Source organism: Streptomyces sp. SolWspMP-5a-2, from assembly GCF_900091845.1.
Lineage (GTDB): Bacteria > Actinomycetota > Actinomycetes > Streptomycetales > Streptomycetaceae > Streptomyces > Streptomyces doudnae.
This window is the reverse complement of record NZ_FMCI01000201.1, coordinates 1-44,467: the sequence shown is the minus strand read 5'-3', so window position 1 is coordinate 44,467 and position 44,467 is coordinate 1. Positions and strand designations below refer to the sequence as shown.

43 protein-coding genes are annotated in these 44,467 nt (G+C 72.4%); 22 read left to right on the top strand and 21 right to left on the bottom strand.

The window, feature by feature from the left end; all coding sequences use genetic code 11:
* Positions 1-139 precede the first annotated feature (139 nt).
* Both GA0115242_RS20335 and GA0115242_RS20330 read left to right on the top strand, forming a co-directional pair.
* Entirely contained in the window at positions 140-874 is a 735-nt protein-coding gene (locus GA0115242_RS20335; protein ID WP_093830478.1) for a response regulator transcription factor, read from the top strand.
* Positions 871-2,394, top strand: a complete 1,524-nt coding sequence (locus tag GA0115242_RS20330) for a HAMP domain-containing sensor histidine kinase (protein ID WP_093830476.1) — start codon at positions 871-873, stop codon at positions 2,392-2,394. Before GA0115242_RS20335 ends, GA0115242_RS20330 begins: the two co-directional genes overlap by 4 nt.
* A 32-nt stretch (positions 2,395-2,426) precedes the next feature.
* Here GA0115242_RS20330 and GA0115242_RS20325 read toward each other — a convergent pair whose 3' ends face one another.
* The 4 genes from GA0115242_RS20325 to GA0115242_RS20320 form a co-directional block, all read right to left on the bottom strand.
* Positions 2,427-4,211, bottom strand: coding sequence for an ABC transporter ATP-binding protein (locus GA0115242_RS20325; protein WP_093830486.1), 1,785 nt, complete (start codon positions 4,209-4,211; stop codon positions 2,427-2,429).
* Positions 4,212-4,324: 113 nt separating this feature from the next.
* A complete protein-coding gene (locus tag GA0115242_RS41760) occupies positions 4,325-4,453 on the bottom strand; it encodes a hypothetical protein (protein ID WP_256089479.1) in 129 nt (42 codons plus the stop codon).
* 88 nt (positions 4,454-4,541) lie between these two features.
* Positions 4,542-4,667, bottom strand: a complete 126-nt coding sequence (locus GA0115242_RS41755; protein ID WP_256089478.1) for a hypothetical protein — start codon at positions 4,665-4,667, stop codon at positions 4,542-4,544.
* A gap of 341 nt (positions 4,668-5,008) precedes the next feature.
* Positions 5,009-6,838 carry a bifunctional metallophosphatase/5'-nucleotidase gene (locus GA0115242_RS20320; protein WP_093830474.1) on the bottom strand — a complete coding sequence of 610 codons (1,830 nt, stop codon included), beginning with the start codon at positions 6,836-6,838 and terminating at the stop codon, positions 5,009-5,011.
* Positions 6,839-7,007: 169 nt separating this feature from the next.
* On the opposite strand from GA0115242_RS20320, the gene mshD reads away from it, so the two are divergent.
* On the top strand, positions 7,008-7,934 hold the full coding sequence (gene mshD, locus GA0115242_RS20315; RefSeq protein WP_093830472.1) for a mycothiol synthase: 927 nt from the start codon (positions 7,008-7,010) through the stop codon (positions 7,932-7,934).
* On the opposite strand, the gene GA0115242_RS20310 is transcribed toward mshD, so the two are convergent.
* The 5 genes from GA0115242_RS20310 to GA0115242_RS20290 are packed head-to-tail and all read right to left on the bottom strand — an operon-like array spanning position 7,891 to position 12,509.
* Positions 7,891-8,706, bottom strand: a complete 816-nt coding sequence (locus tag GA0115242_RS20310) for an ABC transporter (RefSeq protein ID WP_256089477.1) — start codon at positions 8,704-8,706, stop codon at positions 7,891-7,893. The two genes, mshD and GA0115242_RS20310, sit on opposite strands and share 44 nt — an antisense overlap.
* Complete coding sequence (locus GA0115242_RS20305; RefSeq protein ID WP_093830470.1) at positions 8,694-10,220, bottom strand: ABC transporter permease; 1,527 nt, start codon at positions 10,218-10,220, stop codon at positions 8,694-8,696. Before GA0115242_RS20305 ends, GA0115242_RS20310 begins: the two co-directional genes overlap by 13 nt.
* Complete coding sequence (locus GA0115242_RS20300; RefSeq protein WP_370672305.1) at positions 10,217-11,131, bottom strand: ABC transporter ATP-binding protein; 915 nt, start codon at positions 11,129-11,131, stop codon at positions 10,217-10,219. Before GA0115242_RS20300 ends, GA0115242_RS20305 begins: the two co-directional genes overlap by 4 nt.
* Positions 11,128-11,961: a hypothetical protein gene (locus GA0115242_RS20295; RefSeq protein ID WP_093830466.1), complete on the bottom strand. Its 834-nt coding sequence runs from the start codon at positions 11,959-11,961 to the stop codon at positions 11,128-11,130. The genes GA0115242_RS20300 and GA0115242_RS20295 overlap by 4 nt, the downstream gene beginning before the upstream one ends.
* Positions 11,958-12,509 (bottom strand): RNA polymerase sigma factor, encoded by a 552-nt coding sequence (locus tag GA0115242_RS20290; RefSeq protein WP_093830464.1) that lies wholly within the window; start codon positions 12,507-12,509, stop codon positions 11,958-11,960. The genes GA0115242_RS20295 and GA0115242_RS20290 overlap by 4 nt, the downstream gene beginning before the upstream one ends.
* A gap of 110 nt (positions 12,510-12,619) precedes the next feature.
* Here GA0115242_RS20290 and GA0115242_RS20285 point away from each other — a divergent pair, with 110 nt between their 5' ends.
* From GA0115242_RS20285 to GA0115242_RS20255, 7 genes are all read left to right on the top strand, one after another.
* The gene (locus GA0115242_RS20285; protein WP_093830462.1) at positions 12,620-13,006 is read left to right on the top strand and encodes a GntR family transcriptional regulator; all 387 of its coding nucleotides are present in this window, start codon (positions 12,620-12,622) and stop codon (positions 13,004-13,006) included.
* Positions 13,003-13,896, top strand: a complete 894-nt coding sequence (locus GA0115242_RS20280) for an ABC transporter ATP-binding protein (protein ID WP_093830460.1) — start codon at positions 13,003-13,005, stop codon at positions 13,894-13,896. The genes GA0115242_RS20285 and GA0115242_RS20280 overlap by 4 nt, the downstream gene beginning before the upstream one ends.
* Positions 13,893-14,897 (top strand): ABC transporter permease, encoded by a 1,005-nt coding sequence (locus GA0115242_RS20275; protein ID WP_093830458.1) that lies wholly within the window; start codon positions 13,893-13,895, stop codon positions 14,895-14,897. Before GA0115242_RS20280 ends, GA0115242_RS20275 begins: the two co-directional genes overlap by 4 nt.
* Positions 14,894-15,724, top strand: coding sequence for a hypothetical protein (locus tag GA0115242_RS20270; protein ID WP_093830456.1), 831 nt, complete (start codon positions 14,894-14,896; stop codon positions 15,722-15,724). The genes GA0115242_RS20275 and GA0115242_RS20270 overlap by 4 nt, the downstream gene beginning before the upstream one ends.
* Positions 15,725-16,013: 289 nt before the next feature.
* Positions 16,014-18,245 (top strand): RNA degradosome polyphosphate kinase, encoded by a 2,232-nt coding sequence (locus GA0115242_RS20265; protein ID WP_093830454.1) that lies wholly within the window; start codon positions 16,014-16,016, stop codon positions 18,243-18,245.
* Positions 18,226-19,248 carry a CHAD domain-containing protein gene (locus GA0115242_RS20260; protein ID WP_093830452.1) on the top strand — a complete coding sequence of 341 codons (1,023 nt, stop codon included), beginning with the start codon at positions 18,226-18,228 and terminating at the stop codon, positions 19,246-19,248. Before GA0115242_RS20265 ends, GA0115242_RS20260 begins: the two co-directional genes overlap by 20 nt.
* 26 nt (positions 19,249-19,274) lie before the next feature.
* A complete protein-coding gene (locus tag GA0115242_RS20255; protein WP_093830450.1) occupies positions 19,275-19,721 on the top strand; it encodes an NUDIX hydrolase in 447 nt (148 codons plus the stop codon).
* 88 nt (positions 19,722-19,809) lie between these two features.
* On the opposite strand, the gene GA0115242_RS20250 is transcribed toward GA0115242_RS20255, so the two are convergent.
* From GA0115242_RS20250 to GA0115242_RS20240, 3 genes are all read right to left on the bottom strand, one after another.
* Positions 19,810-20,289: a hypothetical protein gene (locus GA0115242_RS20250; RefSeq protein ID WP_093830448.1), complete on the bottom strand. Its 480-nt coding sequence runs from the start codon at positions 20,287-20,289 to the stop codon at positions 19,810-19,812.
* Between the two features lie 23 nt (positions 20,290-20,312).
* Complete coding sequence (locus GA0115242_RS20245) at positions 20,313-20,717, bottom strand: hypothetical protein (protein ID WP_093830446.1); 405 nt, start codon at positions 20,715-20,717, stop codon at positions 20,313-20,315.
* 956 nt (positions 20,718-21,673) lie between these two features.
* Positions 21,674-21,859 (bottom strand): hypothetical protein, encoded by a 186-nt coding sequence (locus GA0115242_RS20240; protein ID WP_370672306.1) that lies wholly within the window; start codon positions 21,857-21,859, stop codon positions 21,674-21,676.
* 108 nt (positions 21,860-21,967) lie between these two features.
* Here GA0115242_RS20240 and GA0115242_RS20235 point away from each other — a divergent pair, with 108 nt between their 5' ends.
* Together GA0115242_RS20235 and GA0115242_RS20230 are read left to right on the top strand one after the other, a co-directional pair.
* Positions 21,968-22,792 (top strand): hypothetical protein, encoded by an 825-nt coding sequence (locus GA0115242_RS20235; protein WP_093830442.1) that lies wholly within the window; start codon positions 21,968-21,970, stop codon positions 22,790-22,792.
* Positions 22,793-22,911: 119 nt separating this feature from the next.
* A complete protein-coding gene (locus tag GA0115242_RS20230) occupies positions 22,912-23,100 on the top strand; it encodes a hypothetical protein (RefSeq protein WP_093830440.1) in 189 nt (62 codons plus the stop codon).
* Positions 23,101-23,290: 190 nt separating this feature from the next.
* On the opposite strand, the gene GA0115242_RS20225 is transcribed toward GA0115242_RS20230, so the two are convergent.
* Positions 23,291-23,644 (bottom strand): metal-sensitive transcriptional regulator, encoded by a 354-nt coding sequence (locus tag GA0115242_RS20225; protein WP_093830438.1) that lies wholly within the window; start codon positions 23,642-23,644, stop codon positions 23,291-23,293.
* A 194-nt stretch (positions 23,645-23,838) separates the two neighbouring features.
* On the opposite strand from GA0115242_RS20225, the gene GA0115242_RS20220 reads away from it, so the two are divergent.
* Both GA0115242_RS20220 and GA0115242_RS20215 read left to right on the top strand, forming a co-directional pair.
* Complete coding sequence (locus GA0115242_RS20220; protein ID WP_093830436.1) at positions 23,839-24,459, top strand: DUF47 domain-containing protein; 621 nt, start codon at positions 23,839-23,841, stop codon at positions 24,457-24,459.
* Positions 24,460-24,466: 7 nt separating this feature from the next.
* A complete protein-coding gene (locus GA0115242_RS20215) occupies positions 24,467-25,465 on the top strand; it encodes an inorganic phosphate transporter (protein WP_093830434.1) in 999 nt (332 codons plus the stop codon).
* A gap of 145 nt (positions 25,466-25,610) precedes the next feature.
* Here the strand turns inward: GA0115242_RS20215 and pstB are convergent, their stop codons facing one another.
* The 4 genes from pstB to pstS all read right to left on the bottom strand — a co-directional run bounded on the left by pstB (position 25,611) and on the right by pstS (position 29,766).
* Positions 25,611-26,387: a phosphate ABC transporter ATP-binding protein PstB gene (pstB, locus tag GA0115242_RS20210; protein ID WP_093830432.1), complete on the bottom strand. Its 777-nt coding sequence runs from the start codon at positions 26,385-26,387 to the stop codon at positions 25,611-25,613.
* 40 nt (positions 26,388-26,427) lie between these two features.
* Positions 26,428-27,489, bottom strand: coding sequence for a phosphate ABC transporter permease PstA (pstA, locus tag GA0115242_RS20205; protein ID WP_093830430.1), 1,062 nt, complete (start codon positions 27,487-27,489; stop codon positions 26,428-26,430).
* Positions 27,486-28,493 (bottom strand): phosphate ABC transporter permease subunit PstC, encoded by a 1,008-nt coding sequence (gene pstC / locus GA0115242_RS20200; protein ID WP_093830482.1) that lies wholly within the window; start codon positions 28,491-28,493, stop codon positions 27,486-27,488. Before pstC ends, pstA begins: the two co-directional genes overlap by 4 nt.
* A 142-nt stretch (positions 28,494-28,635) precedes the next feature.
* Positions 28,636-29,766: a phosphate ABC transporter substrate-binding protein PstS gene (gene pstS, locus GA0115242_RS20195; protein WP_093830428.1), complete on the bottom strand. Its 1,131-nt coding sequence runs from the start codon at positions 29,764-29,766 to the stop codon at positions 28,636-28,638.
* A gap of 342 nt (positions 29,767-30,108) precedes the next feature.
* Here pstS and GA0115242_RS20190 point away from each other — a divergent pair, with 342 nt between their 5' ends.
* Entirely contained in the window at positions 30,109-31,680 is a 1,572-nt protein-coding gene (locus GA0115242_RS20190) for an FAD-binding oxidoreductase (protein ID WP_093830426.1), read from the top strand.
* A gap of 224 nt (positions 31,681-31,904) precedes the next feature.
* Here the strand turns inward: GA0115242_RS20190 and GA0115242_RS20185 are convergent, their stop codons facing one another.
* The 3 genes from GA0115242_RS20185 to GA0115242_RS20175 form a co-directional block, all read right to left on the bottom strand.
* Positions 31,905-32,609 (bottom strand): phosphatase PAP2 family protein, encoded by a 705-nt coding sequence (locus GA0115242_RS20185; RefSeq protein WP_093830424.1) that lies wholly within the window; start codon positions 32,607-32,609, stop codon positions 31,905-31,907.
* A 201-nt stretch (positions 32,610-32,810) separates the two neighbouring features.
* Complete coding sequence (locus GA0115242_RS20180) at positions 32,811-33,818, bottom strand: C40 family peptidase (RefSeq protein ID WP_202555551.1); 1,008 nt, start codon at positions 33,816-33,818, stop codon at positions 32,811-32,813.
* 152 nt (positions 33,819-33,970) lie between these two features.
* The gene (locus tag GA0115242_RS20175; RefSeq protein ID WP_093830420.1) at positions 33,971-34,741 is read right to left on the bottom strand and encodes a trypsin-like peptidase domain-containing protein; all 771 of its coding nucleotides are present in this window, start codon (positions 34,739-34,741) and stop codon (positions 33,971-33,973) included.
* Between the two features lie 379 nt (positions 34,742-35,120).
* Here GA0115242_RS20175 and GA0115242_RS20170 point away from each other — a divergent pair, with 379 nt between their 5' ends.
* The 7 genes from GA0115242_RS20170 to GA0115242_RS20140 all read left to right on the top strand — a co-directional run bounded on the left by GA0115242_RS20170 (position 35,121) and on the right by GA0115242_RS20140 (position 43,883).
* Positions 35,121-36,440 (top strand): S53 family peptidase, encoded by a 1,320-nt coding sequence (locus tag GA0115242_RS20170; RefSeq protein ID WP_093830418.1) that lies wholly within the window; start codon positions 35,121-35,123, stop codon positions 36,438-36,440.
* 330 nt (positions 36,441-36,770) lie between these two features.
* Positions 36,771-37,079, top strand: coding sequence for a hypothetical protein (locus GA0115242_RS20165; RefSeq protein WP_093830416.1), 309 nt, complete (start codon positions 36,771-36,773; stop codon positions 37,077-37,079).
* A gap of 160 nt (positions 37,080-37,239) precedes the next feature.
* On the top strand, positions 37,240-38,055 hold the full coding sequence (locus tag GA0115242_RS20160; protein WP_093830414.1) for a hypothetical protein: 816 nt from the start codon (positions 37,240-37,242) through the stop codon (positions 38,053-38,055).
* Positions 38,045-39,385 (top strand): hypothetical protein, encoded by a 1,341-nt coding sequence (locus GA0115242_RS20155; protein ID WP_093830412.1) that lies wholly within the window; start codon positions 38,045-38,047, stop codon positions 39,383-39,385. Before GA0115242_RS20160 ends, GA0115242_RS20155 begins: the two co-directional genes overlap by 11 nt.
* Positions 39,382-40,941 carry an SCO6880 family protein gene (locus GA0115242_RS20150; protein ID WP_093830410.1) on the top strand — a complete coding sequence of 520 codons (1,560 nt, stop codon included), beginning with the start codon at positions 39,382-39,384 and terminating at the stop codon, positions 40,939-40,941. Before GA0115242_RS20155 ends, GA0115242_RS20150 begins: the two co-directional genes overlap by 4 nt.
* Before the next feature lie 13 nt (positions 40,942-40,954).
* On the top strand, positions 40,955-42,373 hold the full coding sequence (locus tag GA0115242_RS20145; protein WP_093830408.1) for an ATP-binding protein: 1,419 nt from the start codon (positions 40,955-40,957) through the stop codon (positions 42,371-42,373).
* A gap of 16 nt (positions 42,374-42,389) precedes the next feature.
* Entirely contained in the window at positions 42,390-43,883 is a 1,494-nt protein-coding gene (locus GA0115242_RS20140; RefSeq protein WP_093830406.1) for a type IV secretory system conjugative DNA transfer family protein, read from the top strand.
* A gap of 28 nt (positions 43,884-43,911) precedes the next feature.
* On the opposite strand, the gene GA0115242_RS20135 is transcribed toward GA0115242_RS20140, so the two are convergent.
* Entirely contained in the window at positions 43,912-44,460 is a 549-nt protein-coding gene (locus tag GA0115242_RS20135; protein ID WP_093830480.1) for a GNAT family N-acetyltransferase, read from the bottom strand.
* Positions 44,461-44,467: the final 7 nt, after the last annotated feature.

Sequence of the window (44,467 nt, the reverse complement as noted above, 5' to 3'; positions counted from 1 at the left end):
CCTGACCCGGCGGCGACCGCCCGCGCCCGACCTCCGCACCGGCCCGTCGGCCACGGCGGGCTCCCGCACCGGCCGCGGAACGTGCGAGGCTGGCCGAGACCGCAGCCCCGTCCCACCGCACCCCGAGGAACCGCGACCGATGAGCCCCGCCGATGGCGACCGTGAACCGCAGCGCATCCTGATCGTCGACGACGAGCCGGCCGTGCGCGAAGCACTCCAGCGCAGCCTCGCCTTCGAGGGGTACGGCACCGAGGTCGCGGTCGACGGCGCGGACGCCCTGGAGAAGGCCACCGCCTACCAGCCCGACCTGGTCGTCCTCGACATCCAGATGCCGCGCATGGACGGCCTCACCGCGGCCCGCCGGATGCGCGGCGCGGGCACCACCACCCCCATCCTGATGCTCACCGCCCGCGACACCGTCGGGGACCGGGTGACCGGCCTCGACGCGGGGGCCGACGACTACCTCGTCAAGCCGTTCGAACTCGACGAGCTGTTCGCCCGCATCCGCGCGCTGCTGCGCCGCAGCTCCTACGCGGCGGCCGTGGCGGGCGCCGTCCAGGAGGACGAGGCGCTCACCTTCGCCGACCTGCGCATGGACCTCGCCACCCGCGAGGTCACCCGGGCGGGGCGCCCGGTGGAGCTGACCCGCACCGAGTTCACGCTCCTGGAGATGTTCATGGCGCACCCGCGCCAGGTCCTCACCCGCGAGCAGATCCTGAAGGCGGTCTGGGGCTTCGACTTCGAGCCGTCGTCCAACTCCCTCGACGTGTACGTCATGTACCTGCGCCGCAAGACCGAGGCGGGCGGCGAACCGCGCCTGGTGCACACCGTGCGGGGCGTCGGGTACGTCCTGCGCCAGGGCGGCGCCGAGTGAGCGGGGTCGGCCGCCGCTTCCGCGCCCTGCCGATCAGGGCGCGGCTGTCGCTGCTGGTCGCGTCGGCGGTGGCGTTCGCGGTCGCGGCGGTCTCGGTGACCTGCTGGTTCATCGTCCAGGGGAAACTGTACGACCAGCTCAACAACGACCTCCAGCGCGGCATGCGCGGCCCCGGGCAGATCCAGCAGGCCGAGATCGCCATCAACAACTGCTCCGAGACCCCGCAGGGCACCGGGTTCTTCCGCAGCAACTACTCCCAGGTGGTCACCGAGACCGGCCGGGTCTGCGTGACCGACGACTCCACCGGCACGATCAAGGTCACCCAGACCGACAAGAACGAGATCAAGGACGGCGACACCTCCCGCGTCTACTTCCGCAACGGCACCGACAGCAAGGGCAACGCGGTGCGGATGATGACCCGCCCGCTCGGCCCCATCACCACCGCGGGCGGGCAGACCGGCCCGTACATCGGCCTGATCGTCGCGGTCCCGCTCAAGAGCACCGAGACCACGCTCAACGACCTCGCCCTGATACTGCTGCTGGTCTCCGGCATCGGCGTGCTCGGCGCGGGCGTCGCCGGGCTCGCGGTGGCGCGGGCCGGGCTGCGTCCCGTCGACAACCTCACCGAGGCCGTCGAACACGTCGCCCGCACCGAGGACCTCGGTATCCGCATCCCCGTCGCGGACGACGCCGAGGACGAGGTCGCCCGCCTCTCCCGCTCCTTCAACTCCATGACCACCGCGCTCGCCAACTCGCGGGAACTGCAGCAGCAGCTCATCGCGGACGCCGGGCACGAGCTGCGCACCCCGCTCACCTCGCTGCGCACCAACATCGAGCTGCTGGCGCGCAGCGAGGAGACCGGCCGCCCGCTGCCCGCCGGCGACCGCAAGGCGCTGCTCGCCTCGGTGAAGGCGCAGATGACCGAGCTGGCCGCGCTCATCGGCGACCTCCAGGAGCTGGCCCGCTCGGAGGGGCAGCGCGGCGAACGCGTCCAGGTCGTCCCGCTGGAGGACACGGTCGAGGCGGCGCTGCGCCGGGCGCGGCTGCGCGGCCCCGAGCTGACCATCAACGCCGACCTGCGGCCCTGGTACGTCCGGGCGGAGCCGTCGGCGCTGGAGCGCGCGCTCGTCAACATCCTGGACAACGCGGTGAAGTTCAGCCCGGAGGGCGGCACGATCGAGGTCCGGCTCGACGGCGGTGTCCTGACCGTCCGCGACCACGGACCCGGCATCCCCGAGGACGAACTCCCGCACGTCTTCGACCGCTTCTGGCGCTCCCCCAGCGCCCGCGCGCTGCCCGGCTCGGGCCTCGGCCTGTCGATCGTGGCCCGCACGGTCCGGCAGGCGGGCGGCGAGGTGACCCTGACCCGCGCCCCGACGGGCGGCACGGTGGCCACGGTCCGCCTCCCGGGCGCCCCGACCCCGCCGCCCCCGGACCCACCGGCAACGGCACCGGCCTCGACATCGGCAACGGCATCGGCAACGGCATCGGCGCCGCCGTCGGCGGACCCGGGCCGGTAGGCCCGGCCGGTCCCCCGCCCGCGCGCCGGTTCCTACCACCGCAGGACCATCGTCTGCTCCGGGTCGCGCGCGGGCTCCGTCACCGCCTCGGGGAGGGGGTGGCAGAGGCGGGCGTAGGTGCCGCCCAGGCCGAGCAGTTCGTGGTGCGTCCCGGACTCCACCAGCCGTCCGCCGTCGACGACCAGGATGCGGTCCGCGTCCGGCGCCAGGGTCAGATCGTGGGTGATCATGATCGTCGTCCGGCCCGCCATCAGACGGCGCAGCGGCCGGACCACCTGGCGGGCGGCGACCGCGTCGAGTCCCGTCGTCGGCTCGTCCAGGATCAGCACCGGCGCGGCGCGCAGCATCGCGCGGGCGATGGCGATCCGCTGGAGCTGGCCGCCGGAGAGGGCCGCGGTGCCGGGGGCGATGAGGGTGTCGTAGCCGTCGGGGAGCGCGGTGACGAAGTCGTGGGCCGCCGCGTCCCGGGCCGCCCGCTCGATCTCGGCGTCGCTCGCGCCGGGGCGCCCGCAGCCGATGTTCTCCCGGACGGTGCCGTTCAGGACGAGCCGTTCCTGCGGCAGCAGCGCGACGTTCTCCCGCAGGAAGGCGAGCGGCAGGTCGGGCAGGGCCACGCCGTCCAGGGTGATCGTGCCGCGGGCCGGGTCGTAGAAGCGGGTCAGCAGCGTGGCGAGGGTGGACTTGCCCGCCCCGCTGGGCCCGGTGACCAGGACGAGTTCGCCGGGACCTGCCGTGAAGCCGACGTCGCGCAGGGAGGGGCGCGCGGAGCCCGGGTGGCGGAAGGACACCCCGTGCACGGCGAGGTGGCCGCGGACCGGCCAGGGCGGCACCGGGCGGACGGGGTCGGTGACGGCGGGTTCGGCGTCCAGGATCTCGCCGAGCCGCTGGGCGCCCGCGGTGGCGGCGGTCAGGGTCAGCCCGAGCTGTCCCAGGCTGCGGACCGGCGGGTACAGGTAGCCGATGAACGCGGCGAACGCGAGGAGCTGGCCGAGGGTCATCCGGCCCGCCGAGATCTCCCAGACCCCGGCGCCGATCACCGCGAGGACGCAGAGCGTCTCGACGACCTCGACGGACTGCGCGTACATCTCACCCAGCCGGGCCCCGCGCACCGAGGCCCGCATCCAGGCGCGGGCCTCCCGGTCGAGCCGCCGCTCCTCGTCGGCGCCGCGACCGTAGGCCTGGGTGAGGACGACGTTGCCGAGCGACTCCTCGACGACGGAGGTGAGGGCGCCGTCGGCGACCCGCTCGTCCCGGGAGGCCGTCCCGACGCGGCCGGCGAACCGGCGGGCGGCGAGCAGGAACAGCGGGGCCAGCCCGAAGGTGAGCAGCGCCAGGTCCCAGCGCAGGTAGAGGGCGGCGCAGGCGTAGAACACCGCGGAGAAGGCGGCGGAGACGGCCCCGACGACGCCGGAGACGACCAGTTGCTCGATGGCCTCGACGTCGCCGGTGAGACGTTCGACCAGGTCGCCTCTGCGGTGCCGCCGGAAGAAGTGCGGGGGCAGTCCCTGGACGTGCCGGAAGACGCTCGCGCGCAGCCGCAGCACGAAGCGTTCCGCGGTGCGCGCGGCCAGGGAGTTGCCGAGGTAGCCGACGACGGCGCCGAGCACGGCGACGCCGAGCCAGGCACCGGCCGGGCCCCAGAAGGCGGCGAGCGAACCGGCCCGGAGCGCGGTGTCGGTGAGGTGGGCGAAGAGCAGGATCGAGGCGGTCTCGGCGAACGCGGACGCCACCACGCAGCCGACGATCACCAGCAGCCCGCCGCGGTCGCCGCGGGTCAGCGGCCAGAAGCGGCGGAAGGCCGCACGGACGTCCGTCATGATCACGGTTTCTCCCTCGGGTACGGGGTGACGGTGGGCGGGCACGGCCGAGGCGGGGTCACCGGGCGGGCGGCGTGTGCCCGTCGGTGACCCCGCCTCGTGGCGTGCGGCCGTCAGCCCCGGTGTCCGCCGACCGGACGGCGCCGGGGCGCCTTCTTCGGCGCGGGCTTCCGGGCCTCACGCTTCGGCGCCGGGGCGTCCTCGCGGGCCTTGCCGACGGGGGCGATCTTGTGGAAGCTCATGGAAATCTCCTCGGTTCGCAATTCTCGATACGGGCGATACAGCGGGCACCTGATGTGCGTCAGTAAATTCTGTGTGAGGCGTGCCGAATTACTTGTGGCCGACCGGGCGGCGCCGGGGGGACTTCTTCGGCGCGGGCTTGCGCTCGGCGACCGGCCTGGCGGCGGGGGCGGCCTGGCGCGCCTTCTTGACCGGGGCGATCTTGTGGAAGCTCATGGTGTTCTCCTTCGGTTCGGCGACGGATTCCGCTGCCGCGGTGCCGTTCGCTTTCGACATGGAAAACACTACGGGAAAGGCGAAGCCGAAAAAGCCATTTCGCCTTGGACTTGAATAAGACTGGATATGCATTGCCTCTGAGAACAAAAACTTACCCGGGACGAGGAACCGGGAGCGTGCTCACACAGGTTTTACCGCCGGACATGCCGAAGGCGGCCGCGTCGGGGACACGGCCGCCTTCGGGGGACGTCCGGGGGGCACCGGGAGACGTCCGGGGTGGCGCGAGGTGGTGCGGGGTGGTGCGAGGTGGTGCGGGGTGGCGCGAGGTGGTGCGGGTCGGGCTACTGGACGATCGTGATCCGGTTCGTCGTCGGCGGGGCCAGCGGGGCGGCGGCCGAGGAGTTGGCGGTCAGGTACTCCGTCAGGGCGGCCAGGTCGTCGTCGCCGACCAGCGGGGAGGTGCCCTGCCCGAGGGTGGTGAAGCCGTCGCCGCCGCCCGCGAGGAAGGAGTTCGTCGCGACGCGGTAGCCGGCGGCCGGGTCGATGGCCGCGCCGTTCAGCGTGATCGAGGAGGTGACGACCCGGTCGGCGCCGGACTTCGTCAGGTCCAGGGTGTAGCTGAGGCCCGAGGACGGCTGGAGGATCTTCGGGGCGCTCGCGTTGGAGCCGCTGACCTGCTCCTTCAGCACCTGGATCAGCTGGGCACCGGTGAGGGTCTGGAGGTTCACGGTGTTGGCGAAGGGCTGCACGGTGAAGCCCTCGGCGTAGGTGACCACGCCGTCGCCCTCGGCGCCCGAGGCCGCGTAGGTGAGACCGGCGCGGACCCCGCCCGGGTTCATCAGCGCCAGGGACGTCGTCGGGTCGAGCTTTCTGCCGTACGCGAGCTGCGCGTCCGCGATCAGGTCGCCCATCGGGGACTCGGTGCCGGTGTTGGGCACGTCGGCGGAGATGTAGCCGACGGCGCGGTTGCCGATCGGGGCGGCGAGGGTGTTCCACTTCCCGATCAGGCTGGTCATGTCGGCCGCCTTGGGGACGGTCCTGGTGACCACGTGGTTGGCCGACTTCACCGAGGTGCGCGCGATGTCACCGGTGCGGCGGTCGTAGGTCAGCGTGGTGTCCGTGTAGAGGCGGCCGAAGGAGGCGGCCGAGGTCACCATGCGCGGGTTGCCCGCCGGGTCCGGGATCGTGCAGACGTACGCGTTGTGCGTGTGGCCGGTGACCAGCGCGTCCACCGACGGCGAGATGTTCTTCGCGATGTCGACGATCGGGCCGGAGATGCCGCTGCCCGCGCCGGAGGAGTCGCAGTCGTAGTTGTAGCTGCCCGAGGCGGGCAGGCCGCCCTCGTGGATCAGCGCGACGATCGACTGCACGCCCTGCTTCTGCAGCACCTTGGCGTACTTGTTGATCGTCTCGGCCTCGTCCTTGAAGGTGAGGCCCTTGACGCCCTCGGCGGAGACGACGCCCGGGGTGTTCTCCAGGGTCACACCGATGAAGCCGATCTTGACGTCCTTCTTCTTCCACACCCAGTACGGCGCGAGGACCGGCTTGCCGGTCTTCTGCTTGAGCACGTTGGCGGCCAGGTAGGGGAAGTCGGCGCCCTTGAACTTCTTGTCCGTGTAGCAGCCGGCGGTGGGGTGGCAGCCGCCGTTCTGCAGGCGGCCGAGTTCCGCGGCGCCCTCGTCGAACTCGTGGTTGCCGACCGAGGTGACGTCCAGGTCCAGCTTGTTGAGCGCCTCGATGGTGGGCTCGTCGTGGAAGAGGCCCGAGATCAGCGGGGAGGCGCCGACCATGTCGCCGCCCGCGGCGGTGATCGAGTACGCGTTGCCCTTGCGGGCCTGGCGCAGGTGGGTGGCGAGGTACTCCACGCCGCCCGCGTCGATCGTCTTCGTGGTGCCGTCCGCCTGGAGTTCGCTCACCCGGCCGGAGGAACCCGACGGCGGCTCCAGGTTGCCGTGCAGGTCGTTGAACGACAGCAACTGGACGTCCTGGTAACGGTTCTGCTGGCTGTGCCCGTGACCGTGTCCGTGGCCGGACCTGTCGTGCGCGTCGGCGGGCATCGCGGCGGCCAGCGCACCGGCCGTGGCGAGCCCCGCGGAGGCTGCCAGGACGCGGAGCGAGCGCCGTCTGAGCCGCTGCCGGCGCGGCTGGGAGGAGGTGGAGTTGGCAGGCATGCGCCCCCCTGTGAGTCTGCTGAGGTAGTGGGCCCCCGTCCGGCGCAGCCTAGGGTCAACGCGCGTAGCGCGACAGGTGTTTCCGGGTTACATCCTGATTTCCCTTTGCCTTTTCCTTTACTGCCGCTTTGCCGCAACCTCCCGGTCCGGTCCCCGTACCCTCGTACGCATGACCAGCGACGACACCGCACGGATCACCCCGGCCCGCTCCATCGGGACCCACACCGCGCTCGCCCCGGACCAGACCGAAGCCGTCCTCGCCCTGCTCGCCGAGGCGGCGGCCGCGGACGGCCAGCACGCGGTGTCCGAACAGGGTCGGCTGCACGTGCGCGGCGGCGCCCGGGACGGCATCGCGCACCTGCTGCTCACCGTGGACGGCGAACTCGCGGGCTACGCCCAGCTGGAGGACACCGACCCGGTGGAGGCACCGGCCGCCGAGCTGGTCGTGCACCCGGCGCGGCGCGGCCACGGGCACGGGCGGGCGCTCGGGGTGGCGCTGCTCGCCGCGTCCGGCAAGCGGCTGCGGGTGTGGGCGCACGGCGGTCACCCGGCCGCCCGCCACCTCGCGCAGGTCCTCGGGCTCACCCTGTTCCGTGAACTGCGGCAGATGCGGCGGCCGTTGACCGGCCTCGAACTGCCGGACCCGGTGCTGCCCGAGGGTGTGACGGTGCGGACGTTCGTCCCCGGCGAGGACGACACCGCGTGGCTCGCGGTGAACGCGGCGGCCTTCGCCCACCACCCGGAACAGGGCTCCCTGACCCAGCGCGACCTCGACGACCGGAAGGCCGAGCCGTGGTTCGACCCGGCCGGGTTCTTCCTCGCCCTCCGCGACGGGGAACTCGTCGGGTTCCACTGGACGAAGACCCACGCGGCCGAGGGCCTGGGCGAGGTGTACGTGGTGGGCGTGCGCCCCGGTCAGCAGGGCGGCGGCCTCGGCAAGGCGCTCACCACGATCGGCCTGCGCCATCTCGCGGCGGCGGGCCTGCCGACGGCGATGCTGTACGTGGACGCCGACAACAAGGCCGCCGTGGCGGTCTACGAACGGCTCGGGTTCACGACGTACGAGACGGACCTGATGTACCGCACCGAATCCTGAGCCGGGCGCCCGGCTCCCGCAGCCACACCGCCGCCGTCAGCACCGAGGCCGCCAGCAGCCCCGCCCACCGGTCGTGGGCGGCGGTCCAGAGGGGGTCGTCCGGGGTGACGAACAGCGCCCACCGCTCCGGCAGGAACCACGGGCCGAGGACGGCCAGCAGCAGGACGCCCACCGCCACCTGCCGTCCCGGGGCGGCCTCCTGACCCAGCCGCAGCGCCGACACGGCCCCCGCGGCGGCCAGCGCGCAGACGGCCGCGGCCTCCAGGGTGATCGCCCCGGCCGGCGGGCGGTGCTCCGCGGGCATCGCCAGCAGGGTCGCCGTCCACCACAGGACGGTCACCGGGAGGGCCAGGGCCAGCCGCAGACCGGTGCGCAGCACCCGGCCGGTGGGGACGGCGGCCGTGGTGTGGCGGGCCGGGTCGTCCAGCAGGAAGGCCAGGCCCAGCGCGTACAGCAGGATCGCGCCGCGCAGCAGGTTGACGGCGAGCCAGGGCGTCGGCGGGTCGTCGGAGAGCCGGGGCACGGCCGCGAGCAGCGGACCGAGCAGGCCGGTCGCCGCCAACGGCCGCCAGGGCAGAGCCCGCAGCACGGGCGGCGCGAGCGCCCTGACCGAGGCGAACACGGACGGCGGGGACGACGCCCTGCCGGGGCCGCGGGCCGGGCGGGGTGCGGTGCGGGGTGCGGTGGCGCCGTTCACGGGGGCGCCGTTCACGGGGGCGCCGTTCGCGGGGGCGCGGTCGGCGCCGGGGCGCGGGCCGTTCAGTCCTCGCACTTGTCGTCCCCCTGCGGCTTCGGCGCCCCCAGCAGGCCCGCCGCCTCGGCCGCCGTGATCCCGGGGGCCGTCAGCTCCGTCCAGTGGGCCTTCACGCGGGTGGCGACCTGCGCGCGGGGCCGGTCGAGGAGATCGCGGACCACCTCGGTCTGGGCCTCGGTCATGGAGTGGGGCGCGGTCTGGGAGAGGACGAGCGCGGAGCCGGTGTCGCTGTCGTCCAGGCGGACGTCGCGCAGTGACCCCACCGGGTCGGGCAGGGCGGACAGGGCCAGCCACATCACCGTCACCGCGCGGCCGTCGCAGATCCGGCCCGCCTTCGTCTCGTCGCCCGCGACCAGCACCCCGGCGACGTCGGCGGCGAACTCGGGGACCCGGTTGCCGCCCCAGGAGGTGCCGACCGTCACCTGGTGCGGGGTGCCGGTGGCCTCGGGGTCGGTGTCGGCGGCGGGGCCGAAGCGGGCGTCGATGCGCTGGCGGACCACCAGGGCCGGGTCGGACGCGGTGACGCCGGACGCCTCGCGGATCCGGTCGACGACCTGCGCCCAGCGGTCCGTGCGGGGGATCCACTCCGGGTAGGCGCAGTACGTCGTGCCAGTGTGCCGCACACAGCTTTGGACCTTCTCCGGGGTGAGCGTCGCGCGTTCCCGCGCGGCCCTGACGTCGGCGGGGAGGGTGCCGGTCTGCAGGACTCCGCCGGTCACCGCGAGGGCGACCGCCACCGCGAGGCCGCCCAGGGCGAGGGGGCCGCGCGCACCGGCCCGCACGACCGCGAGCGTTCCCAGGACGAGGGTGAGTCCGGCGAGGTAGAGGGCGTGCCAGGCGGCGGGGCGGCCCAGCAGGTCGGAGGGGAAGATCACGGGTCCCGGCTCGCTGACGATCGGGAGCAGCCAGCGGGTGCCGCGCTCGTCGTCGCCGACGGGGAGCGCCCCGGCGACGAACAGCAGGAACAGGAGCACGAGGGCGATCGGCGCGGCGGCCACCGAGCGCACCACCCGGGCCAGCAGCACGCCGAAGGCGCCGAAGAGGAGCACCGTCAGCGGGCCGACGGCAAGTTCGGCGGGCGAGCCGTGGCCGACGGCGTCGGGCAGCAGCGCCGCGTAGCCGAAGTGGGCGAGCACGCCGACCGCGGTGACCAGCGCGACCGGCAGGAGGGACAGCGCGTGGGCGGCCGTCCGGGCACCGGGGCCCAGCGCCAGGACGGAGAAGTGGCGTTCGGTGTCGCGGTACTTGGAGCGCAGCACCGCGTGGTTGACGCTGAGCATGACGGCGAGCGCGACGAGGAGCGGGCCGCCCTGGGTGGCGCGGTCGACGTCCTGGAGCGCCGGGTGGCCGTCCTCGACGCCGGGAGTGCGCCACACCGTCCAGGCCGTGAAGGCGGCAAGGGCGGCCAGCACGGGCGGGCTCAGCAGCAGCCGGCGGCCTTCGAGGAGGGCCAGCGCCAGGACGGCGGAGAAGGTGCGGGCGGGGCCGGTGCGTTCGGCGGCCGGGGCCTGCGGCAGGAGGGTGGCGGTCATGCCGTCACCGCCGTGTCCGCCTCGTCCAGGGTGAGCAGGTAGCCGTCCTCCAGGGTGGGCGGGAGCAGGTCGGCGCCGGGGGGCGGATCGCCGAGGTTGCGGAAGGTGCCGGTGCCGGTGCGCCATCCGGCGCGGGCGCCCGGGTCGCGTTCGGCGCTGCTCCAGACCCGGCCGGCGGCGCGGTCGGTGAGGTCGGCGGGGGTGCCGTCGAAGCGGACCCGGCCCCCGGCCATGACCAGCACCCGGTGGCAGAGCATCGCGACGTCCTCGGTCTGGTGGGTGGAGAGCAGCACGGTGCGGCCCTCGCCCGCCTGGGCGATCAACTCCCTGAAGCGCATGCGCTGTTCGGGGTCGAGGCCGACGGTCGGTTCGTCGAGGACGACGAAACCCGGGTCGCCGACGAGGGCCGCGGCGAGCGCGACGCGCTGGCGCATGCCGCCGGAGAGCTTCTTGATGCGCTTGCCGCGCGCGTCCGCGAGGCCGACCTGGTCGAGCACGCGGCGCACCTCGCGGTGGCGTGCGCCGCGGTCGGTCCGCTCCTTGAGGATCGCCACGTAGTCGACGAACTCGAAGGCGGTGAAGTCCGGGTGGAAGCCCGGGGTCTGGGGCAGGTAGCCGAGGGCGCGGCGCACCGACTGGCGGCCCGCCGCGTCGGCGGGGTCGTGGCCCAGGACGGTGAAGGCGCCCCGGTCGGCGGGCACGGCGGTGGCCAGCACCCGCAGCAGGGTCGTCTTCCCGGCGCCGTTGGGGCCGAGCAGCCCGGTGACGCCCGCGGACAGCCGCAGCGCCACGTCGTCGAGGGCTCGGGTCCCGCCGTAGCTGAGGCTCAGCCCGGTGGCGGAGACGGTGGGTGTCGTCATACGGCACTCCTGATCAGGGATGTCGTTCTCGTGGGTCGTCTCGTGGGTCATACGGAGAAGGTCTGGAGGCGGTCGAAGCGGTCCCTGGCGAGGAACAGCAGCCCGCAGGCGAGGGCGGTGACGGCCGCCGCGACGCCCTGCCCGGCCGCGCTGAACGGCGCGAGCGTTCCGGCGGCACCCGCCTTGACCTGCGCCACGACCAGCAGCGTCAGCCAGCCGCCGCCGGTCAGCACGGGCGCGAGCACGGGCCCGAGCCTGCTGGTGAGGGCGAGCGCGGTGGCGGTGAGGGCGAGGGCGGGCAGCAGCCAGGCGAGGGCGATCAGCCCGAACGAGGGCAGCGCGAGGGTGGCGAGCAGGTCGAGGCCGATCGCGGTGGCCAGGACGGCGACCGTGCGGATCATCAGCAGCCGGAACCCGTGCATCGGGGCGACCACCGCCATCTCGTGGGCGGGGTCGAGGGCGGGCCCGAAGGAGAGGGCGACGCCGACCAGCGGCAGCAGCGGGGCGAGGGCGAGGAAGAGGGTGGGCTCGGCGCCCGCGCGGACGGTGTCGGTCGCCAGGACCGTCGTCAGCAGGACGCAGACGACCGCGCCGAGCCAGGAGCGGCGCAGCACCGGGGTGGCCGTCAGCAGCCGCGCGACGTGGTCGGGGACGCCGAGGCGCACCAGCAGGGACTCGACGGGACCGCGCCGGGGCGCGTCCAGCTCGGCGTCCAGGCGGGCCCAGCCGAGGTCGACGGCGGCCGGGTCGGTGAAGCCCGCGAGGCGTTCGCGGCAGGGTGCGCAGGCGGTGAGGTGGGTGTCGGCCGACCACAGGGCGGGGGAGGCCAGCTCGCCGCGTCCGTAGGCCCGCAGATCGTCGTCGTCGACGTGCCAGGTCATGCCAGTGCCTCCCGCAGTTGCTTGCGGGCCCGCATCGCCCGCGTCTTGACCGTGCCCGGCGGGATGCCGAGCAGGACGGCCGCCTCACGGGTGTTCAGCCCGTCGACGACGGTGGCCTGGAGGACCGCCCGCAGCTCGGGCGAGAGCCGGACCAGGGCGCCCGCGAGGTCCCCGTGCTCCACCCCCGCGAGCACGCGGTCCTCGGCGGACGCCTCGTCCCGGTGGCGCAGCCTGGCCAGCGTCTGCCGCAGCCTGCCGCGCGCGCCCTCGCCCCGCAGCGCGTCGACCAGCCGCCGCGACCCGATCCGCCACAGCCATCCGGCGGCGTCCCCGGTGGCGCTCTCGTGCCGGTAGCGGGCCTTGCCCCGCCAGATGGCGAGGAAGGTCTCCTGCACGACGTCGTCGACCACGGCGGGGTCCGCGCACCGGCCGCGCAGCCGCGCGGTCAGCCACGGCGCGTACCGCCGGTACAGCTCCTCGAAGGCGTGCCGGTCGCTGTCCGCGGCGATGGCCCGCAGCAGCTCCCCGTCACTTCTCGTTCCGCTCACATCTCCTCATCGCACGAGGTGCCGCCTCCGGTTCGCGGTCCGGCGTTTGACTTTTCCGGCGCCCCTGCACCACCCTTTCACTACTCAATTAGTGAAAGGGTGGTGCAGCGGTGCTCGCCTACCGCATCGACCGGCGCTCCGGCGTCGCCACCTACCTCCAGATCGTCCAGCAGACCAGACAGGCGCTGCGCCTGGGACTCCTGGTCCCGGGCGACAAGCTGCCCACCGCGCGCGAGGTCGTCGAGGCGACCGCCATCAACCCGAACACCGTGCTCAAGGCCTACCGCGAACTGGAACGCGAGGGACTCGTCGAGGCCCGCCGCGGCCTGGGCACCTTCGTGCGCCGGGCGCTGGCCACCACCCCCGCCGACTCCCCGCTCCGCACCGACCTCGACGCCTGGGCGGCCCGCGCCAAGGCGGCCGGACTCGGCCGGGAGGACGTGGCCGCCCTCTTCACCGCCGTCCTCGAAGACCACTTCCAGGGAGACCCCTCATGACCGACACCGCACTGGAGGCGGCCGGCCTCGGCAGGCGCTACGGACGGCGGCGCGCCGACCGGTGGGCCCTGCGCGACTGCTCCTTCCGGCTCCCCGCCGCGCGCGTGTGCGCCGTCGTCGGACCCAACGGCGCCGGGAAGTCCACCCTGCTGGCCCTCGCCGCCGGACTGCTGCCCGCCACCGAGGGCACCGTCACCGTCCTGGGCGCCACCCCGGCCGCCGCCCGCCACCGGATCGGCTACGTCGCCCAGGCCAAGCCGCTCTACCCGCAGCTCAGCGTCGCCGACACGCTCGCCATGGGCGCCGACCTCAACCCCGGCCACTGGGACGCCGCCACCGCGGCCCGCGTCGTCTCCGACGGCGACCTCGACCCGCGCACCCGGGTCCGCACCCTCTCCGGCGGCCAGCGCACCCGCGTCGCCCTCGCCCTGGCCCTCGGCAAACGCCCCGAACTGCTCCTGCTCGACGAACCGATGGCCGACCTCGACCCGCTGGCCCGGCACGAACTGATGGGCACCCTGATGGCGCAGGCCGCCCGGCACGGCACGACGATCGTCATGTCCTCCCACGTCGTCGCCGAACTGGAGGGCTCCTGCGACCACCTGCTGCTGCTCCGCGGCGGCCGGATCGGGCTGGCCGGCGAGATCGACGACCTGCTCGCCGCGCACCGCAGGGTCTCCGGCCCCGCCGACACCGTCCTCGACGGCCACCAGGTCGTCGAGTCCCGCACCACCGGACGCCAGCTCACCGCCCTGCTGCGCCCCGCGGGACCGCTCCCGGCCGCGCTCACCGGCGCCCCGCCCACCCTGGAGGAGCTGGTCCTGGCCCACCTGCGCGGACCGCAGGACCCGGCCGCCTCCCCCGCCGCATCCCAGAAGGCCACCGCATGACCACCGCCACCGCGCCCGTGACCGGCGCGCTCACCGCACCCCACCGGCTGCGCTGGCTGCTGCGCCTGCACCGCCCGGCCCTGTACGTCTGGACGGCGGCCGTCGTCGTCCTCACCGCCGCCCTGCTGTGGCTCGGCGGCCCGCTCACCGACGCCGCCGTGCACGCCTGGCGCCAGTACGACGTCTGCCGCACGGGCGCCACATGCGTCTACGACCAGGACGCGATCCTGCGCTACAAGGACGTCTACCAGTACACGACCTGGGCCGTCCTCGCGCTGCCCTTCCTGGTCGCCGCCTGGGCGGGCGCCGCGCTCACCGGCCGCGAGGTGGAGTCCGGCACCGCGCACCTCGCCTGGACGCAAGGCGTCAGCCCGGCACGCTGGCTCGCCGCCAAGCTCGCCGCGCCCGCCGCCGTCGCCGCCGCGGGCACCGCGGTGCTGGTCGCCCTGCACCGCTGGGCCTGGCTCGCCGACCACGGCGGCATCGACACCGCCAAGTCCTGGAGCTCCTTCGAGACCTACTACGCCAACGGCCCGCTGCCCGTCGCCCTCGCCCTCGCGGGACTCGCCGCGGGCGCCCTGGCGGGCCTGGCCACCGGACGCGCCCTGGCCGCCCTCGCCTGGGGCATGTCGGCGACCCTCGCGCTCTGGGGCGCCGTCCACCTCGCCGCGCCCCGCCTCTACCCGGCCGTCACCCGCACCGCGGGCCTCGACCACGACGGCCCCGTCGGCAGCGGCATCGTCCTCGACAGCGGCATCGTCACCGCCGACGGCCGCCACCTCCCCGACCCGTTCTGCGGCAGCTCCGCCTACTCCACCTGCCAGGCCCTGTACGAGCGGATCGACGCCGTCGGCTTCTTCAGCGTCTACCATCCGCGCTCCCACTACTGGCCGCTCCAGCTCCTCGCCACCGCACCGGTCCTCGCCGCCGCCGCGCTCCTCGCGCTCGCCGCGTTCGTCCTGCTCCGGCGCCGCACCCAGGGGAAGGCGGCCACCGCGTGAGCACCCTCCTCCCCGGACTGCCCCGGGCCGTGCTGCGCCTGCACCGGCCCGCCCTCGCCCTGTGGACCGCCTTCGTCCTGGTCACCGTCGGCTGCCTGGTGCTGGTGGCGTCCGCCTCCGACGGGGCCCGCAGCGGCCTCACCGACTGCACGGCACCCGGGGACGGCTGCCTCGCCGACCCCTGGGCCATCGACTACGGCTCCCTGCTCGGCACCGTCGGCGGCCTCACCTCCCTCGGCGTCTGGGCCGTCGCCGCCTGGGCGGGCGGCGCGCTGATCGGCCGCGAACTGGAGAGCGGCACCGCCCGGCTCGCCTGGACCCAGGGCGTCTCGCCCCGCCGCTGGCTGGCCACCGGGCTCGCCCTGCCCGCCCTGGCCCTCACCACCGGATCCGCCGCCGTCGCCGCCGTCTTCCAGTGGGCCTGGAGCAGCCACCAGGACCTGACCGCCGACGAGTGGGCCACCACCGGCGCCTTCGCCGCCCGCGGCCCCGCCCTGGCCGCCTACACCCTGTGCGCCCTCGCCCTCGGCGCCCTCACCGGCCTGCTGCTGCGCCGCCAGCTCCCCGCCCTGGGCGCCTCCCTCGCCCTGACCGTCGCCCTCGGCCAGGCCATGGCCGCCCTCCGGGCCCGGTTCTGGCCCACCGCGACGCTGCACGACGGGCAGCACCTCTCCCCGCACGCGTGGCAGCCCTCCGGGCACGGACCCGCCTACCACCCGGCGTCCCACTTCTGGCCCATCCACCTGGTGGAGACCGGCGTCGTCGTCACCCTCGCGGCCCTCGCGACCGCCGCCGCCTTCGCCGTCCTGCGCCGCCGCACCGCCTGACACCCGCCCGGCCCGCCCGCCGCGTCCCCGCATCCGGACGCGCGCGGGCCGCCCCGCGATATCCCGCACGCCATGTCGCCGTAACCAACGGTTCAGACGGGCTTGCGAGGCTCGGCCAATGACGCCCGCCGCGCCAGAGCCCACGCCGCCCAACGGGACACCCGACGGGTCCTCCCGCCGGAACGGCACCAGGAGGACCGGGTCGGGGAACGCCTCCCCGCCCGCCCCACCGCTCCCGCCCGCGGCGTCCGACGCGCCCGTACCGTCCCGCGCGCGGAAGAATGGGTCCATGAGCCAGCCAGACGCCCAGGCAAAGGTCCAGCACGCGCAGCCCTCCGTGGGCTCCATAGCCGCGCACCGCCCGCACACGGTCGCCGCCGCGGTCTCCGACCTGGAACCCGACCTCGACGCGGACCTCGACTCCTACGAGGAAGCGCCGACGGACGGACCCCAGCTCCCGCAGGGCCGCTTCCTGGACCGCGAACGGAGCTGGCTCGCGTTCAACGAACGCGTCCTGGAACTGGCCGAGGACCCCGACACGCCCCTGCTGGAGCGCGCCAACTTCCTCGCCATCTTCGCCAGCAACCTGGACGAGTTCTTCATGGTCCGGGTGGCCGGACTCAAACGCCGCATCGCCACCGGCGTCGCCACCCGCTCCGCCTCCGGGCTCCAGCCCCGCGAGGTGCTGGAGATGATCTGGGCCCGCTCCCGCGAGCTGATGGCCCGGCACGCCGCCTGCTACCACGAGGACGTCGCCCCCGCGCTCGCGGAGGAAGGCATCCACCTGGTCCGCTGGAGCGAACTGACGGAGAAGGAGCAGGCCCGCCTCTTCACCCTGTTCCGGCACCAGATCTTCCCCGTGCTGACCCCCCTCGCGGTCGACCCCGCGCACCCCTTCCCCTACATCTCCGGGCTCTCCCTCAACCTGGCCGTGGTGGTCCGCAACCCGGTCAGCGGCCACAAGCACTTCGCCCGCGTCAAGGTGCCCCCGCTGCTCTCCCGCTTCCTGGAGAGCTCGCCCGGCCGGTACGTCCCCATCGAGGACGTCATCGCCGCGCACCTGGAGGAGCTGTTCCCGGGCATGGAGGTGCTGGAGCACCACGCCTTCCGGCTCACCCGCAACGAGGACCTGGAGGTCGAGGAGGACGACACCGAGAACCTCCTCCAGGCCCTGGAGAAGGAACTCATGCGGCGCCGCTTCGGCCCGCCGGTGCGCCTGGAGGTCGAGGAGTCCATCGACCGCGAGGTCCTCGACCTGCTGGTCCGCGAGCTGAAGATCTCCGAGTCCGAGGTCTACCCGCTGCCCGGCCCCCTGGACCTCACCGGCCTCTTCCGCATCCACGGCCTGGACCGGCCCGAGCTGAAGTACCGCAAGTTCATCGCGGGCACCCACCGCGACCTGGCCGAGGTCGAGTCCGCGTCCGCCCCCGACATCTTCGCCGCCCTGCGCGAACGCGACGTCCTGCTCCACCACCCCTACGACAGCTTCTCCACCTCCGTGCAGGCGTTCCTGGAGCAGGCCGCCCAGGACCCCGACGTCCTCGCCATCAAGCAGACCCTCTACCGCACCTCGGGCGACTCCCCCATAGTCGACGCCCTCATCGAGGCCGCCGAGGTCGGCAAGCAGGTCCTCGTCCTGGTCGAGATCAAGGCCCGCTTCGACGAGCACGCCAACATCAGGTGGGCGCGCAAGCTGGAGGAGGCGGGCTGCCACGTCGTCTACGGACTGGTCGGCCTGAAGACCCACTGCAAGCTGTCCCTGGTGGTCCGCCAGGAGGGCGACACCCTGCGCCGCTACAGCCACGTCGGCACCGGCAACTACCACCCCAAGACGGCCCGCCTCTACGAGGACCTCGGGCTGCTCACCGCGGACCCGCAGGTCGGCGCCGACCTCTCCGACCTGTTCAACCGGCTCTCCGGCTACTCGCGCCGGGAGACCTACCGCAGGCTGCTCGTCGCGCCCAAGTCCCTGCGCGACGGACTCGTCGCACGGATCAACAAGGAGGCCCAGCACCACCGTGCCGGGCGCCCCGCGTTCATCCGCATCAAGGTCAACTCCATGGTCGACGAGGCGATCATCGACGCGCTCTACCGGGCCTCCCAGGCAGGCGTGCCGGTCGACGTGTGGGTCCGCGGCATCTGCGCCGTGCGGCCCGGCGTCGCCGGTCTGTCGGAGAACATACGGGTGCGCTCGATCCTCGGCCGCTTCCTCGAACACTCCCGGGTCTTCACCTTCGGCAACGGCGGCGAACCCGAGGTGTGGATCGGCAGCGCCGACATGATGCACCGCAACCTCGACCGCCGGATCGAGGCCCTGGTCCGGGTCACCGACCCGGCCCACCGCGCGGCCCTGAACCGGCTGTTGGAGACCGGCATGTCCGAGACCACCGCCTCCTGGCACCTCGGCCCGGACGGCGAGTGGATCCGGCACGCCACCGACGCCGAGGGCAGCCCGTTGCGGAACATCCAGGAGATGCTCATAGACGCCCGGAGGCGCAGGCGTGGCACAGCAACACCTTGACCCGACGGACCCGGCCGCCGGGCCCTCCCCCACCGGGGGCGCCCTCGCGGACTACCTGCGGGCCCAGGCCACCGAGTTCCTCCGCGCGCTGCGGCAGCACCGGGAGTCCGGCAGCGGCGGCAACGGCACGGCGGAGTCCGCCGACGCGGCGCGCGCCCTGCGCCGCTCGGTCCGGCGCGTCAGCGGCAGCCTGCACACCTTCCGCCCGCTCCTGGAGAGCGAGTGGTCGGAGGGGCTGCGCCCCGAACTCGCCTGGGTCTCCGGCACGCTCACCATGGAACACGCCTGCGCCGCCCGCCTGGAACGGCTGCTGCTCGCCCTGCACCGGCTCTCCGGCACGGCCGTCTTCCCGGCCCAGGCGGGCGGCCCCGCCGCCCCCGAGCGCGGCAACCTCACCGTGGGCGCGGCCAAGGCGGGCGCCCTGCTGGAACGGCAGCTCACCCTGGCCAGGACCAGGGCCCACTCCAGCGCCCTGCAGGCACTCGGCTCCTCCCGCTTCCACGGCGTCGCCGACAAGGTCGCCGTGCTGGCCAGCGAGGTGCCCCTGACCTCGGCCGACGCCGACCTGCGCCCCCTCGCGCGGGCCGCCGAGGAGCGCCTCGCCGACGCGGTGGCCGCGCTGCCGCTGGTCACCGCGGGGCACCCGTACAACGCGGAGGCGCTGGTGCACGGCCTCTCCCCCGACCCGGCCCCGCACCCGCAGGACGCCCCCTGGCACCAGGTCAGACTGCTGCTGCGGCTGCACCGCTACGCCCTGGAGGTGCTGCACGGCGGGGACGGCCCCGTCGACGTGCGGCTGCTCACCGCCGGGCAGGCCCTCGACCGGCACCGGGACGCCTCCGAGGCGGCGGCGGCAGCGGCGGCCGCCGCCCGCACCCCGAGGATCGCCCCGGCGACGGCGTACGCGCTGGGCGTCCTGCACGCCGACCAGCGGCACGAGGTGGAGGCGGCCCGCTTCGCGTTCCAGCAGTGCTGGCAGAAACAGGCGGTCCGCACCCCCTGACCCCCACGAAGGAGCGGTGAACCCCGGTGACCAGTACCCACGACACCCTCGTCCGCGCGGCCGGCTGCGTGCTGTGGCGCCGCGCGTCCGGGCAGCAGATCGAACTGGCCCTGGTCTACCGGCCCCGGTGGGCCGACTGGTCCTGGCCCAAGGGCAAGCTCAAGCGGGACGAGACGCACGAGGCGGCGGCCCGTCGCGAGGTGCTGGAGGAGACCGGTCACACGTGCCGTCTGGGCGCGCCGCTCCCCGCCGCCCGGTACGTCGACCACCAGCGGCGGCCCAAGGAGGTGCGCTACTGGGTGGCCGAGGCGACCGGCGGGACCTTCACCCCCAACGCCGAGGTCAGTGACCTCGTCTGGCTCACGCCGGAACAGGCCCGCCGGCGGATCAGCCGCCCGCGCGACCGCGACCTGATCGCGACGGCCCTGCACGCCATCGCCGAGGAAGGCGCCGGCGGCTCCGCCGCGCCGTGACCCGACGGCCGGTCGGCTCCTCCGACGGCGGCCCCGCTCCGCTCTCTCCGGAGAAGGGGCCGCCCGCCGTGCCCGGCGGGCAGGTCCTTCAGCGGGCGGGCCGGTCGTGGTCGTCCCAGACCTGGAGCCACTGCCGCGTGTTCTGGAGGTACTGCATCTGGGCCTGCATCTCGGCACGCGCCTTCTCGGTGATGTGCCCGCGCAGAACCTTCCACGCGAAATAGCCCGCGCGCTCCTCCCAGTGCACGAGGCGCCCGTCAGGGAGGTCGTCCGCGATCAGGACGACGGATTCGACGGCACCGGGGGCCACGAGGGTGCTCGCCTGGAGCGTCGCGTGATCGAGTGCGGGCCCGTCGTGCCAGTTCTGTTTCCACCAGCCGTCATCGATGAGCTGCTGCATCTTCGCCCGCATCTGCTCCTGCGCGGCAGAGTCCATCTCGTCCCTGACGATGTGCCAGGTGAAATTACCGTCGCTCTCGAGGGGAAGCACTACGGCCACCCCCGGGATGTCGTCGCAGGAATCGACGGTTTTGAACGTGGTGGTGGTCCTGGCTTCTCCGGACGGCATGTCTTTCCCTTCCCTGCTTCGCATTACTGGGTGCGGCTGCGGTTGTACGCTTCGACAATGGCCAGGAGCTGCCGCCGCTCGGCGTCGGTCATCCCCTCGGCGTAGGTGACCAGCGCGCGGGCCTCACCGCTGGTGATGTACTGCGGCGTGATCCCCATGAACTGCGCCCCGGCGGCGTCCTGAATTGCAGCTAAGGGGACACCGAGCCCGTTCGCCAGTGCGCGCAGCTCAGGAATTTTCGGGGCTTTTACGTCGGCATTTTTTTCCAGCCGGTCAATATAATTGTAGCCAATTATGCTGCCGTTCTCCGGATTCTCCGGGTCGACGCACGCCGCAGAGAGGCTGCGCAGGCTCAGGCGCAGCTCTGCGCGTCGGCTGCGGACGAGGTCAGACAGCTGTGTGCGCTGAGTGAGGTCATGGTCGGCCATGCCCGCATCCTGTCATCCCGGCCAGGGCGGGGCAGCTCACCCGCCATCAGGGGTTGCGCAATAGACATCTGCCGCATTCGACGACCCGTCATATCTGCAATGTGCAGGATTCACCGGGCGCCAATCGGGTCGCACGGGACATATTGACTTTCCTTCTTGACACGCGGAGTCCTCCCTGTGTCCAATGCGAACGCGTCTTCCCGGAAAGACACTTTGCTTTATGGGAGGGACACCGGGGTCGCTTCCGCCGATCGCGGTCCGGCGGAAGGAGCGGGCGGCTGCCGATGAGCCGGCCGTCCTGCGGCCCTGGGACGTGAGGGGCCCGAGGTGCGGGCTGTGCCGCACGCGGGCGCGCCGGGCGACCCGGCGGCGCGGCTCCGCCGAAGGGCGCGCGGGTGATCGCTCGCGCCCTGACGGAGCCGCGGACGGCGGGCTGAGCTGAGACGGGTCGGACATGGAGGTGTGCGGGATGGGACGTCCTGAGTTGTGGCGCACGGCGGCGGGCTCGTCGGTCTGGATCGAGACGGACCGGCGGGGGGAATGGATCAGGTGCGAGGGGTGTCCGCGGCCCCTGCTGATCACCGGATCGGGGCCCGCGCGCTTCGCCGCCGCGCAGCATGCGCGGCAGTGCCGGAACTAGGGCGGGTCTGACGATGCCCTAGGTGTGTTGTCCGGGGAGCCGACACCGACGGCCGGGCCGCGACCGCCTGGCCGGGGGCGGGCCGGAAACGCCCGGTAGGAGGCGGTCGCGCGGGCTCCCGCGATCCACCGGCGGCGTGTGTGCGGACGGCGCGTGAGCGGGCGGCGGTACCCCGGTGCCGGATCGTTTCAGCGCCGCCGGTGCCGCCCGTGCCCCGCGCCCCGGCGGGGTTCCGCCCGTCCAGGCAGAGGGGTGCGGGCCGACCCGTGGTCGGTGCCGCTCGCCCGCGAGCCGCCGGACGAGCCGCCCGGGGGCGCTACCCGCGCGTCGACCCCTCGTGGGTCGCGCCGTCCGTCCGGGCCTGGCTGCGGGCCCGGCGGGCGGGGCCGCGCCACCCGCACCCGCATCTCGCGAAGCAGAACCGGCCCTGTTCGACGATCACCGTCGGATGGCCGTGCGTGTCCGGGGTGATCCCGAGACCTTCCGTGTGCGCCACACCCATCACGTTACCCAGCACCGGTGAAGCCATCCGCACCGCGTGACGGTGCCGCCCGTCCCGTCGTTAACCGCAACGGCAGGGTGCCCGTGCCGGACACAGCGGGGGTCGACGATGGCACAGCGGGAGCACAGGTGGGGCGGCGCGCTCGCCGCCGGGGTCGTCGTCTGCCTCGGGGCGGGGGGCTGCGCGGGCGGCGCCGCCGCCGAGGGCTCCCCGCCCACCGACCCCCTCGACACGCTGCACCGGGCGGCCGACGCGCTGGTGGACGCCGGTACGTCCCGGGCCCGCACCTCGATGGAGATGGCCACCGGCGGCACCCGGGTCACGATCCGCGGCGAGGGCGTCTACGACTTCCGCCACCGGCTCGGGCGGCTCACGGTGACGCTGCCGCAGGACCCGGCGGGCACCGTCGAGCACCGGCCGATCACCGAACTCCTCGCGCCGGGCGCCCTGTTCATGAAGAACCGGGGGGCCGGGGTGCCCGCCGACAAGTGGGTGCGGGTGGCGACGGCGACCCTCTCCGACGGCAATCTGGTCACCGGCGGCGCCACCGACCCGTTCACCGCGGCCGAGGTGCTGCGCGGGGCCCGCACCGCGACCTACGCTGGGCGCACCGAGGTGGCCGGTACCGAGGTGCGGCACTACCGGGGCACCGCCGACCTCGCGCTGGCCGCGCGGGAAGCGGCCGAGGGCGGCCGGGGCGCGCTGGCCGCGGCGGCGAAAGGGTTCGCCACCACCGAGGTCCCGTTCGACGTCTTCCTCGACGAGACGGGCAGGATCCGCAAGGTCAGCCACCGTTTCCGGTTCGTCAACGGCCACCGCGACGCCGTCGTCGACGTCTCCTCGACGACGCTGCTGTACGGTTTCGGCGCCGCCGCCGACGTCCGGCTCCCGGACGCCGGTGACATCTACGCGGGGAAGATCGCGGAGGAGTGAGCACGGGGTCGCCCTGCTGCGCGGGGAGGAGCCGGGGGCGGCGAGAACTAGCCCGTCCGTGCCATGCGCGGCGTGTGGACCGCTCCCTACTCTAGGAAGCCGGTGACGGCAGAGACGAGGTGACGCACGTGGCTCCGGTCGGCGGTACGGCAGTTCAGGACCACGTGGCACTCGACGAGATCGAGCTGTGCGGGGAGCTGATGATCGCCGCGTCGGCCGCGCACGGGGAGCGGCTCAGCCTGGAGAGCATCGACGAGGTGCTGAAGGTGGCGCACGACCCCGGCACCCCCGCCACCACCGGCGCCTGAGCACCGGCCCGACCGCACGGCCCGCCCCGCCGACCGGGAGCACGGCGACCCGCGCGGGCCGTCCGGCCCCGGCGGGTCCACGGCCCGGCCCTCTCCGGGCGCCCCCACCGGCGTCCGGGAGCCCGGCCGCCCCGCGGGCGTCTCCTCCGGCCCCGGCCGGAGTCCGGGAACGCGGCGGGCCCCCGGCGGCTCAGGTGCGCAGCAGTCGTCCGATGGCCTTCGTCGCCTCGTCGACCTTCGCGTCGATCTCGTCGCCGCCCTTGAGCGCGGCGTCGGCGACGCAGTGGCGCAGGTGCTCCTCCAGGAGCTGGAGCGCGAAGGACTGGAGGGCCTTGGTGGAGGCGGAGACCTGGGTGAGTATGTCGATGCAGTAGACGTCCTCCTCGACCATCCGCTGCAGACCGCGGATCTGGCCCTCGATCCGGCGCAGCCGTTTCAGGTGCTCCGCCTTCTGGTGGTGGTAGCCGTGCGTGACGGCGGGAGCGGCGTCCGCCGCGGTCGCGTCGGAGGGCGTCGGCGTCGCGCCGGCCTCGGTGGTGGTCATCACGTCCTCCAGATCCGGTTGTATACCCCTACCGGGTATATGGTAACGAAGTTTGCCGGGTATAGGGCTCCTGGAAAGCCCCCGTGCTGATCACCGTGCCCGATGGGCGACACTGGAGGACGGCCCATTAGCCGTGGCCGGATGATGCCCTTAGCATCAGCCTGACCGAAACCGATGCATCCCGAGGACCCCTTGTGCGCTTTCGTCTGACCCCCAGGGAGACGAGCTTCTACGACATGTTCGCCGCCTCCGCGGACAACATCGTCACGGGCTCGAAGCTCCTGATGGAACTGCTCGGGGCGGACACCGCCAGCCGGGCCGAGATCGCGGAGCGGATGCGGGCAGCGGAACACGCGGGCGACGACGCCACACACGCGATCTTCCACCAGCTGAACTCCTCGTTCATCACACCGTTCGACCGCGAGGACATCTACGCCCTCGCCTCCTGCCTCGACGACATCATGGACTTCATGGAGGAGGCCGTCGACCTGGTCGTCCTCTACAACGTCGAGGAACTGCCCAAGGGCGTCGAGCAGCAGATCGAGGTCCTGGCGAGGGCCGCGGAGCTGACGGCGGAGGCGATGCCGAACCTGCGGACCATGGACAACCTCACCGAGTACTGGATCGAGGTCAACCGTCTGGAGAACCAGGCCGACCAGATCCACCGCAAGCTGCTGGCCCACCTCTTCAACGGCAAGTACGACGCCATCGAGGTGCTGAAGCTGAAGCAGATCGTGGACGTCCTCGAAGAGGCCGCGGACGCGTTCGAGCACGTGGCGAACACGGTGGAGACCATCGCCGTCAAGGAGTCCTGAGCCGTCGATGGACACCTTCGCGCTCATCGCGACCATCGCGGTCGCGCTCTTCTTCACGTACACGAACGGCTTCCACGACTCGGCGAACGCCATCGCCACCTCGGTGTCGACGCGGGCGCTGACCCCGCGCGCGGCGCTGGCGATGGCGGCGGTGATGAACCTGGCGGGCGCGTTCCTCGGCTCGGGGGTCGCCAAGACCGTCAGTGAGGGCCTGATCCAGACGCCCGAGGGCTCCAAGGGGATGGGAATCCTCTTCGCCGCCCTGATCGGCGCGATCGCCTGGAACCTCGTGACCTGGTACTTCGGGCTCCCCTCGTCCTCCTCGCACGCCCTCTTCGGCGGCATGGTGGGCGCGGCGCTCGCCGGTGGCACGACGGTCTACTGGGACGGCGTCCTCGACAAGGTCGTCATCCCGATGTTCGTCTCGCCGGTGGTCGGCCTGATCGTCGGCTACCTGGTCATGACGGCGATCCTGTGGCTGTTCCGCAAGGCCAACCCGCACAAGGCCAAGCGCCACTTCCGCATAGCGCAGACGGTCTCGGCGGCCGGCATGGCTCTCGGCCACGGCCTCCAGGACGCCCAGAAGACGATGGGCATCGTGGTGATGGCCCTGGTCATCGCGGACGTCGAGGACTACGGCGACCCGATCCCGGTCTGGGTGAAGATCGTCTGCGCGGTGATGCTGTCGCTGGGCACCTACGCGGGCGGCTGGCGCATCATGCGCACCCTCGGCCGCAAGATCATCGAGCTGGACCCGCCGCAGGGCTTCGCCGCCGAGACCACCGGCGCGTCGATCATGTTCACCACGGCGTTCCTGTTCAAGGCCCCGATCTCCACGACCCACGTCATCACCTCGGCGATCATGGGCGTCGGCGCGACCAAGCGCGTGAAGGCGGTCCGCTGGGGCGTGGCCAAGAACATCGTCCTGGGCTGGTTCATCACGATGCCCGCGGCGGCCCTGGTGGCGGCGGGCGCGTACGGCCTGGTGAACCTGGCGTTCCTGTAGCCGATTTCCGGCCATCGGGCGGACGGCACCCGCACCGCCGGATGCCCCCGCGACGACGACGGGCCCGCCCCCGGAACGGGGGCGGGCCCTTCATCGTCCCCGCGGTGGCACCGCCATGCAGCACCGCGAGGGGTCACATGCCGGCCTAGCCGAAGCGTCCGGAGATGTAGTCCTCGGTCGCCTGGACCGACGGGTTGGAGAAGATCCGCTCCGTGTCGTCTATCTCGATCAGCCGACCGGGCTGCCCGACCGCGGAGAGGTTGAAGAACGCCGTGCGGTCCGAGACGCGCGCCGCCTGCTGCATGTTGTGCGTCACGATGACGATCGTGAAGCGCTCCTTCAGCTCCCCGATCAGGTCCTCGATGGCGAGCGTGGAGATCGGGTCGAGGGCCGAGCAGGGCTCGTCCATCAGCAGCACCTTGGGCTCGACGGCGATCGCGCGGGCGATGCACAGCCGCTGCTGCTGACCGCCGGACAGGCCCGAGCCGGGCTTGTTGAGGCGGTCCTTGACCTCGTTCCAGAGGTTGGCGCCCTTGAGGGACTTCTCGACGATGTCGTTGAGGTCGCTCTTCTTGTAGCCGCCGTTGAGCCGCAGCCCCGCCGCGACGTTGTCGAAGATCGACATCGTGGGGAACGGGTTCGGGCGCTGGAACACCATGCCGATCTCGCGCCGCACGGAGACCGGGTCGATGCCCTGCCCGTACAGGTCCTCCTCGTCGAGGAGCACCTTGCCCTCGACCCGGCCGCCCGGGGTGACCTCGTGCATGCGGTTGAGGGTGCGCAGGAACGTCGACTTGCCGCAGCCCGAGGGGCCGATGAACGCCGTCACCGAACGCGGCTCGACGGTCATCGAGATGTCCTCGATCGCCTTGTGGGACCCGTAGAAAGCGGTGAGTCCGCTCACATCGATTCGCTTGGCCATGATTACGTCACTTCCAGAATTCTCGGTCGCCTTGGCCGCGTCAGCGACCGGACTTCGGGGCCTTCCAGCGGGCGATGCCGCGGGCCAGCAGGTTCAGGATCATCACGAAGGCGATCAGGGTGAGCGACGCCGCCCAGGCCCTGTCGTACGCGGCGTTCGCGCCGGCGCTGTTCGCGTACTGCTGGTAGATGTACAGCGGCAGCGACTGCTGGGCGCCCTCGAAGGGGTTGTTGTTGATGAACCGGTTGCCGAACACCAGCAGCAGCACCGGCGCGGTCTCACCGGCGATCCGCGCGATCGCCAGCATGATGCCGGTCGTGATGCCGCCGATGGAGGTCGGCAGGACCACCTTCAGGATGGTGCGCCACTTCGGCACGCCCAGCGCGAGGGACGCCTCGCGCAGCTCGTTCGGGACGAGCTTGAGCATCTCCTCGGTGGAGCGGACGACGACCGGGACCATCAGGATGGCCAGGGCCAGCGAACCGGCGAAGCCGAACGGCTCCATCTCGAAGATCAGCATGAGGCTGAGGATGAACAGACCCGCGACGACCGACGGGATGCCCGTCATGACGTCCACGAAGAAGGTGACCGCGCGGGCCAGGCCGCCGCGGCCGTACTCGACCAGGTAGATCGCGGTGAGCACGCCGATCGGGGCGGCCATCAGGGTGGCCAGGCCGACCTGCTCCAGGCTGCCGATGATGGCGTGGTAGATGCCGCCGCCCGGCTGGGAGTCGGCGACGATGCCCATCGAGTGGGTCAGGAAGTAGAGGTCGAGGACCTTGACGCCGCGCGCGACGGTCGTCCACACCAGGGAGACCAGCGGGACGACGGCGAGCAGGAACGCGACCCAGACCAGGCTGGTCGCGATGCGGTCCTTGGCCTGCCTGCGGCCCTCCACCTTGGCGGCGATGCCGTAGGTGCCGGCCAGGAACAGGAGCCCGGCGATCAGACCCCACTGGACGCGGCTGTCGATCCCCGCGACCAGTCCGAGCAGGACGGCGACGACCACGGACCCGGCGGCGATCGCCCAGGGCGACCAGACCGGCAGGGAGGCGCCGCGCAGGGTGCTGGGGCGCTCTTCGGTGACGGCTGCGTGGCTCATGCGTTGGCCCCCGAGTACTCCTTGCGGCGGGCGATGATGAGCCGGGCCGCGCCGTTGACCAGCAGGGTGATGACGAACAGCACCAGACCGGACGCGATCAGCGCGTCCCGGCCGAACTCGTTGGCCTCACCGAACTTGCTGGCGATGTTCTGGGCGAAGGTGCCGCCGCCCGGGTTGAGCAGGCTGAGGTGGATCAGGAAGTCCGGGGAGAGCACGGTCGCGACGGCCATCGTCTCGCCGAGGGCGCGGCCGAGACCGAGCATCGAGGCGGAGATCACGCCGGAACGGCCGAACGGCAGCACCGACATCCTGATGACCTCCCAGCGGGTGGCGCCGAGCGCCAGCGCCGCTTCCTGGTGCATCAGGGGCGCCTGCCGGAAGACCTCGCGGCTCACGTTGGTGATGATCGGCAGGATCATGATCGCGAGCAGGATGCCGACGGTGAGCATCGAGCGCGGGGCGCCTTCGTCCCAGGAGAAGAAGCCGGTCCAGCCGAAGTAGTCGTTGAGCCAGCCGAAGAGGCCGTTGAGGTTCGGGACGAGGATCAGGGCGCCCCAGAGGCCGTAGACGATCGACGGCACCGCGGCGAGCAGGTCGATCACGTAGGAGATCGGACCGCTCAGCCTGCGGGGGGCGTAGTGGGTGAGGAACAGCGCGATCGAGACCGCGATCGGCACCGCGATCACCATGGCGATGATCGACGAGATCACCGTGCCGTAGGCGAGGACGGCGATGCCGAAGGTCGGCGGGTTGACGCCGGTGTTCCATTCGAGCGTGGTGAGGAAGTTGCCGTGGTCCTTGCTGATCGCGAGGGTGGCGCGATAGGTGAGGAAGACCGCGATCGCGGCCATCACCACGAGCAGCAGGATGCCCGAGCCACGGGAGAGGCCGAGGAAGATCCGGTCTCCGGGTCGGGTGGCGCCACGGGCGGCACGCTTGCTCTCGGCCTCGGTGGGCTGCGGGGAGGGCGGCGGCGCTTCGGTGTTCTTGGTTGTTATGTCCATCGGGTTCTCCGGTCTGCGGACCCGCACGCGGAGGTGCGGCTCTGCGAAGCCGAACGGGAGGCCGTGCGGCTCATGGCGGCGGTGCACCGGACGGTGCGGTCCGGTCCCGGGACGAGGCCCGGGACCGGACCGCACACTCAGATCAGCTCAGGCCATCGATGGTGGTACGGACCTTGCCGATGATGTCGGCGGGGATCGGCGCGTACTTGAGGCCGGGGAGCAGGCCCTGGCCCTCCTCGGAGGCGATGTACTTGAGGAACGCCTTGGTCGCGGGCAGGGTGTCCGACTTGTTGCCCTTGTCGCAGACGATCTCGTAGGTGACGAGGGTGATCGGGTAGGCGCCCTCGGCCTTGGTCGCGTAGTTCAGCTGCAGGGCCAGGTCCGAGCCGGTGCCGACGACCTTGGCGTCGGCGATCGCCTTGGTGGCGCTGTCGCTGCTGGGGACGACCGGGGCGGAGGCGCCGGTGTCGATGCTGACCGGGCTGACGCCGTCACCGAGGTAGGACAGCTCGAAGTAGCCGATCGCGCCGTTGGTCTGCTTGACCTGCGCGGCGACACCGGAGGACTGGGCGGCCGCCTGGCCACCGTCCGCCTGCCACGCCTTGCCGCCCTCGTACTTCCAGTTGTCCGGGGTGACGGCCTTCAGGTACTTGGTGAAGTTGTCCGTGGTGCCGGACTCGTCCGAGCGGTGGAACGCCTGGATCTTGAGGTCGGGAAGCTTCGCGTCGGGGTTCAGCTTCGCGATCGCCGGGTCGTTCCACTTGGTGATCTTGCTGTCGAAGATCTTGGCGAGCGTCGGCGCGTCCAGGACCAGGTTGTCGACACCGGAGAGGTTGTAGCCGATGGCGATCGGGCCGCCGACCATGGGCAGGTCGATGCCCTGGCCGCCGGAGCAGACCTTCTTGGAGGCGGTGACCTCTTCGGGCTTCAGCGCCGAGTCCGAACCCGCGAAGGCGAGCTGACCCTGGGTGAAGGAGGTGACACCGGCGCCGGAGCCGCCCGCCTTGTAGTTGATCTGGACGCCACAGGCCTTGGAGAACTGGGCCACCCAGGCGTCGATCGCGTTCTTCTGCGCCGACGAGCCGTCGGAGAGCAGCTGGCCGTTCTTGGCGTCGCCGCAGTCGATCGAGCCCGCCTGCGTCGAGGCCGACGCGCTGCTGTCGCCACTGCCCGAGCTGGTGTCGTCGGAGCCGCACGCCGTGAGGGCCAGGGCGCCGGAGACGGCAAGAGCACCGAGAGCGAGGGCCCGCCGGTTCATGCGCTGAAGCTTCACTTGAAAGTGTTCCTTCCAGGAGCCGCCGTCCTGAACCGGCGGCGTGCGAAGTCTGAGTGATGCGGACGCGTCGTGGTGGTGCGCCCCGCATCGGGTAAGGCCGAAATTAGGCAGATCAGGTGAAGGCGCCTATGGCCGTAAATGAACGGGAGGTGAACCCCTGCGGACGGTGTGGTTAGGTCACGGAACGCTCACGGGCAGAGCACACCCTGATACCGGTGCGATGCTCGCACAGCCGCCCGCCCCGACGCCCGGGTGACCTCTCGCACGCACGACCGGGGCCAGGGAACCCCCGAGCCCGGCGCGCCGTCCTGTACCAGGAGAGCGCTCGGGAGGGACACCATGCAACGGCGTACGTTCATCGGGGGCGGCGCGGTCGCGCTGGCGACCGCGGCCACGGCCTCCTGCAAGGGCGGCGGCACGGCGGACGGCAGCGCCTCGCCGGCCTCCCGCTCCGCCTCCGCCTCCGCCCGCCCGGCCCGCACCACCACCGGCGCGGCCGCGGCCCCGGCGAGCTGGACGGCCCTGGCCCACGGCCTCGACGGCACCCTGGTCCGCCCGGGGGACGCCCAGTGGGCGGCGGCCCGCCAGCTCTACAACACCCGCTTCGACGACCTGAGGCCCGCCGCCGTCGCCTATGTCGCGCACGCCGACGACATCCGCACCGTCCTCGCCTACGCCCGCGCCCATCACGTCCGGGTCGCCGTCCGCAACGGCGGCCACTCCTACGCGGGCTGGTCCTCCGGCGACGGGCGGCTGATCGTCGACGTCTCCCGCCTCAAGAACGTCCGGGCGGGCGGCGGCACGGCGGTGGTCGGCGCGGGCGCCAAGCTCATCGACGTCTACCGGGGGCTCGCCGCGAAGGGCGTGACCATACCCGCGGGCTCCTGCCCCACGGTCGGCGTCTCCGGCCTGGTCCTCGGCGGCGGCCACGGCGTCGTCTCCCGGGCCTACGGACTGACCTGCGACAGCCTCACCCGGGCCACCCTGATCACGGCGGACGGCAAGGAGGTGACCGCCGACGCCACCACGGAGAAGGAGCTGTTCTGGGCGCTGCGCGGGGCGGGCAACGGCAACTTCGGCGTGGTGACCGAACTCCGCTTCACCACCCACCCGGCGCCGCAGGCCGTCACCGGCTACCTCAGCTGGCCGTGGTCGAAGGCCGCCGCCGTCGTGAAGGCCTGGCAGGAGTGGGGCCCCGCCCAGCCGGACGAGATCTGGTCCTCCCTGCACCTGGCCAACGCCGAGGGCGGCACCCCCACCGTCTCCGTGGCCGCGTTCTCCCTGGGCACCCACGGCGAACTCCAGAACGCCGTGGACCGCCTCGCCGACCGGGTCGGCGCCGACGCGAGCAGCGTCTCCCTGCGCCGCCGCGGCTACGAGGAGGCCATGGAGATCTACGCGGGCTGCTCCTCGTTCTCCGCGCAGGCCCAGTGCCATCTGCCGGGCGCCACCCCGGGACGCTCCCCGCAGGGCGCGCTCGGCCGCGAGACGTACGCGGCGCACTCCGACTTCTTCGACCGCTCCATACCGGCGGACGGCGTCCAGCGGCTGCTGGCCAGGACGGCGGCGGTGCGCGGCGGCTCGGGCAGCGTCGCGCTCACCGCCCTGGGCGGCGCCATCAACCGGGTCTCCCCCACCGCGACGGCGTTCGTGCACCGCCGCTCCCGGATGCTGGCCCAGTACATCGCCTCCTGGAAGCCGGGCACCAGCGGCGCCACCGCCAGGACCTGGCTCTCCGGCGCGCACGACGCGATGAAGCCGTACGCCTCCGGGGCGGCCTACCAGAACTACACCGACCCGACGCTGAGCGACTGGCGCGACGCCTACTACGGGGACGCCGCAGGCCGCCTGGCCCGCGTGAAGAAGAAGTACGACCCGACCGGGTTCTTCACCTACCCGCAGGCCCTCTGACCGCCCGGTGCCGTGCATCGCGCGCCGGTGCGCTTCTCCGTTCAGGGCACTAGGGCGTGTCTGACCATGCGCGTCGTTGCCCGGAGGGCGGCCTCGCGGGGTCAGGTGCGTGCTCTCGGCGTGCCGGGCGCAGTCCCTCGTACTGGGCGTACTCGGGACTGCGCCCGGTGCGGCGGGAGTGCGTGCAGGGCGCCGCGAGGCAGACGGGCATTGTCAGACACGCCCTAGGCGGCGAGGTCCCGTTCCTCCGCGCCCGCGGCGGTCCTGCGGCCCGGGAGCAGGGTGTCGCGCCCGGAGCGGGCCTCCCCCCGCGCGCGGATCAGCAGACCGGCCCGCGGGGACCGGTCCACGGCGCGGGCCAGCGGGGTCAGCAGCGCCATCGCCGGCGGCGACAGCAGCAGCGCGACGGCGGTGCCGAGGGCGAAGCCGCCGATGACGTCCGTCGGGTAGTGCACGCCCATGTAGACGCGGCAGAAGCCCTCCAGGAGGGCGAGCGCGATCCCGGCGAGGCCGAAGCGGCGGTGCGCCACGAAGAGGCCGACGCCCATCGCCATGGTGATCGTCGCGTGGTCGCTGACGAACGAGTAGTCGGTCTTCCCGGAGATCAGCACGTCCAGGCCCTGATGGGTCAGGAAGGGCCGGGGCCGCTCCACGAACCCCCGGATCGGGATGTTCACCAGCAGCGCGACGGAGGCCGCGAGGGGCGCCCACACCAGCGCGGCGACCGACGCCGGGGCGTCCTCGCCGCCCTTGCGCCGCACCGACCACCAGCACCCCAGCACGAGCAGCACCATGGCCACCGGCAGCCCGTACTCGCCGACGAACTCCATGACGCGGTCGAACCAGTGCGGGGCGTCCTTGGCGAGGCCGTTGATGTCGTAGAGCAGGTCGATGTCGGGGTTCGACCCGGATTCGGCGAGTCCAGCCATCGTGCTGCGGCCCCTTCGTCGTCTGCTTCGGCGCGCGCACCTGACGTGCGCCGCGCCCACCCACCCCCGTGGCTGTGGATCACTACGTCAACAGGAACGCACGGTCCCGGTTCATACGTTCCACACTCCACCGAATGATCACGCAGACGTTATCGAAGAGAGACTCATCGTCGCAGCTCAGGGGGTGGGTTCACGCTACGGTCAGACCGTCGTCGGGAGCGCTTTCGCGCCATCTTCGGTCACGCGGGTGGCGCCGAAGTAGTCCGGGGTGTCGATCGGGTCGAAGCGGATCACGGCCCCGGTGCGGGGCGCGTCGATCATGTAGCCGCCGCCGACGTAGATGCCGACGTGCCGGATCGCGCGGGAGTTCTCCAGGTCGTCCGAGAAGAAGACCAGGTCGCCGGGGAGCAGTTCCGAGCGCGCCGGGTGCGGGCCCGCGTTGTACTGGTCGTTGGCGACCCGGGGCAGCGTCACCCCGACGCTCTCGTACGCCGCCTGCGTCAGCCCCGAGCAGTCGAAACGCCCGCCCTGCGCCGAGGTGCCGGTGCCGCCCCACAGGTACGGGGTGCCCAGCTTCTTCTGCGCGTAGTAGATCGCCCCGGCCGCCTGCTCGGACGGATCGACCCGGGAGACGGGAGCCGCGAAGCTCTCCTCCAGGGTGGTGATCGTCTTCACGTAGTTCCGGGTCTCCTTGTACGGCGGGACGCCCCCGTACTTGATGACCGCGTAGGCGCCCGCGTTGTACGAGGCCAGCATGTTTTCGGTCACGTTCCCCGGAACGTCCTTCACGTACGAGGCCAGCTCGCAGTCGTAGGACGCGGCGGACGGGATCGCGTCCTCCGGGTCCCAGACGTTCTTGACGCCGTCCCCGTTGCCGTCGATGCCGTGGGTGGCCCAGGTGCCGGGGATGAACTGCGCTATCCCCTGGGCGGCCGCCGGGCTCTTGGCGTTCGGGTTGAAGCCGCTCTCCTGGTAGAGCTGGGCGGCGAGGAGGGCCGGGTTGATGGCGGGGCAGAGGTTGCCCCACTTCTGCACGACGTCCCGGTAGGCGGCCGGGACCGCGCCCTTGGCCAGCGACTTGCCCGCGCCGCCGACCCCGCCCATGAGGTTGCCCGCGACGAGATAGACCCCGACGACGAGCACCATCACGAAGGCGAGCCCGGTGCCGACCACTGCCGACGCCACGATCCACGCCTTACGCACCGTCAACCGCCCCTCGCCGACCGGGAGTCCGTAGCCCAGGTCAGTGTAGGGGCGGGTGCGGCGTCACGGGGCGATCGAACCGAAGACAAATCAGCCGGAGGCGAACGACCGGGGGAGGCCCGGGTCACGCCCGCCCCGCGCACCGGGAACGGGGCGGCTCAGGAGTCGGAGGCCGAGGCCGCGTCCTCGTACAGTTCCCCGGCCTCGTCGCCGAGCACCACGCTGTAGGAGATGTCGGCCGTGGTGCCGCCCTGCTCGTGCCCGCCGAGGATGCCGACGACCGAGCCGTCCCCGTTGACCCAGGGGCTGCCGCTGGTGCCGCCGGTGAGGTCGGGGCAGTCGATGCGCTGCTGGGTGGCGCTGTGGGCAACCGGGCGGTTGCTGCAGCCGACCGGGACCTCGCGGGAGTCCGGGTAGCCGGTGACGGTCACGGCGGTGGCGCCGGTCGTGGTGCGGGTGGCGAAGCGGTTGCCGCCGACGAAGTCCTCGACGTTCCTGCCGTCCCGCTCGTCGAGGACGGCGAAGGCCACGTCGCTGTCCTCGTTCCGCCCCTTGGACCACCCGGCGGGCAGGAAGGTCTTCCGCACCGTCCAGACCCCGTAGGGCGCCCGGCCGTCCCGGTATCCCGGAACGAAGAGCGCGCCCTCGCCCGCGGAGCCCAGACAGTGCGCCGCGGTGACGATCAGGTTGTGGCGCGCGCTGTGCACCACAGAGGCGGTGCAGAAGTGTCCGCCCGGCAGCGACTCCCCGCGCCCTGCCCCGAAGAGGGCGCCCACTCTCGCGCTCTGCGCGGTCACGCCCGCGACGGCCGTGACCCCGAGGGGGCCGATCCCGTCGTCGGCCGCGGCCAGCGAGGAGGAGGTGACGGCGGGCACGAACAGCAGCACGGCGCCGTAGACGAGCCTGGTGATGCGTGAGATGCGCTTCATCAGGACCCACTCTGACCCAAGAAGGTGAGAAACATCCCTGCCGCTCTCACCGTAGCGCGTCCCCGCGCGGTCCGCCCGGGATGAGAGGGTACGGCGCCGCCGTACGGGCGGCCCCGCCCACCGCCACGGCGGACGCAGGGGCCCCCTCCATCCCATGCGCCGGCTGTGTGTTGGGTCAAGGGCCCGACGCGGTTCGGTAAGGACGCAGACCGGGTTCGGTAAGGCGGAAGTCAGAACTCCGCGACCCCTCTGTTGTCGCGTACCCAACAAGTGCATCGTCGGGGCGGGCCGCCGCCCGCCGCCGGGGACCCCGCACTGGCGGCTCCCCACCCGCACCGCCCCTGTTCCACCCCACCAAGGAACATCAGGAGGCTGCACGATGCGCACGCATTCCCCCGGAAGACCGTCAGGACAGCGCGGTTGGCGCCGCGCGGGCACCGCGATAGCCGCGACCGCCACCCTGCTCCTGGCCGGCTTCGGCACCGCCGTCCAGGCGGACGCCGCCCAGTCCGCCGCGGCCGCCACCGCCGCGAGGACGACCTGGACCGCGACCCCCTGTGCCACCCCGGCGCACAGAGGCGAACTCGCCTGCGACTCCTACCGCGTGACCGGCGGCCTGACCGCCTTCCAGAAGCAGCAGGCGGCCCGCACCGGCGTCACCCCCAAGGCGGCCGACGCCTCGACCCCCTCCGGCTACGGCCCGAGCAACCTCCAGGCGGCCTACGGCCTGACCTCGGCCGCCGCCTCCAACGGCACCGGCGAGACCATCGCCATCGTCGACGCCTACGACGACCCCAAGGCCGAGGCGGACCTGGCCACTTACCGCTCCTACTACGGCCTGAGCGCCTGCACGACGGCCAACGGCTGCTTCAAGAAGGTCAGTCAGAGCGGCTCGACGACCTCCCTGCCGAGCGCCGACAGCGGCTGGGCCGAGGAGATCTCCCTCGACCTCGACATGGCCTCCGCGATCTGCCCGAAGTGCAACATCCTCCTGGTGGAGGCCACTTCGGCGACGATGGCCAACCTCGGCACCGCGGTGAACCGCGCCGTCACCCTCGGCGCGAAGTACGTCTCCAACAGCTACGGCGGCTCGGAGTCCTCCTCCGACACCTCCTACGACTCCTCGTACTTCAACCACCCCGGCGTCGCCATCACCGTCTCCGCGGGCGACTCGGGCTACGGCGCCGAGTACCCGGCCGCCTCCCGCTACGTGACCAGCGTCGGCGGCACCGCCCTCGCCACCTCCTCCACCACCCGGGGCTGGACCGAGACCGTCTGGAAGACCAGCAGCACCGAGGCCACCGGCTCCGGCTGCTCCGCCTACGACACCAAGCCCACCTGGCAGACCGACACCGGCTGCACCAAGCGCACCGTCTCCGACGTGGCAGCGGTCGCCGACCCGGCCACCGGCGTCTCCGTCTACGACAGCTACGGCGTCACCGCGGGCTGGTACACCTTCGGCGGCACCAGCGCCTCGTCGCCGATCATCGCGGGCGTCTACGCCCTCGCCGGCACCCCGTCCAGCAGCTCCTACCCGGCGTCGTTCCCCTACGCCTCGGCCGGCACCTCGGCCCTGAACGACGTCACCAGCGGCAACAACGGAAGCTGCTCCTCGTCCTACCTCTGCACCGCCAAGTCGGGATACGACGGCCCGACGGGCTGGGGCACCCCCGAGGGGGTCTCCGCCTTCACCGGCTGACCCTCCCTCACCGAACGGGCCGCGGCGACCGACCGCGGCCCGTTCGCCGTGCCGGGATACTCTTGAAACGCCGACCACCGACCGACCGTCAGAAACGGCCCAGGTCATAGAAGGGGTCAACGACGGAACCGCACGTCAGGTTTCGCTCAGGCCTCATTGCCCGGCGTGACCTGCCGTGATACACAGAGTGACCGTACGAGCTATTTGTACGAAACCCGCCAAGCAATGACGCCAAGTCGACATACGACGGCGTCTTTGTCAGCGAGAATGAGCCTGACCTCTGCACGACCGCAGGGGAAGCGGAACTACCCACCAGGGGCGGTGACTTACATGCTCTTTGCGGCCGACAAGGGAGACATCAACACCATCATCGGCGGGATCGCTCCGGACTGGGGCCCCTTCGGCACCTTGGGCACCGAGGCGAAGACGATGATCCAGGTCGTGATGGCCTTCGCGATCCTGATCTGCCTCGGCATCGCCGTCTGGGGCGCCGCCAAGCAGCGCATCGGCGCGACCGCGCTGCGCGACACCTTCAGCGCGGAGCAGGGCAAGGGCCTCATCATCGCGGGCCTGACGGGCGTCTTCATCATCGGCTCACTGGGAACGCTGTTCACCATCGTGTACGGCATGGCGGTCTGAGCCGCCGACCGGCGCCTCTCCCCCTCGTCCCACCCCCCTCCACCGGCTGAGGTTGCGTTTCCCTGATGTCGAGTCACCACACCGCGCCCGCGCGGACCCCGGCAGGGCTACCGTCGTACTCCCACGTGTTCCCGCACGACGTCGAGGGGGCGTACGCGGCATGAGTCTCGGAGACGAACCCGGCTCCGGCGGTTACGGCGGCACGGGCCAGACCAGAACCAGGCTGCCCGACGGCCCCGCCGACCCGCGCCGCTCCGGCCGCACCTCACCGCGCAGCCTGATCACGGTGGTCGGCGTGGTCGTCCTCCTGATCGCGGCGATCGCCTTCGCGAACCGCGGCGACGGCGACTCCGCCGCCCGGAGCGGAGCGGAGAACAAGCCGCGGACGTCGACCACGGCCGCGTCGGGCCAGAAACCCCCGGAGACCACCTCCAACGGCATCCCGACGGGCTTCCCCCAAACCCAGGAGGGCGCCCAGAGCGCGGCGGCGAACTACGCGGTGGCACTGGGGTCGGCGGACATGTTCACCAAGTCCAAGCGCGACTCCATCCTCCAGACCATCATGGTCCCCTCCCGCGTCGCGCACTACGAGACGCAGCTCGACCAGGCCTACACCGCGCAGTTCAACAAGAACGTCGGCCTGAACGAGGACGGCTCCACCCCGTCCGGCTACACCTTCGTCTCCCGGACGAGCCCCATCGGCACCAAGGTCACCGACTCCTCCGCCGACCGGGCGACCGTGGAGGTGTGGTCCGGCGGTCTGCTCGGCCTCGCGGGCGAGAACTCGACCAACCCGGTCACCAACAGCTGGTTCACCATCACCATGCGGCTGGAGTGGGCCGACGGCGACTGGAAGATCGAGCAGCACGCGCAGAAGGATGGCCCGGCGCCCGTCCCCGGCGACAGCAAGGCCTCCAGCGCCGACGACATGGCCAAGGCCGTCGAGGAGTACGGAGGGTTCACCTATGCCCGCTAACCGGCGTGTGCTCAAGCTGACCGCCGTCATCGCGACGGTGCAGGCCTCGACCGTCGTCCTGGCCACCCGCGCCTTCGCCGCGCCGACACCGTCACCCACCCCCTCCCCGACGGAGAGCAGCGACTGCTCCCTGATCGCTCCCCCGGCGAGGAAGTACTGCGAGGAAGGCGGAGGGGCCGGAGGCAGCGGCGGCGGAACACCCAGCCTCACCTCCACCCTCGACCCCCTCAGCTCCCTCGCCAAGGGCTGTGCCGACGCCGCCTCCTGGACGATCGGGAAGCTGAGCGACGCGGTCAAGGACACCGCCAACGTCGACTTCACGAACCCCAAGTTCCTCCAGCAGTACGCCGTGGTCTTCGCCGCGTCGACCATCCTCACCCTCCTCCTGTGGCTCCTGGCCGTGGCCAAGCGGGCCGTCCGCGGGGTGCCGCTGGGCACCGCGATCTCGGAGGCGGTCGGGTTCCTCTGGCTGACCGTGCTGGCGTCCGCCTTCACCCCCCTGATCCTCTACACCGTCGTCTCGGCGACCGACGGCGTCACGGACGTCCTCGCGAAGACGACCGGCGACCAGACCGACACCTTCTTCGGCACCTTCTCCGGCGCCCTCGACAAGGGCAGCGACATCGGCGGCGGCCCGATCATGCTGATCGTCGTCGCCCTGGTCAGCATCCTCGCCGCGGGCGTCCTCTGGCTCGAACTGGTCATCCGCGCCGCGCTCCTGTACGTCGGCGCCCTCCTCGGCACCGTCGTCTACGCGGGCCTGGTCGACAAGAACCTCTGGGGCCACGTCCGCCGCTGGGCCGGCGTGATGATCGCCGTCATCCTGGTGAAGCCGGTCATCGTCATCGTCCTCGGCCTGGCGGGCGCCCTCTCCAGCGACAACGGCCCCGACTCCTTCTCGGCCGTCGTCTCCGGGCTCGCGATCATCCTGCTGGCCATCTTCGCCAGCGCGATGATCTACCGCTTCGTCCCCGGCTTCGGCGACGAGATCGCCAACTCCCGCAACAACCGCATCATGCAGGGCGCCGAGGGCAAGGCCGCCGCCGTCTTCAGCTCCCCCGCCACGATGGTCGCCCAGGGCATCAAGACCCACAGCACCCGGGCCAACGACGGCGGCGGCGCGGGCGGCCAGTCCTCCGGCGGCGCCCGCCCGTCCAACCCCGTCTCCGGCGGTGTCGCCGCCCACAGCACCCGCACCCCGGCCGGTGGCGGCGGCGGATCTGTCCCCTCCGCCGCACCCGCTCCCCGGTCGAGCACCGGGATCAGCACCCCGCACGCAGGCAACGCCCGCAACAGCAGCTCCAACCGCACGGGAGGTGAAGGGCGTTGACGACCGAGTCCCACCTGTCCCATCCGGTCACGCCCCGCCGTACATATCTCATCGGCCGCGCCCGGCCGAACGCGATCGTCGGCCGCAACCGCGAGTCCGGCGAGATCGCGCTCATCATCGCGGGCGCGTTCCTCGGCATGATGTGCGGGCTCCTCGTCCCCGTCCTCTCCCTGCGCATCGTGCTGCTGACGGGCTTCCCGCTGATCGCGCTGGCCGCGGTCTACGTGCCGTACAAGCAGCGCACGTTCTACAAGTGGTTCGAGATCAACCGCAGTTACAAGCGGACCCTCAAGCGCGGCACCCTGTACCGCAGCGGGGTCCAGGAGGCCGGAGTGCGCATCGACGGCCGCGAGGTCGAGATCGGCCCGCCGCCCGGCATCGGCCGCATCACCTGGCTCGCCGCCCCCTTCGGCCCCGACGAGATCGCCGTCCTGCTCCACGCGGACCGGCGCACCGTCACCGCCGCCATCGAGATCGAGGGCCCCGGCGTCGGCCTGCGCGACTCCGAGGACCAGGAGGCCTTGGTCGACCGCTTCGGCACCCTGCTCAAGCACGTCGCCAACGGGGACGGCTTCGTCACCCGCATCCAGATGCTCGCCCGCACCCTGCCCGCCGACCCCGACGCGCACGCCAAGGACGTCGCCGTCCGCGGCGACGAACGCGCCCCCGGCTGGCTGTCGCGCTCCTACGACCAGTTGCAGTCGATGGTGTCGACCAGCAGCGAGCAGCACCGCGCCTACCTCGTCGCCTGCATGCACTACACCCGCGAACTCGCCGCCGAGGCCCAGGCGATGGCCCGCGCCGCGCGACCGCAGGGCGGCCGCAAGGTGGACCGCGACGCCGGGCTCGCCGTCGTCATGGCCCGCGAGCTGACGGACATCTGCTCCCGTCTCCAGGAGGCGGACATCCGCGTCCGCCAGCCCCTGGGCCAGGGCAGACTCGCCTCGCTGATCCACTCCATGTACGACCCTGACCACCCCATCGACCACCTCCAGGCGATGACCAAGCGCAACGCCTGGCCGGCCGAGCTGGACGCCATGGAGCCCACCTACCTCCAGGCGAAGACCCGCGAGTCCTCCACCCGCGCCCCCTGGTGCCACGCCACGGCGTGGGTGAAGGAGTGGCCGATGACCCCGGTCGGCGTGAACTTCCTCGCCCCGCTCCTGGTCCACACCCCCGACGTGATCCGCACGGTCGCCGTCACCATGGACCTCGAACCCACCGAGGTCGCCATCGAGCGGATGCTGACCGAGAAGACCAACGACGACGCCGAGGCCAGCCGCGCCGCCAAGATGAACCGGACGGTCGACCCCCGCGACGTCGCCGCCCACTCCCGCATCGACCAGCGCGGCGAGGACCTCGCCAGCGGCGCCGCCGGCGTCAACCTGGTCGGCTACATCACCGTCTCCTCCCGCTCCCCCGAGTCCCTGGCCCGCGACAAGCGGACCATCCGGGCGTCGGCCGGCAAGTCGTACCTGAAGCTGGAGTGGTGTGACCGCGAGCACCACCGCGCCTTCGTCAACACGCTCCCGTTCGCCACCGGAATCCGAAGGTAGGGCTGATGCGCTGATGCGGGACCCGCTGTCCGTCCTCACCGACGCCTTCACCGGCTTCCTCTTCGGGAAGGTGGAGACGACCCGGCTGCCGGTGCGCACCTCCACCGGCCAGGCCCAGGCGGTCTACCTCCCGACCGCCGCGCCCGGCCTCGGCGACTCCGGCGTGATCATCGGCCGTGAGGTCTACTCCGGCAAGGGCTACATCTACGACCCCTTCCAGCTCTACGGCCAGCAACTGCCCGCCCCGCACTGGCTGGTCCTCGGCGAGTCGGGCAACGGCAAGTCGGCGCTGGAGAAGACGTACGTCCTGCGCCAACTGCGCTTCCGCGACCGGCAGGTCGTCGTCCTGGACGCGCAGGGCGAGGACGGCGTCGGCGAGTGGAACCTCATCGCGGAGGAGCTGGGGATAACCCCCATCCGGCTCGACCCGACGGCCGCCCTGGACATGGGCATCCGGCTGAACCCGCTGGACCCGGCGATCACCACCACCGGCCAGCTCGCGCTGCTGCGGACCATCATCGAGGTGGCCCTCGGCCACGGACTCGACGAGCGCTCCGGCTTCGCCCTGAAGGTCGCGCACGCCTACGTCAACGAGACGATCGTGGACCGGCAGCCGGTGCTGACCGACATCGTCGAGCAACTGCGCCACCCCGAACCGGAGTCCGCGGAGGCGATGAACGTCGACCTGGACGACGTGCGGGCCTGGGGCCTGGACGTGGCCCTCGTCCTCGACCGGCTCGTCGACGGCGACCTGCGGGGCATGTTCGACGGCCCCACCACGGTCGGCATCGACCTGGACGCCCCGCTGATCGTCTTCGACCTGTCCCACATCGACCGCAACTCCATCGCCATGCCCATCCTGATGGCGATCGTCGGCGTGTGGCTGGAGCACACCTGGATCCGCCCCGACCGGAAGAAGCGCATCTTCCTGGTCGAGGAGGCCTGGCACATCATCAACAGCCCGTTCGTGGCCCAGCTGTTCCAGCGCCTGCTGAAGTTCGGCCGCCGCCTCGGCCTGTCCTTCGTGGCGGTGGTCCACCACCTCTCCGACGTGGTCGACGGCGCCGCCGCGAAGGAGGCGGCCGCGATTCTCAAGATGGCCTCGACGAGAACCATCTACGCCCAGAAGGCCGACGAGGCACGCGCCACCGGCCGGGTCATCGGGCTGCCGCGCTGGGCGGTGGAGATCATCCCCACCCTCACACCGGGCATCGCCGTGTGGGACGTCAACGGGAACGTGCAGGTCGTCAAGCACCTGATCACCGAGACGGAACGCCCGCTGGTCTTCACCGACCGCGCGATGACCGAGTCGTCCGTCGACCACCGGACCGACGACGCCATGCGCGCCGCCGAACTGGAGGCGGAGGAACGGGCGGCGGCCTTCGTGGAACAGCATCTGGGCGACTACGACAGTTCGTCGACGGTGGCCTGACGGAAGGCGGACGGCCGTGACAAGACCGGACGAGCACCGCGGCGGCACCGGCCGGGGAGGAGTCCCCGACGGGCTCCTCCTGGGCCTGCTGGCGTTCCTCCTCGGCGTGACCCTGCTGCTCTGGTCGGCGACCGGCCTCTCCGCCGTCTTCGCTCACGGCGCCTGGCCGGACGGGGTCACCTTCACCCGGACCCCGCTGGCCATACGCCATCTCATCGGCCGCCCCCGCGACCTGCCCGGCGCCTGGACCGCCACCGCACCCGACCAGCTCTCCGGATACGGCCTGTTCTGGGGCCTGTTCATCGGCCAGCTGATGCTGCTGTTCGTGCTGACGGTGTTCACCATGAGCCGGATCGCCCACTGGAAGGCGGCCCGCGCCCGACGGCTGGACCCGCAGCCGGCGCCCCAGGAGGTCCCGGCCCCGCGGGCGGAACAGCCGCCCGCCCCGGCCCCGCGGCACGACCCGCCCACCGAGCCCCTCCCGGCGCCCGTCCCCCAGCCCGCCCCCGTCGCACCGGCCGCCCCGGCAGCCCCGCTGCCCGAACCGCTCGCGCCCCCGCTGCCGGGCGGGCCGATCGTCGGCGGCTGGGAGCGGATCGTGGTGGCGGACCGGGAGGAGCGCCTGACGACGGCCGCGCAGGCGGTCCGTGACGCCCCGGGGCCCGCCGTCGTCGTCACCTCGAACCCGGTCCTGTGGGCCGACACCAAGGACGCCCGCGCCAAGCTGGGCCCGGTCCACCTCTACGACCCCGCGCACCGCTGCGACACCCCGGCCCGTCTGCACTGGTCGCCGATCGCGGGCTGCGAGACGAAGCAGACGGCCCAGGAGCGGGCGGGGGCGCTGCTCGCCGCGGTCCGCCCCACCGCGAAGATCGACCAGGCGGTGGCCGACGTCGCCGAGACCCTGCTGCGCAGCTACGTCCACGCCGCCGCGATCGACGGCCGCACGGTCCGCCACGTCCACCGCTGGGCGCAGGGCACCCAGGTGCAGGACGCGGTCCGGGTCCTGCGCACCCACCCGAAGGCGGCACCGGGCGCGGGCGGCGAGCTGGAGGCCGCCCTCACCGCCCATCCCGAACGCCGGGACATGGCACAGGAGTTGACGAGCCGGGCGCTGTCCGCGCTGTTCACCGTGAACATCAGGGAGGCGTGCACTCCCCATCGAGCCGATGCCCTCGCGCTGGATTCCTTCGTCGACGAAGGGGGCACGCTCTATGTAGTGGGGGAGTCGATCGAGGACCCGAGGAGCAATCCAGGCGCGATGCCCCTTCTGACGGCCCTCGTCTCGAGCGTGGTCGAGCGCGGCCGGCACATGGCCGAACGGTCATCGGCCGGTCGGCTCGACCCACCACTCACCCTCGTCCTGGACGACGTCGCCGCGGTGGCCCCGCTCCCCCAGCTCCCGGACCTGCTGGCCGCGGGCGCGGAGCGGGGTGTGCAGACGCTGGCCCTGCTCCGCTCCCGCGAACAGGCGAGGTCCCGCTGGCCGCACGCGGAACTCCCGGTCTGACGCCGGGGGCCATCGGCGGCCCGGCGTCTCAGACGGGCCTCTCCAGCACGTACTCCAGCTCGGCCTCGTCGGTGCCCTTGCCGAGCGGGACGGTGACCCCGCTGGGCTTGAAGCCGAGCTTCCGGTAGAGCCCCTGGGCCCGCAGGTTGTCCTCGTGGACGATGAGCCGCATCCGCTCGACCCCCGCCTTCTGCGCCCAGGCGGTCCCGGCCTCGAAGAGCGCCTCGCTGAGGCCCTTCCCGCGGTGCTCGGGCCGCACGTAGACGCCCACCACGTGCCCTTGCCGGTGCTCGATGCGGTTCCCGGCCCAGTCGGTCGTCCCGGGCTCCTCAAGGAGCACTGTGGCCGTTCCGGCCCACACCCCGTCGGCCGCGATCCCCACGAACTGCTGGGCCTTCTCGGCCCCCTCGCAGGCCCCTTCGGCCCGCTCCTGCCAGAAGGAGTCCGACCTGACGACGGCCTCGTCGTAGCTGTCGAGGAAGGCGAGGTGGGCGACCGGGTCCTGGAGCGCGGCGAGCCGCAGGTCCTTCACGGCCGCCCACTCGGCGGCCCGTATGGATCGGATCACGTAATTCATGAAGCAA

Coding starts and splice junctions, on each gene's coding strand:
- GA0115242_RS20325 (WP_093830486.1), bottom strand. CDS start 4,211: ATGACGGACGTCCGTGCGGCCTTCCGCCGCTTCTGGCCGCTGACCCGC.
- GA0115242_RS20225 (WP_093830438.1), bottom strand. CDS start 23,644: ATGACCACCACCGAGGCCGGCGCGACGCCGACGCCCTCCGACGCGACC.
- GA0115242_RS20175 (WP_093830420.1), bottom strand. CDS start 34,741: ATGAAGCGCATCTCACGCATCACCAGGCTCGTCTACGGCGCCGTGCTG.
- GA0115242_RS20305 (WP_093830470.1), bottom strand. CDS start 10,220: ATGACCGCCACCCTCCTGCCGCAGGCCCCGGCCGCCGAACGCACCGGC.
- GA0115242_RS20335 (WP_093830478.1), top strand. CDS start 140: ATGAGCCCCGCCGATGGCGACCGTGAACCGCAGCGCATCCTGATCGTC.
- GA0115242_RS20135 (WP_093830480.1), bottom strand. CDS start 44,460: ATGAATTACGTGATCCGATCCATACGGGCCGCCGAGTGGGCGGCCGTG.
- GA0115242_RS20145 (WP_093830408.1), top strand. CDS start 40,955: ATGCGGGACCCGCTGTCCGTCCTCACCGACGCCTTCACCGGCTTCCTC.
- GA0115242_RS20265 (WP_093830454.1), top strand. CDS start 16,014: ATGAGCCAGCCAGACGCCCAGGCAAAGGTCCAGCACGCGCAGCCCTCC.
- GA0115242_RS20160 (WP_093830414.1), top strand. CDS start 37,240: ATGAGTCTCGGAGACGAACCCGGCTCCGGCGGTTACGGCGGCACGGGC.
- GA0115242_RS20250 (WP_093830448.1), bottom strand. CDS start 20,289: ATGCCGTCCGGAGAAGCCAGGACCACCACCACGTTCAAAACCGTCGAT.
- pstB (WP_093830432.1), bottom strand. CDS start 26,387: ATGGCCAAGCGAATCGATGTGAGCGGACTCACCGCTTTCTACGGGTCC.
- GA0115242_RS20165 (WP_093830416.1), top strand. CDS start 36,771: ATGCTCTTTGCGGCCGACAAGGGAGACATCAACACCATCATCGGCGGG.
- GA0115242_RS20320 (WP_093830474.1), bottom strand. CDS start 6,838: ATGCCTGCCAACTCCACCTCCTCCCAGCCGCGCCGGCAGCGGCTCAGA.
- GA0115242_RS20170 (WP_093830418.1), top strand. CDS start 35,121: ATGCGCACGCATTCCCCCGGAAGACCGTCAGGACAGCGCGGTTGGCGC.
- GA0115242_RS20235 (WP_093830442.1), top strand. CDS start 21,968: ATGGCACAGCGGGAGCACAGGTGGGGCGGCGCGCTCGCCGCCGGGGTC.
- GA0115242_RS20245 (WP_093830446.1), bottom strand. CDS start 20,717: ATGGCCGACCATGACCTCACTCAGCGCACACAGCTGTCTGACCTCGTC.
- GA0115242_RS20300 (WP_370672305.1), bottom strand. CDS start 11,131: ATGACCCACGAGACGACCCACGAGAACGACATCCCTGATCAGGAGTGC.
- GA0115242_RS41755 (WP_256089478.1), bottom strand. CDS start 4,667: ATGAGCTTCCACAAGATCGCCCCGGTCAAGAAGGCGCGCCAGGCCGCC.
- GA0115242_RS20215 (WP_093830434.1), top strand. CDS start 24,467: ATGGACACCTTCGCGCTCATCGCGACCATCGCGGTCGCGCTCTTCTTC.
- pstC (WP_093830482.1), bottom strand. CDS start 28,493: ATGGACATAACAACCAAGAACACCGAAGCGCCGCCGCCCTCCCCGCAG.
- GA0115242_RS20240 (WP_370672306.1), bottom strand. CDS start 21,859: ATGGGTGTGGCGCACACGGAAGGTCTCGGGATCACCCCGGACACGCAC.
- pstA (WP_093830430.1), bottom strand. CDS start 27,489: ATGAGCCACGCAGCCGTCACCGAAGAGCGCCCCAGCACCCTGCGCGGC.
- GA0115242_RS20280 (WP_093830460.1), top strand. CDS start 13,003: ATGACCGACACCGCACTGGAGGCGGCCGGCCTCGGCAGGCGCTACGGA.
- GA0115242_RS41760 (WP_256089479.1), bottom strand. CDS start 4,453: ATGAGCTTCCACAAGATCGCCCCCGTCGGCAAGGCCCGCGAGGACGCC.
- GA0115242_RS20295 (WP_093830466.1), bottom strand. CDS start 11,961: ATGACCTGGCACGTCGACGACGACGATCTGCGGGCCTACGGACGCGGC.
- GA0115242_RS20190 (WP_093830426.1), top strand. CDS start 30,109: ATGCAACGGCGTACGTTCATCGGGGGCGGCGCGGTCGCGCTGGCGACC.
- GA0115242_RS20155 (WP_093830412.1), top strand. CDS start 38,045: ATGCCCGCTAACCGGCGTGTGCTCAAGCTGACCGCCGTCATCGCGACG.
- GA0115242_RS20275 (WP_093830458.1), top strand. CDS start 13,893: ATGACCACCGCCACCGCGCCCGTGACCGGCGCGCTCACCGCACCCCAC.
- mshD (WP_093830472.1), top strand. CDS start 7,008: ATGACCAGCGACGACACCGCACGGATCACCCCGGCCCGCTCCATCGGG.
- GA0115242_RS20185 (WP_093830424.1), bottom strand. CDS start 32,609: ATGGCTGGACTCGCCGAATCCGGGTCGAACCCCGACATCGACCTGCTC.